Origin of the sequence: Aromatoleum diolicum (assembly GCF_012910955.1) — a bacterium.
GTDB lineage: Bacteria > Pseudomonadota > Gammaproteobacteria > Burkholderiales > Rhodocyclaceae > Aromatoleum > Aromatoleum diolicum.
In genome coordinates, this window is record NZ_WTVQ01000003.1 from 112,303 (window position 1) to 169,147 (window position 56,845).

Annotated in this window: 54 protein-coding genes and 1 pseudogene (1 of these 55 cut by a window edge); 29 read left to right on the forward strand and 26 right to left on the reverse strand. The window is 64.6% G+C overall.

What is annotated here, in order from left to right:
- From GPA25_RS02740 to GPA25_RS02755, 4 genes are all read left to right on the forward strand, one after another.
- On the forward strand, window positions 1–42 hold the end of the coding sequence (locus GPA25_RS02740) for an NAD(P)-dependent alcohol dehydrogenase (RefSeq protein ID WP_169258818.1). The gene continues 1,008 nt to the left of window position 1, outside the view; 42 of the gene's 1,050 nt are visible here — the last part of the coding sequence; its start codon lies beyond the left edge, outside the window; the stop codon is at window positions 40–42.
- 66 nt (window positions 43–108) lie between these two features.
- Window positions 109–870: an SDR family NAD(P)-dependent oxidoreductase gene (locus GPA25_RS02745; protein ID WP_169258819.1), complete on the forward strand. Its 762-nt coding sequence runs from the start codon at window positions 109–111 to the stop codon at window positions 868–870.
- A 30-nt stretch (window positions 871–900) separates the two neighbouring features.
- Window positions 901–1,344, forward strand: a complete 444-nt coding sequence (locus GPA25_RS02750) for a nuclear transport factor 2 family protein (RefSeq protein ID WP_169258820.1) — start codon at window positions 901–903, stop codon at window positions 1,342–1,344.
- Window positions 1,345–1,376: 32 nt separating this feature from the next.
- Window positions 1,377–2,159 (forward strand): glucose 1-dehydrogenase, encoded by a 783-nt coding sequence (locus tag GPA25_RS02755; protein WP_169258821.1) that lies wholly within the window; start codon window positions 1,377–1,379, stop codon window positions 2,157–2,159.
- Window positions 2,160–2,225: 66 nt separating this feature from the next.
- Here GPA25_RS02755 and GPA25_RS02760 read toward each other — a convergent pair whose 3' ends face one another.
- Both GPA25_RS02760 and GPA25_RS02765 read right to left on the reverse strand, forming a co-directional pair.
- Window positions 2,226–3,245: an NADP-dependent oxidoreductase gene (locus GPA25_RS02760; RefSeq protein ID WP_169258822.1), complete on the reverse strand. Its 1,020-nt coding sequence runs from the start codon at window positions 3,243–3,245 to the stop codon at window positions 2,226–2,228.
- Between the two features lie 88 nt (window positions 3,246–3,333).
- Complete coding sequence (locus GPA25_RS02765; protein ID WP_169258823.1) at window positions 3,334–3,630, reverse strand: hypothetical protein; 297 nt, start codon at window positions 3,628–3,630, stop codon at window positions 3,334–3,336.
- A gap of 343 nt (window positions 3,631–3,973) precedes the next feature.
- Between GPA25_RS02765 and GPA25_RS02770 the strand changes: the two genes are divergently transcribed.
- Window positions 3,974–5,449 carry an aldehyde dehydrogenase family protein gene (locus GPA25_RS02770; protein WP_246265257.1) on the forward strand — a complete coding sequence of 492 codons (1,476 nt, stop codon included), beginning with the start codon at window positions 3,974–3,976 and terminating at the stop codon, window positions 5,447–5,449.
- A 63-nt stretch (window positions 5,450–5,512) separates the two neighbouring features.
- Window positions 5,513–6,202 carry a carboxymuconolactone decarboxylase family protein gene (locus GPA25_RS02775; RefSeq protein ID WP_169258824.1) on the forward strand — a complete coding sequence of 230 codons (690 nt, stop codon included), beginning with the start codon at window positions 5,513–5,515 and terminating at the stop codon, window positions 6,200–6,202.
- Here the strand turns inward: GPA25_RS02775 and GPA25_RS02780 are convergent, their stop codons facing one another.
- The 9 genes from GPA25_RS02780 to GPA25_RS02820 form a co-directional block, all read right to left on the reverse strand.
- Window positions 6,203–6,847, reverse strand: coding sequence for a TetR/AcrR family transcriptional regulator (locus GPA25_RS02780; RefSeq protein WP_169258825.1), 645 nt, complete (start codon window positions 6,845–6,847; stop codon window positions 6,203–6,205).
- 88 nt (window positions 6,848–6,935) lie between these two features.
- Window positions 6,936–8,468 carry a class I adenylate-forming enzyme family protein gene (locus GPA25_RS02785; RefSeq protein WP_211162914.1) on the reverse strand — a complete coding sequence of 511 codons (1,533 nt, stop codon included), beginning with the start codon at window positions 8,466–8,468 and terminating at the stop codon, window positions 6,936–6,938.
- On the reverse strand, window positions 8,461–9,258 hold the full coding sequence (locus GPA25_RS02790; RefSeq protein ID WP_169258827.1) for an SDR family oxidoreductase: 798 nt from the start codon (window positions 9,256–9,258) through the stop codon (window positions 8,461–8,463). The genes GPA25_RS02785 and GPA25_RS02790 overlap by 8 nt, the downstream gene beginning before the upstream one ends.
- A gap of 25 nt (window positions 9,259–9,283) precedes the next feature.
- Window positions 9,284–9,622 carry an EthD domain-containing protein gene (locus GPA25_RS02795; RefSeq protein WP_169258828.1) on the reverse strand — a complete coding sequence of 113 codons (339 nt, stop codon included), beginning with the start codon at window positions 9,620–9,622 and terminating at the stop codon, window positions 9,284–9,286.
- A gap of 21 nt (window positions 9,623–9,643) precedes the next feature.
- Complete coding sequence (locus GPA25_RS02800; RefSeq protein ID WP_169258829.1) at window positions 9,644–10,441, reverse strand: enoyl-CoA hydratase/isomerase family protein; 798 nt, start codon at window positions 10,439–10,441, stop codon at window positions 9,644–9,646.
- A gap of 128 nt (window positions 10,442–10,569) precedes the next feature.
- Complete coding sequence (locus GPA25_RS02805; protein WP_169258830.1) at window positions 10,570–11,772, reverse strand: acetyl-CoA C-acyltransferase; 1,203 nt, start codon at window positions 11,770–11,772, stop codon at window positions 10,570–10,572.
- Window positions 11,773–11,827: 55 nt separating this feature from the next.
- Window positions 11,828–13,915, reverse strand: coding sequence for a 3-hydroxyacyl-CoA dehydrogenase NAD-binding domain-containing protein (locus tag GPA25_RS02810; protein WP_169258831.1), 2,088 nt, complete (start codon window positions 13,913–13,915; stop codon window positions 11,828–11,830).
- Between the two features lie 9 nt (window positions 13,916–13,924).
- On the reverse strand, window positions 13,925–14,950 hold the full coding sequence (locus GPA25_RS02815; RefSeq protein WP_169258832.1) for an NADP-dependent oxidoreductase: 1,026 nt from the start codon (window positions 14,948–14,950) through the stop codon (window positions 13,925–13,927).
- A complete protein-coding gene (locus tag GPA25_RS02820) occupies window positions 14,947–15,663 on the reverse strand; it encodes a carboxymuconolactone decarboxylase family protein (RefSeq protein WP_343034809.1) in 717 nt (238 codons plus the stop codon). Before GPA25_RS02820 ends, GPA25_RS02815 begins: the two co-directional genes overlap by 4 nt.
- Window positions 15,664–16,100: 437 nt before the next feature.
- Between GPA25_RS02820 and GPA25_RS02825 the strand changes: the two genes are divergently transcribed.
- The 8 genes from GPA25_RS02825 (at window position 16,101) to GPA25_RS02860 (ending at window position 26,034) form a co-directional block, all read left to right on the forward strand.
- Window positions 16,101–17,216, forward strand: coding sequence for a phosphotransferase family protein (locus tag GPA25_RS02825; protein ID WP_246265258.1), 1,116 nt, complete (start codon window positions 16,101–16,103; stop codon window positions 17,214–17,216).
- 24 nt (window positions 17,217–17,240) lie between these two features.
- Window positions 17,241–18,539, forward strand: coding sequence for a spinster family MFS transporter (locus GPA25_RS02830; RefSeq protein WP_343034810.1), 1,299 nt, complete (start codon window positions 17,241–17,243; stop codon window positions 18,537–18,539).
- Between the two features lie 55 nt (window positions 18,540–18,594).
- Window positions 18,595–19,794 carry an acyl-CoA dehydrogenase family protein gene (locus GPA25_RS02835; protein ID WP_169258834.1) on the forward strand — a complete coding sequence of 400 codons (1,200 nt, stop codon included), beginning with the start codon at window positions 18,595–18,597 and terminating at the stop codon, window positions 19,792–19,794.
- A complete protein-coding gene (locus GPA25_RS02840) occupies window positions 19,791–20,909 on the forward strand; it encodes an acyl-CoA dehydrogenase family protein (protein ID WP_169258835.1) in 1,119 nt (372 codons plus the stop codon). The genes GPA25_RS02835 and GPA25_RS02840 overlap by 4 nt, the downstream gene beginning before the upstream one ends.
- Complete coding sequence (locus GPA25_RS02845) at window positions 20,906–21,697, forward strand: SDR family NAD(P)-dependent oxidoreductase (RefSeq protein WP_169258836.1); 792 nt, start codon at window positions 20,906–20,908, stop codon at window positions 21,695–21,697. The genes GPA25_RS02840 and GPA25_RS02845 overlap by 4 nt, the downstream gene beginning before the upstream one ends.
- A 36-nt stretch (window positions 21,698–21,733) precedes the next feature.
- Window positions 21,734–22,531, forward strand: coding sequence for an enoyl-CoA hydratase/isomerase family protein (locus GPA25_RS02850; RefSeq protein WP_169258837.1), 798 nt, complete (start codon window positions 21,734–21,736; stop codon window positions 22,529–22,531).
- A 3-nt stretch (window positions 22,532–22,534) separates the two neighbouring features.
- Window positions 22,535–23,752, forward strand: coding sequence for a multidrug effflux MFS transporter (locus tag GPA25_RS02855; protein WP_343034811.1), 1,218 nt, complete (start codon window positions 22,535–22,537; stop codon window positions 23,750–23,752).
- Between the two features lie 323 nt (window positions 23,753–24,075).
- Complete coding sequence (locus GPA25_RS02860) at window positions 24,076–26,034, forward strand: oxidoreductase (RefSeq protein ID WP_169258838.1); 1,959 nt, start codon at window positions 24,076–24,078, stop codon at window positions 26,032–26,034.
- A gap of 5 nt (window positions 26,035–26,039) precedes the next feature.
- On the opposite strand, the gene GPA25_RS02865 is transcribed toward GPA25_RS02860, so the two are convergent.
- The 6 genes from GPA25_RS02865 to GPA25_RS02890 form a co-directional block, all read right to left on the reverse strand.
- The gene (locus tag GPA25_RS02865; protein WP_169258839.1) at window positions 26,040–26,807 is read right to left on the reverse strand and encodes a helix-turn-helix transcriptional regulator; all 768 of its coding nucleotides are present in this window, start codon (window positions 26,805–26,807) and stop codon (window positions 26,040–26,042) included.
- Between the two features lie 66 nt (window positions 26,808–26,873).
- The gene (locus GPA25_RS02870) at window positions 26,874–27,617 is read right to left on the reverse strand and encodes an SDR family NAD(P)-dependent oxidoreductase (protein WP_169258840.1); all 744 of its coding nucleotides are present in this window, start codon (window positions 27,615–27,617) and stop codon (window positions 26,874–26,876) included.
- A 24-nt stretch (window positions 27,618–27,641) separates the two neighbouring features.
- Complete coding sequence (locus tag GPA25_RS02875; RefSeq protein ID WP_169258841.1) at window positions 27,642–28,406, reverse strand: DUF2889 domain-containing protein; 765 nt, start codon at window positions 28,404–28,406, stop codon at window positions 27,642–27,644.
- 27 nt (window positions 28,407–28,433) lie between these two features.
- Window positions 28,434–29,582, reverse strand: coding sequence for a thiolase family protein (locus tag GPA25_RS02880; protein WP_169258842.1), 1,149 nt, complete (start codon window positions 29,580–29,582; stop codon window positions 28,434–28,436).
- Window positions 29,583–29,595: 13 nt separating this feature from the next.
- On the reverse strand, window positions 29,596–30,027 hold the full coding sequence (locus GPA25_RS02885; RefSeq protein WP_169258843.1) for a Zn-ribbon domain-containing OB-fold protein: 432 nt from the start codon (window positions 30,025–30,027) through the stop codon (window positions 29,596–29,598).
- Window positions 30,028–30,151: 124 nt separating this feature from the next.
- Window positions 30,152–31,045, reverse strand: coding sequence for an SDR family NAD(P)-dependent oxidoreductase (locus GPA25_RS02890; protein ID WP_169258844.1), 894 nt, complete (start codon window positions 31,043–31,045; stop codon window positions 30,152–30,154).
- A 502-nt stretch (window positions 31,046–31,547) separates the two neighbouring features.
- Between GPA25_RS02890 and GPA25_RS02895 the strand changes: the two genes are divergently transcribed.
- The 12 genes from GPA25_RS02895 to GPA25_RS02950 all read left to right on the forward strand — a co-directional run bounded on the left by GPA25_RS02895 (window position 31,548) and on the right by GPA25_RS02950 (window position 46,035).
- Complete coding sequence (locus GPA25_RS02895) at window positions 31,548–32,735, forward strand: acetyl-CoA C-acyltransferase family protein (RefSeq protein WP_169258845.1); 1,188 nt, start codon at window positions 31,548–31,550, stop codon at window positions 32,733–32,735.
- A gap of 49 nt (window positions 32,736–32,784) precedes the next feature.
- A complete protein-coding gene (locus GPA25_RS02900) occupies window positions 32,785–33,636 on the forward strand; it encodes a 3-hydroxybutyryl-CoA dehydrogenase (protein ID WP_169258846.1) in 852 nt (283 codons plus the stop codon).
- Window positions 33,637–33,672: 36 nt separating this feature from the next.
- A complete protein-coding gene (locus GPA25_RS02905; RefSeq protein ID WP_169258847.1) occupies window positions 33,673–34,845 on the forward strand; it encodes an acyl-CoA dehydrogenase family protein in 1,173 nt (390 codons plus the stop codon).
- Between the two features lie 50 nt (window positions 34,846–34,895).
- Window positions 34,896–35,906 (forward strand): phosphotransferase family protein, encoded by a 1,011-nt coding sequence (locus GPA25_RS02910; protein WP_169258848.1) that lies wholly within the window; start codon window positions 34,896–34,898, stop codon window positions 35,904–35,906.
- The gene (locus GPA25_RS02915) at window positions 35,906–36,307 is read left to right on the forward strand and encodes a DUF6285 domain-containing protein (protein ID WP_169258849.1); all 402 of its coding nucleotides are present in this window, start codon (window positions 35,906–35,908) and stop codon (window positions 36,305–36,307) included. Before GPA25_RS02910 ends, GPA25_RS02915 begins: the two co-directional genes overlap by 1 nt.
- Window positions 36,307–37,011 carry a histidine phosphatase family protein gene (locus GPA25_RS02920; RefSeq protein ID WP_169258850.1) on the forward strand — a complete coding sequence of 235 codons (705 nt, stop codon included), beginning with the start codon at window positions 36,307–36,309 and terminating at the stop codon, window positions 37,009–37,011. Before GPA25_RS02915 ends, GPA25_RS02920 begins: the two co-directional genes overlap by 1 nt.
- A gap of 383 nt (window positions 37,012–37,394) precedes the next feature.
- A complete protein-coding gene (locus GPA25_RS02925) occupies window positions 37,395–39,761 on the forward strand; it encodes an EAL domain-containing protein (protein WP_169258851.1) in 2,367 nt (788 codons plus the stop codon).
- Between the two features lie 302 nt (window positions 39,762–40,063).
- Window positions 40,064–41,449: a tyrosine-type recombinase/integrase gene (locus GPA25_RS02930; RefSeq protein ID WP_169258852.1), complete on the forward strand. Its 1,386-nt coding sequence runs from the start codon at window positions 40,064–40,066 to the stop codon at window positions 41,447–41,449.
- Between the two features lie 84 nt (window positions 41,450–41,533).
- Complete coding sequence (locus GPA25_RS02935) at window positions 41,534–42,355, forward strand: hypothetical protein (RefSeq protein WP_169258853.1); 822 nt, start codon at window positions 41,534–41,536, stop codon at window positions 42,353–42,355.
- Window positions 42,356–42,500: 145 nt separating this feature from the next.
- Entirely contained in the window at window positions 42,501–42,737 is a 237-nt protein-coding gene (locus GPA25_RS02940) for a hypothetical protein (RefSeq protein ID WP_169258854.1), read from the forward strand.
- Window positions 42,734–43,108: a hypothetical protein gene (locus GPA25_RS02945; RefSeq protein WP_169258855.1), complete on the forward strand. Its 375-nt coding sequence runs from the start codon at window positions 42,734–42,736 to the stop codon at window positions 43,106–43,108. The genes GPA25_RS02940 and GPA25_RS02945 overlap by 4 nt, the downstream gene beginning before the upstream one ends.
- Window positions 43,108–46,035: a PriCT-2 domain-containing protein gene (locus GPA25_RS02950; protein ID WP_246265288.1), complete on the forward strand. Its 2,928-nt coding sequence runs from the start codon at window positions 43,108–43,110 to the stop codon at window positions 46,033–46,035. Before GPA25_RS02945 ends, GPA25_RS02950 begins: the two co-directional genes overlap by 1 nt.
- Window positions 46,036–46,646: 611 nt before the next feature.
- Here the strand turns inward: GPA25_RS02950 and GPA25_RS02955 are convergent.
- The 4 genes from GPA25_RS02955 to GPA25_RS02970 form a co-directional block, all read right to left on the reverse strand.
- Entirely contained in the window at window positions 46,647–46,958 is a 312-nt protein-coding gene (locus tag GPA25_RS02955) for a hypothetical protein (RefSeq protein WP_169258857.1), read from the reverse strand.
- Between the two features lie 72 nt (window positions 46,959–47,030).
- Window positions 47,031–47,573 carry a hypothetical protein gene (locus GPA25_RS02960; protein ID WP_169258858.1) on the reverse strand — a complete coding sequence of 181 codons (543 nt, stop codon included), beginning with the start codon at window positions 47,571–47,573 and terminating at the stop codon, window positions 47,031–47,033.
- 2 nt (window positions 47,574–47,575) lie between these two features.
- On the reverse strand, window positions 47,576–48,244 hold the full coding sequence (locus tag GPA25_RS24285) for an NUDIX domain-containing protein (protein WP_169258726.1): 669 nt from the start codon (window positions 48,242–48,244) through the stop codon (window positions 47,576–47,578).
- Between the two features lie 82 nt (window positions 48,245–48,326).
- On the reverse strand, window positions 48,327–49,289 hold the full coding sequence (locus tag GPA25_RS02970; protein ID WP_169258859.1) for an HrgA protein: 963 nt from the start codon (window positions 49,287–49,289) through the stop codon (window positions 48,327–48,329).
- A 97-nt stretch (window positions 49,290–49,386) separates the two neighbouring features.
- Between GPA25_RS02970 and GPA25_RS02975 the strand changes: the two genes are divergently transcribed.
- A complete protein-coding gene (locus tag GPA25_RS02975; protein WP_169258860.1) occupies window positions 49,387–49,719 on the forward strand; it encodes a helix-turn-helix domain-containing protein in 333 nt (110 codons plus the stop codon).
- Between the two features lie 552 nt (window positions 49,720–50,271).
- On the opposite strand, the gene GPA25_RS02980 is transcribed toward GPA25_RS02975, so the two are convergent.
- Genes GPA25_RS02980 through GPA25_RS03000 form a run of 5 tightly spaced genes read right to left on the reverse strand, consistent with a single transcriptional unit; the run spans window position 50,272 to window position 55,532 of the window.
- Entirely contained in the window at window positions 50,272–50,976 is a 705-nt protein-coding gene (locus GPA25_RS02980; RefSeq protein ID WP_169258861.1) for an HIRAN domain-containing protein, read from the reverse strand.
- Complete coding sequence (locus GPA25_RS02985; protein WP_169258862.1) at window positions 50,973–51,920, reverse strand: HipA domain-containing protein; 948 nt, start codon at window positions 51,918–51,920, stop codon at window positions 50,973–50,975. The genes GPA25_RS02980 and GPA25_RS02985 overlap by 4 nt, the downstream gene beginning before the upstream one ends.
- Window positions 51,920–54,754, reverse strand: a complete 2,835-nt coding sequence (locus tag GPA25_RS02990) for a class I SAM-dependent DNA methyltransferase (protein ID WP_169258863.1) — start codon at window positions 54,752–54,754, stop codon at window positions 51,920–51,922. Before GPA25_RS02990 ends, GPA25_RS02985 begins: the two co-directional genes overlap by 1 nt.
- Window positions 54,751–55,230: a thermonuclease family protein gene (locus GPA25_RS02995; protein ID WP_211162915.1), complete on the reverse strand. Its 480-nt coding sequence runs from the start codon at window positions 55,228–55,230 to the stop codon at window positions 54,751–54,753. Before GPA25_RS02995 ends, GPA25_RS02990 begins: the two co-directional genes overlap by 4 nt.
- A gap of 35 nt (window positions 55,231–55,265) precedes the next feature.
- A complete protein-coding gene (locus tag GPA25_RS03000; protein ID WP_169258865.1) occupies window positions 55,266–55,532 on the reverse strand; it encodes a helix-turn-helix domain-containing protein in 267 nt (88 codons plus the stop codon).
- A 186-nt stretch (window positions 55,533–55,718) separates the two neighbouring features.
- Here GPA25_RS03000 and GPA25_RS24290 point away from each other — a divergent pair, with 186 nt between their 5' ends.
- The gene (locus GPA25_RS24290) at window positions 55,719–55,919 is read left to right on the forward strand and encodes an SOS response-associated peptidase family protein (protein ID WP_343034812.1); all 201 of its coding nucleotides are present in this window, start codon (window positions 55,719–55,721) and stop codon (window positions 55,917–55,919) included.
- Window positions 55,852–56,231, forward strand: a pseudogene (locus tag GPA25_RS24295) (SOS response-associated peptidase). Before GPA25_RS24290 ends, GPA25_RS24295 begins: the two are co-directional and overlap by 68 nt.
- The last annotated feature ends 614 nt before the right edge of the window (window positions 56,232–56,845 follow it).

Here is a 56,845-nt window from a genome sequence, read left to right on the forward strand (position 1 = left end):
AAGATCATGGGGCGCGCCGTGCTGGTGCCCGACCTCGACTGAACACGCTGCCCGGTAACGCACCGGGCGCGTGGTGAGGCAAATGAGGCAACAAGCGAGGAGACAAGAATGAGACTGAAGGGCAAGGTGGCGATCGTCACCGGCGGCGGCTCGGGGCTGGGCCGCGCGATGTGTGTGCGCCTGGCGGCCGAGGGCGCGCGGGTCGTGGCGGCCGACCTCAACATCGCAGCCGCGCGCGATACCGTGGGTCCCATCGTCGCGGCCGGCGGCGAGGCCGTGGCGATGCAGGGCGATGTCGCCAGCCGCGAGGACGTCGCGCGCATCGCCGCGGACACGCTCGCGCAGTACGGTGCGATCGACGTGCTGGTCAATAACGCGGGCATCGTCGGCCAGTTCGTGAAGACGGCGGAAGTGAGCGACGAATCCTGGGACCGCGTGCTCAACGTGAACCTGAAGAGTGTCTTCCTGTTCTGCCGGCGGGTGATCCCGCAGATGGTGCAGCAGGGCGGCGGCGTGATCATCAACATCGCCTCGACCGCCGGCGTGCTGGCCACCGCGGCGGGCATCGAATACACCGCCGCGAAGCACGCGGTGGTCGGCATGACGCGCGAGATCGCCTACGAGTACGGCCAGCAGAACATCCGCGCGGTCGCAATCGCGCCGGGGATCATCATGACGCCGATGGTCGCGAGCATTCCGAAGGAATTCCTCGACGCGAGCGCGGACTACCAGAAGATGCTGCGCGCGCCCGCCGGGCGTGCCGGGCAGCCGGAAGAGGTCGCCGCCGTGGTGGCCTTCCTCGCGAGCGACGACGCGAGCTTCATCCACGGCAGCACCGTCGCCGTCGATGGCGGTTATTCGACCTTCTGACTTCACAGCCTTCACAGGACTCCGACCAATATGAACCAGACAGACGTGCAAGTCCTGCGCGACCAGCGCGACATCGAGCAGATCCTGATCCGTTATGCGGTCGATCTCGACGAGCACCAGTGGGCAGGCCTCGACGAGGTCTTCGTGCCCGAGGCCACCGCCCGCTACCTGGGCATCGGCGACTTCACCGGCCGCGACGGGATCCGCAACATGGTGCGCAGCGCGCTCGAACGCTGCGGCCGCACCCAGCACCTGCTCGGCAACTACCGCATCGTCGTCGACGGCGACAAGGCGACCGCGAAGTGCTACCTGCAGGCGATCCACCTCGGGCTCGGCGACTACGCGCAGAACATCATGACGGTGTGGGGCGAGTATCGCGACCGGCTGGAGCGTCGCCCCGAGGGCTGGCGCATCGTCCATCGCGAGCTCGAAGTGTTCAAGGTCGATGGCGACATCGGCCCGATGCTGCTGTGAGCAGCTTGAACGGTGAACAGGGAGGTGAGGGGATGATGCGTTTTCAGGACAAGGTGCTACTGATCACCGGGGCCGGCTCGGGCCTCGGGCGGGCGACGGCGCTGCAGCTCGCGCAGGAAGGAGCGAAGCTGGCGATCGTGGATCGCAACGGCGCCGCGCTGGAGGAAACCCAGGGCGCCCTGCGTGCGGCGGTGCCAAAGGTCGAGATCCTCGCGATCGCGGCGGACGTCGCCGACGAGCAGGCGGTACGCGGCTTTGTCGACCAGACTGTCGCCCGTTTCGGCGCCATCGACGGCTTCTTCAACAACGCCGGTATCGAGGGCAAGCAGAATCCGACCGAGGACTACGGGATCGACGAGTTCCACAAGGTCGTCGCGGTCAATCTCGACGGCGTGTTCTTCGGCATGAAGTACGTGCTGCAGGTGATGCACCGCCAGGGGCACGGCGCGATCGTGAATACGGCCTCGGTCGGCGGTATCCGCGGCGTCGGCAACCAGGCCGGCTATGCGGCCAGCAAGCACGGCGTGGTCGGCCTGACGCGCAACGCCGGCGTCGAGTACGGCCAGTTCGGCATCCGCATCAACGCCGTCGCCCCGGGCGCGATCATGACGCCAATGGTCGAAGGCGCGCTGCGCCAGATCGGCGGCGACGACTGGGAGGCGGTGGGGCGGGAGTACGTCAGCGTGAATCCGATGAAGCGCCTCGGTCGCCCCGAGGAAGTCGCCTACGTCGTCGCCTTCCTGCTCTCGGACCAGGCGTCCTTCATCAATGCAACCGTGATTCCCGTCGACGGCGGCCAGTCGGACAAGTATTGACGACTTGCGCAGTTCGCTGCCGGCGCCACCCGTGATGCGTGGCGCCGGCAGTGCGGCACCGCCCCCTCAGAGGCGGACGATGCACTTGCCGCGGCTCTTTCCTTCCAGCATGTCGCAGAACGCCTTCGGCGTCTGCTCGATACCTTCGCGGATATCGACGACGGTCTTCAGGCGGCCTTCGCCCAGCCACTTCGCCAGCGCCTGCACCGCTTCCGGGTAGCGCTCGACGTAGTCCGAGAACATGAAGCCCGCCGCGCTCGCGCGCTTCACGATGAACTGCCACATGTGGAACACGCCCGATTCGCGGTCGTTCTGATCGTAGTCGGCGATCGCGCCGCATAGCACGACACGTGCGCCGAGCTTCATGTGCTGGACGGCCTGGTCCAGCATCGGGCCGCCGACGTTGTCGAAATAGATGTCGAAGCCGTCGGGCAGGTGCTCGCGGATGCCGGCCGCGAGGCCGCCCGGCGCGCGGTGGTTGATCGCCGCGTCGTAGCCCAGTTCCTCGGTGAGCCAGCGGCACTTTTCTGCGGAACTGGTGATGCCCACCGTGCGGCAGCCGAGGATGCGCGCAATCTGCCCGACCACCGATCCGACCGCGCCGCCGGCCGCGCTCACGAGCACGGTGTCGCCGCTGCGGGGACGGCCGATGTCCATCAGGCCGAAGTAGGCCGTCATGCCGGTGGGGCCGAGCGTCGCGACATACTCGTGCAGCGGGAAGCTGCCGTCGTGGTCGAGCTTCTGCAGGAAGTCGCTGCCGTCGAAGATGCTGAACTCCTCCCACGAACTGCGCCCCAGCACGAGGCTGCCGACGGGGAAGTGCTCGTTGCGCGAGGCCTCGACGCGGCCCAGGACGATGCTCTGCACCGGCGCACCGAGTTCCATTGCGGTCAGGTAGTTGTCGTCGGCGCCGGCGTTCATCCACTTGCGGAAGCCCGCGTCGAGCGAGAAGTACAGGTTGCGCGAAAGGCATTCGCCGTCGCGGATCTCGCGCACGGGGCGCGTCGCCAGCGTGAAGTCGCTCTCGCGCAGCGCGCCCTCGGGGCGCTGCCGAAGCAGGATCTGCTTGTTCTGCAGTGTGTTCATTGTGACTCCTCGCGAAGATGTTTGGCGCCCGACCGGACGGTCGAATTGTGCCATATTCGCGAGGAGTTGGCTGCGATACCGGTGCCGCTCAGTAGGCGCTGGCGAACCCGTGCCCGACGAACCAGATTCGCACGCTGGCGAGCAGGCGCAGCAGGTTCAGGCGCATCATGATCCACGGCGTTTCCGTAACCGGATAACGAGCGATCACTTCCTGGTCCAGCAGGTCGATCCAGCGTGCCTTGGCATGGCCCCAATAGGCCGAGTTGCGGTCCGCGCCGGCCACGTGGTCGGCGTCGCGGCAAGCTTCGTTCCACAGCGCGAGCGTGCGTTCCTCGCTGACTCCCCATTTGCGTGCGAGCCAAGGCAGAATCATCGGTGCGTTCATGGTGTTCTCCAGGATTTTTCAAATTGTGCAGTGCAATATTAATACGGCGGAAATTGCAGCGCAATTCTGTTTCTTTATGAATTTTCAACAATTTTTTATTCCCTCCGGCGGTGATGGACAGTCTTTTGAAGCCGCGCGAGGCGAGCATTGACAGTCTCACGGTCGAGACTATAATTCGCCTGCTAGGTGGCTCGACCGATCGGTCGGGCGGTGGAGGTCGCAGTGCTGGAGTCTTGTCGCTGGTGACCGGTCGCCCAGCGTTCCCGCACGGCGGGAATTTCGGAGTCAGTTGGTCCACGATGGAGACGTGAGCATGGAAGATGCGGTGAGAGGAAAGGCGTCGTTGAGCGACTACACGCTGTCGGAAGGAACCCGGCGTTTTTTGGCGGAGACCCGGTTGGGGCACCTGATCGACGGCGAGATCGTGATGTCGGCCGACGAGGCCACCATGCCGGTCGTCGATCCGAACACGGGGCGCGAATTCGCCCGGGTCGCCGAAGGCGGTAAGGCCGAGGTCGATCGTGCGGCACGGGCCGCGCGGCAGTCCTTCGAGGACGGGCGCTGGCGCAACCTGCCGCCGATGCAGAAGGAAGCCGTGCTGCGCCGCCTCGCCGCGCTGCTGGAAGACCATCGCGAGGTGCTGATGGACCTCGACATGCTCGACGGCGGCATCATCCGCGCACAGACGCCGTTCTTCGTGCAGTTCGGCATCGACGTCACGAACTACTATGCCGGCTGGCCGAGCAAGATCGAAGGCGCGATGTCGCCGACCGGCTCGAACCTGATCGTGCAGCAGGTGCGCGAGCCGATCGGCGTGTGCGGCGTGATCATGCCGTGGAACGCCCCGTCGGCGGTGTCGCTGGGCGTGGTCGCGCCGCTCGCCTGCGGCAACTCGGTGGTGCTCAAGCCCGCCGAGCAGACGCCGCTGACAGCGCTCTTTTTCGGCAAGCTGTGCCTCGAGGCAGGCGTGCCGCCGGGCGTCGTGAACGTCGTGCACGGGCCCGGCCATCTTGTCGGCGCCGGCATCGTCGAGCACAAGGAGATCGACTCGATCAGCTTCACCGGCTCGGTCGAGACCGGGCGCCGCATCCAGGCAGCCGCGGCGGCGCGGCTCAAGCGCGTGTCGCTCGAGCTGGGCGGCAAGAGCGCCCAGATGGTGTTCCCCGACGCCGACCTCGATCGCGCCGCGCAGGCCGCCGCGTGGGCGGTGTGGGGCCATTCGGGACAGATCTGCACGGCCGGCTCGCGCGTGCTCGTGCATCGCTCGATCCACGACGAATTCGTCGAGCGCATGGTCGAGGCCTCGCGCGGGCTGAAGATCGGCTCCTGCTTCGATGCCGACACCGCCGTGGGTCCGGTCATCTCGCGCCAGCAGCTCGACCAGGTGAGCCGCTACGTCGACATCGGCAAGCGCGAAGGCGCGCAGCTCGCGCTCGGCGGCGCGCGCCACGGCGACGAGGGTTATTTCTTCCAGCCCACGATCTTCACCGGCGTGAACAACGAGATGACGATCGCGCGCGAGGAAATCTTCGGGCCGGTGATGGCGGTGATCCCGTTCGAGAGCGACGACGAGGCGTACGCAATCGCCAACGACACCGATTTCGGTCTCGCCGCCGGCGTGTGGACGCGCGACGTGGTGCGCGCGCACCGCGCCTCGCAGCGGCTCAAGGTGGGCACGGTGTGGATCAACGCCTACCAGCTCAACGAAACCTCGGTGCCTTACGGCGGGGTCAAGTTCTCCGGCTTCGGGCGCAGCCTCGGTGCAGTCTCGGTCGAGGAATTCACCCACGTGAAGAGCGTGTGGATCAACCTGGCCTGACGCGAATGCCTCCGCGCGCCCTGACGCGCGGGGGCTCGATTGCCGCAATGACGAGGATGTGACGTGACAGGAAACAAGCTACTGGCCTCGCCGCTGCTGCGGCGCATCGCGCCGAAAACGCTGGGCGGTTATTCGCGCTTCCGGCGCGTGATCGAGGAGGACGGCGCGCTGCCGGGGCGGATCAAGGTGCTGTTCGTGGCCGTGGCGGCGACGACCAAGGGTTATCGCGAAATGGCGCTGCGCGAGCTCACGCGTGCGCGCGACCTGGGACTGACTTTCGAGGAGGCTTCCGCCGCCGCGATCGTTCTGAGCAGCGTGCGCGGCGAAGGGGCGGCGCTGTCCTATCTCGACTCGCTGGAAACGGTGTATCCGGGGCGTACCGGCGGTGACGATGCCTTCCCCGAGATCGGCGTGGAGCCGGGCGCGGTCGAGGCGAACTTTCTTGCCTATTTCGGCGCGATGCCGCCTTCGCTCGGCAAGCTGATCGACCTGATTCCGCTGGGGGCGGAAGCGTATTACCTGATGCGCGAAGGCACGATCAACGGCACGCCGCTGGGGCCGAAGTATTCCGAGCTGCTGCTGGTGACGGTGCTTGTGGCGGATTACAGCCCGCTCGCTGCCGTGCATATCAAGGGCGCGCGGACCGCAGGCGCCAGCGAGCGCGAGATCGCCGAGGCGATCGTGTGCACGGTGGCGACCAGCGGTCTGTCGGGTTGGGTCAGCGGCGCGACCGCGATGGACGCGCCCGGCTGATCAGGGGCGGGCGTTCAAACCGTTGAGGAGAATCTGGCAAAGCTGCTTTGCCATTTTCTCCGGCGGCACTTGATGGGCCATGCGCGGATACCACTTGTAGGCCCAGTTGCACATGCCGACAAAGGCGAGGGTCGTGAGCTGGGGATCGGTGTCGGCAAACTGGCCGGTTTCGATGCCCTCGCGGATGATGTTCGTCACACGGGTGAAGTAGTCCCGCCGGCGCAGCCGCATTTCCTCGCGCTGCTCGTCCTCGAGCTCGGCGTAGTGGTCCATGAAGGCCCGCACATAGCCGGGGTGGTGCGCGATCTCGCGCAGCGTCGACGCGCAGGCACGCTCCAGGCGCTCTGCCGGCTGGATGCCCGCGATCTGGGAGTCCTGCTCGAGGCCGCCGATCATCGAGTCGATATGCAACTGGTGCATCTCGTACAGGATGTCGCCCTTGCTTGCGAAATAGTGATACAGCGTCGGCTTGCCAAGACCCACTTCGTCGGCAAGCATCTGCATCGACGTGCCGTGATAACCGACGCGATCGAATAGCGAAGCGCAGTGCGCGATGATTTCATGACGTTTTTCGTCATGTGCGGCAGACGTTGCGCGGCCATTCTTCTTCTTTGGCGCGGCTGCCTTCTTGACCGGACTCTTCATGTGACTCCCATTTTCTGAAAGATAGCGGCGACGCGATACCCTTTTGTCATGTATCTGCACGGACCCGAAAGCCGTTGGAGCACCGTGCTCAACCGAGCCCCAGTTCGGCAACGGCAATCTTCGACATGCGTTTCTTGTCGACCTTGCCGGTCGTTGTATATGGGAAATGATTGATGATCAAGAGGTGTTCCGGCCACTTCTTCTTCGACAGGCCGATTTCGCCCAGATGCCGCTTGATGTCTTCGAGGGTCGGTTCCGCAAAGCCGTCACGAATCGAGCACAGCGCACAGGCCTGTTCGCCGAGCCTCGGTTCGGGGACGGAAACGATCGAGACCTGATCGATCGCCGGGTGCCTGAGTAGCGCCGCCTCGACTTCCGCCGGGTCGATATTATAGCCGCCCCGGATGATTTGATCCTTGATCCGGCCCACGACGCGCAGATACCCGTCCGCGCTGCAGATGATTTCATCACCGGTGAGGTAGAAGCCGTCGGGAGTGAGCTGAAATTCGTGCTCGCCGAGGCCGCGGCAATAGCCGAGGAACAGCGACGGACCGCGCACTCCCGCCTGGCCGCGCTCGCCGCGCGGCAGCATCCTGCGTTCGCTGTCGAATGCCTCGTCCTGCGTACCCGGGAAGGATTTGCCATCGGAATGGCACTGCAGTTCCAGCGCATCGTCGGGGCGGGTGGAGGCGTGGCCCATGCATTCGGACATGCCGAACATGCGCAGCGCGGGGATGCCGAGCAGTTCGCGCGCATCGCGAATGAGCTCCGGCGTCATCGAGCTGCCGCCGACGCCCAGCGCCTTGAGCGGGCTCGGTGCCGACCATTGTCCTTTACGTGCAAGTTCGACCATCGTCGCGAGGTGGGTCGGTACGCAGATGCCCCAGCGGACGTCGTGCGCGGCGATCTTCTTCAGCGTCTCGAGCGGGTCCCACGGATCGACGATCACGAGCGGGTGGCCAAGCGAGAGCGAGAAGTGGACGGTGAAGGTGAAGCCCGGTGCACTACCCAGCGGCACGACCCCGAGGATTGCGTCGCCCGGCGCAAGGCCGGCGATGTGTTCGCAGGCGCGCACGGTGTAGTTCATCGATGCTGCCGACTGCATCACGCCTTTGGGTACGCCGGTCGTGCCCGAAGTGAATCCGATCAGCGCCGTGCGGGCATTGCGTTCGTCGGGGATCGCGTCCGGATTGCGGCGGCGCAGTTGGAGGCGCAGGCTCGGTGTGCCGGCGATCGCTTCGCCGTCGGCGTCGCCGATCACGGCGATGTGGTCGAGGCGCTCATCGAGGACGTGGCGCTCGGCCGCACCGAGGTCGGGCGTATAGGGACAGATGATGGCTCCGGCCGCCGAGATACCCAGCGCGGCGGCCAGTACGGGGGCGGTTTTGCGCCCCTGCAGCATCACGCGGTCCTGAGCTCCGACGCCGCCGGCGAGCAGGGCGTCGCGCACGGCCAGTGCCATGTCGCGCATCTCGGCGCGGTTCCAGCGGCGTCCGTCGGCGCCGACGACGGCCAGCGCCTCGGGCACGGCGACAGCGAGGCGCGAAAACTGTGTCCACAGCGTGTCGTCGGTCCAAGCGAGACCGTCGGCGCTGTAATGGGTGGGGCTGCGATCAGGCAATCGACTGACCTCCATCGACGAGGAAGGTTTGGCCGGTGATGAAGCTGCCGGCCTGCGAGACGAGTAGGGCGACTGTCGGCGCGACCTCAGCGGGCTTGCCGAAACGGTGCAGCAGGATGCCGTCGAGGAGCTTCTGCTGGATGCCTTCGGTGAGGGTTTCGGTCATGCCCGTCTCGACCGAGCCCGGTGCGACGGCGTTCACGCGGATGCCGTGATGCGCCCACTGCGCAGCCAGATCGCTGGTGAGGTGCACCATTGCGGCCTTGGTCGTCGTGTAGGGAACGACCTGGCCGGCGTCCGGCCGGTAGGAGAGGAAGGCCCCCACCGACGCGATATTCACCATGCAGCCGCCGCCGTTGGGGATCATGTGGCGCGCCGCATGACGGCACGCGAGGAAGGTGCCGGTGAGGTTGACGTCGACCACCTTGCGCCAGCCCGACAGCGGGATATCTTCCGGCAATCCCCACCAGGAGGCGCCGGCGTTGTTGATCAGGATGTCGAGGCCGCCAAGCTGCTCTACGGTTGCGGCGACCGCCGCCTCGACTTCTTCCTCGCTGGCGATGTCGCAGCGCAGGCCGATGGCCTTGCATGAAAAGCGCTCTGCGAGGCTCGCCGCCATGGCGGCGCATTCCTGCTCGTGGCGCGAGGCCAGCGCGACGTTGCAGCCGAGATCGGCCAGGGTCGCGGCAATGGCCTCGGCGAGGGCGCCGCGACCGCCGGTAATGAGGGCGACCTTGCCGTCGAGGCGAAACTTGCGGGCGACGAAGCCCGGGGAATAGTTCTCGCTCACCTTGTTGTCCTTGCGATGCGGGATTTCAGGCGCCCTGCGTGCCGGGGAGAAGATCGAGCTCCTCGGTGATCAGGGCGATCCGCTTGCCTTTCATCTTGCCGACGTGGGCCACCGCGGCGGCCCACTCGGTAGAACGAAGTGCCGCGTCGAGCACTTCGCGCGAGGCAAAGGTCAGCACGGCATGGCCATCCCAGGCGGGCCCTTCCGGATGATCGTAGTCGAACGTCACCTCGCCGTGGCGGTAGGCGGCGAGGCCCGGGAGCTTCTTCGCGTAGTCCGCGTGCTCGCTGCGCCACCAGGTGGTGAATTGCTCGCGCGACCATTCGGGGGGGCGGGTCGCCAGGATGACCAAGCTTGCTGACATATGCCTATCTGCCTCTGCGGATTAGCGACCGGTCCACTTCGGAGTGCGCTTCTCGAGGAACGCGCGCACGCCTTCCTTGGCGTCTGCCGAATGATGGACCACGTTGCAGGTCATGGTTTCGAGGGTGATCAGGGAGTCGGTGTCCGCGTCGAGGCCGCGGTTCAACGCCATCTTGGTCATCCACATGCAGAACGGGCTCTTGTCGATCAGCGGGGCGCAGAAGTCCTCGATCAGCTTGTCGAACTCGGCCTGCGGCGCGGCGGCGTTGATCAGGCCCCAATCGGCGCACTGCACGCCGGTGAGCAGCTTGCCGGTGAGCATCAGTTCCTTCGAGCGGCGCATGCCGATCATGCGCGGCAGGCGGTAGATCGGGCCCGCGCCGCCGAACAGCGCGCGGCGGATGTGGAAGTCGCCGATCTTGGCTTCGTTCGCGGCGAGCGCGAAGTCGCAAGAGATCATCAGCTCGAAGCCGCCTGCAACCGCGAAACCTTCCACGGCGGCGATGGTGGGCTTCTTCATGTTGAAGATCTTGTCGAAGGTGCGTGCCGAATCGATTGCCAGTTGCAGCGAGGTCGAGCTTTCGTGCAGCACCGGGCTGACCAGCAGATCAAGGTCCGCGCCCGAGCAGAAGGTGTTGGCGCGGCCGCGGAACACCACCGCGAGAGCTTCCTTGTCCTCGGCGGCGCGATCGACGGCCTTCTCGAGTTCCTTCAGCAATTGCGGGCTGACGCAGTTGCGCTTGTGCGGACGGTTGAGCCAGATGGTGGCGATGCCGTTGCCTGCAACTTCGTACTGAATGACGTCCTTTTCCAGTTCCATGGTTGTGTCTGCTCCAGTGTAATTTTCAACCCAAACCCGGGATGATCCCGTATCCAATTTCGCACCCGACCGGTCGGTCGGTTAAATGAAACCTTACCACGCCAACGATATTTGTCAATGCCGCGTCATCAGAAAATTTCGAACAGTCCGGCGGCGCCGATACCCCCGCCGACACACATCGTGACGACGCCGTACTTTGCCTTGCGGCGACGTCCTTCGAGCAGGATATGGCCGGTCATGCGTGCCCCGGACATGCCGTAGGGGTGACCGACGGCGATGGCTCCGCCGGAGACGTTGAGGCGCTCGTCGGGGATGCCCAGCTTGTCGCGGCAGTAGAGCACCTGCGAGGCGAAGGCCTCGTTGAGTTCCCACAGGTCGATGTCCTCGACCTTGAGTCCGGCCTTCTCCAGCAATTTCGGGACCGCCAGGACCGGGCCGATGCCCATCTCCTCCGGGCCGCAGCCGGCGACCGCCATGCCGCGGTAGCGTCCCAGCGGGGTCAGCCCGCGCCGTTGCGCCTCCGCTGCTTCCATCAGCACCAGTGCTGCGGCGCCGTCGGACAGCTGAGAGGCGTTGCCGGCGGTGACGAAGCGGCCTTCCTTGAGCACCTGCCCACCGGTGAAGACCGGCTGCAACTTGGTCAGGTCTTCGAGCGTGGTTTGCGGTCGGTTGCCTTCGTCGTGCGCGAGGGTCACGGTCTCGAACACGGTGCTGCCGCTCGCCTTGTCGAAGCGCGCCATGACCGATTCCATCGGCACGATCTCGCCGTCGAAGCGCCCTTCGGCCTGCGCCTTGGCGGTCAGCAGCTGCGAACGCAGGGCGTATTCGTCCTGGCGTTCGCGGCTGATGCCGTAGCGCTGCGAGACGATTTCGGCGGTTTCGAGCATCGACATGTAGAGCGCCGGGATGCGCTCGTCGAGTACCGGATCCTTGATGCGGAACATGTTGTAGTGCTCGTTCTGCACCAGCGACACCGATTCGACACCGCCGGCGACCGCGACCTGCATGCCGTCGACGATGATCTGCTTGGCCGCGGTGGCGATCGCCATCAGGCCCGAGCCGCACTGGCGGTCGATGGTCATGCCGGGGACGCTGACCGGCAGGCCGGCGCGCAGGGCCGCCTGGCGGGCGACGTTGAAGCTCGTGGTGCCCTGCTGGATTGCGCAGCCCATGACGACGTCGTCGACGGCGTCGGATTCGACTCCGGCGCGATCGAGGGCGGCCCGCACGACGTGCGCGGCGAGGGCCTGGCCCTGGGTGTTGTTGAAGGCACCGCGATAGGCCTTGCCGATCGGGGTGCGGGCAACGGAAACGATTACCGCGTCACGCATCTTGTGCGCTCCCTGTAGTGGTGGTTGGTGGGTGAGAGAAATTGTGGGATCGGGGTCAGACGGGGGGCAGCGCAGCATCCCAGTCGCCGCCGCATTCCGCCGCACGCGCGAGCAGCGGCGAGGGCGTCCAGTAGTCGCCGTGCTGGCGGTGGTACGCGACGACAGCGTCGTGAATCGAGGTGAGCCCGGCTTCGCGCGCCCACCACATCGGGCCGCCGCGCGTGGCCGGAAAGCCGTAGCCATTCACATAGACGACATCGATGTCGCCGGCTCGCAGCGCGACGCCTTCGGCGAGGATGCGGGCGCCTTCGTTCGCCATCGCGCACAGCAGGCGCTGGAGGATCTCCGTGTCCGGGATGTCCTTGCGCGCAATACCCAGTTCGGCCGACACGCTGACGATGAGAGTCTCGATCTCGGGGTCGGGAATCGCGGTGCGACCGTCGTAGAGGTAATAACCCCGTCCGGTTTTCTGGCCGAAGCGGCCCATCTCGCAGATGCGGTCGGCGATCGGCGAGTAGCGCAGGTGCGCCGCCCGGGTCGGGTTCTCCTGCTGGCGGATGCGCCAGATGACGTCGAGCCCCGCCATGTCGCGCATAGCGAAGAGGCCCATCGGGAAGCCGAACTCGGTCAGCACGCGGTCGATCTGCCACGGCGTGGCGCCTTCCTCGAGCAGGAAGTCGGCCTCCCGGCCGTAGGCGGCGAGGATGCGGTTGCCGATGAAGCCGTAGGCGTTGGCGGAGATCACCGCGATCTTGCGCAGCGTGCGGGCGAGCGCCATGGCCGTGGCGAGCGTCTCGGGCGCAGTGCGCGGGCCGCGCACCACTTCGAGCAGGCGCATCACGTTGGCGGGGCTGAAGAAATGCAGGCCCAGAACCTTGCCGGGGCGCGAGGTCGCGCCGGCGATCGCGTCAATGTCGAGCGTCGACGTGTTGGTTGCGAGGATTGCACCGGGCTTGGCGATCGCGTCGAGGCGGCGGAACACCGTCTGCTTGATTGCCATGTCCTCGAAGACGGCCTCGACGATCAGGTCGGCGTCGGCCAGCGCGGAATCCTCGGTGGAGCCGCGGATGCGCGCGAGGGCCGCGTCGGCGCGCGACTGCGGCATGCTGCCGCGGCTGACCGAGGTGGCGTAGTTGCCGGCGATCAATTTCATGCCGCGAGCGAGCGCCTCGTCCGAGGTGTCGAGGAGGGTGACCGGCAAGCCGGCGTTGGCGAAGCACATGGCGATGCCTGCACCCATCGTGCCGGCGCCGACGACGCCGATCGAGGCGACGGGCGCCGCGGTGTCCGTGACGTCGGGGAGCTTGCCGGCGGCGCGCTCGGCGAAGAACAGATGGATCAGCGAGCGGCTCTGGTAGCTGTGCTCGCATTCGCGGAAAGCGTCCTTCTCGAGTCGGAAGCCTTCCGCAAAGCTCAGGCGACAGGCCGCCTCGACGCAGTCGACGATCTTCCACGGCGCGAGCTGTCCCTTCCACTTGCGCTGGTTCTTGCGCCGGAATTCGTCGAAGAGCGCCGGATCGACGCTGCGGATCTTGTCGGTGGATTCCGCCAGGTTTCGCGCCGGGAGTGTGCCGCTGACGACATCCTGGGCAAGCACCAGGGCGTCCTCGAGCAGCTTGCCCTCGGCGATGCGGTCGATGACGCCCCATTCGTGCGCCTGACGCGCGGCGACCGGATTGCCGCCGGTCGTCACTTCGAGGGCGACTGCCGGACCCGCCAGGCGTGGCCACCACTGGGTGCCGCCGCCGCCGGGCATGAGACCGAGCTTCACCTCGGGCTGGCCGATCTGTGCGTCGGGGCTTGCAATGCGCCACTGGCAGCTGAGCGCGAGCTCCAGCCCGCCACCGAAGGCGGTGCCGTGGATTGCCGCGACCACGGGCTTGGAACTCGCCATCAACGCGTCGATGATCGCGTAGAGGCTGGGCTCCTCGTAGGGTTTGCCGAAATCGTTGATGTCCGCGCCGGCGACGAAAGTGCTGCCGCCGCCGATGATCACGAGCGCGCGAACGCCGGCGTCGGCGCGGCTTGCCTCGATGGCCTGCATCAGCCCTTGGCGCAGGCCCAGGCTCAGCGCGTTGACCGGCGGATTGTTGACGGTGGCGACGGCGATGTCGCCGTGGCGCGTGTAGCTCACGTGGGTCATGTGCATTGCCTAGTCGATCTGCACAACCAGCCGGCCCGTGTGGGCGCCGGTGAACAGGCAGTTGAAGATATCGGGGATGTTTTCGAAACCGGTGCGCACGTCGACGTCGTAGTGCAGACGGCCGTCGCGGATCCACGAGTCGATCTCGCGCAATGCCTTGTCGGACCGCAGCGGGTCGCCGAGGATGTCGGTGACGAGGAAGCCCTCGATGCGCGCGGTGTTCACGACCAGGTTCCACAGGTTGCGCGGGCCCGGCACCGTCTCGGTGGCTCCGTAGCGCGCGATCATCCCGCACAGCGCGACGCGCGCGTTCTTGCGCAGGTGGTTCAGCGAGGCCTCCAGGGTCGCGCCGCCGACGTTCTCGAAGACGACATCGATGCCATCCGGAAGGGCTTCGGCGAGCGCGGCATCCAGTTTCGTGTCGCCCTTGTAGTCGATGCACAGATCGTAGCCGTAGCGCTCGGTCGCACGCCGGCACTTGTCCGAGCCGCCGGCAATGCCGACGATGCGCGAAGCACCGGCAATGCGTGCCATCTGGCCCACAAGCGAACCGACCGCACCCGCCGCGCCGCTGACCAGCACGGTTTCACCGGGCCGGAGGCGGGCAACGTCATGCAGTCCGTAATGCGCGGTGAGTCCGATCGTTCCCAGCACATGTGTATAGGCGGGCAGCGGGTGGCCGAAGCGCGTCGGGAGGGGAATGAACTGGGCGGCGGGGCCTGCGACGTAGTCGCTCCACGCGCCGAATCCCCACACCAGCTCGCCGATCGCGCGCGTGTCGTCGCGCGATTCGACAATCTCGCCGATGACCACGCCACGGATGACTCCGCCGACTGCGACCGGCGCGCCGTACCCCGGGTCGGGATCCATGAAATTGCGGATCGTCGGGTCCATGCACAGCAGCTTGACCCGCACGAGGACTTCGCCGTTTGCCGGCGCGGGGACCGCGGAGGTCGCGAGTTCGAGATCGTCGCGGCCGACCTGGCCTTGCGGGCGACGGCGCAGCAGCCATTGGCGATTGGTGTTCGGGTTCATTGCTGGGCCTCCAGGAGAACGCCGGTCGCCATCCACGCAGCGATGCCGGCCGAGGGAACGGCGCACAGGATGGCCTCGGCCATCTCTTCGTCGGTCGCGCCCACCGCGCGGGCCGCGCGGATGTGGGTCGCCGCCTGGGGGCTGTAGTCGGACGCGAGCACCGCGATCAGCATCAGTTCGGCCGCCTTGCGGTCGAGCTGGTTGCAGTCGATCGTGCCCTTGCGCATCAGGAAATAACCGTCGGCGCCTTTTGGGGCGAGGCGAAGCAGCGTCGCCAAAGCGGGAGGAGTGGTGCCGAAGTAGGCCTTGAAGTTCGCCTCCGCTTCGCCTGGCGCCGCTCGCACGAGCTCGGGCGGATGCGACGACGGATGCCGCGGCGGGTTTGCGTCCTCGCAGGCCGGCGGATAGATCGCGCGGATGGTGGCGTCGAAGGCCAGTGCTGCGCCTTCGCCACGCAGACTGCTCAGCAGGATCAGGCCCGCGGCAGCTTCGTTGCGGGTGAGGCCGAGGCGTGCCGCACGGTCGAGTTCGTTGCGCGCCAGCTCCGGATACCGACGATTGCAGGCGGCTACGGCGGCAAACAGGCTCTTCAGTTTCGCCGGCAGGGCGCTATCGGTCTCGATGACTTCGCGAAAAAGGTCATATCCAGAGATCGTGAATGGAGCGAGCTCCGAAAGCAGCTCCGAGTTGAACAATGCGTTCCTGTCCCTCACCTTGAGTCTCCAAGAGAATTGTCGTGCGTCGTCAAGTGTGCGCCTCCCGCAAGGTGTGTGGCTGACCGCCTCCGGGAGGTGGTAGCAGTCGCGCCGTGACCCGTGCAGCGGCCATTTTGCGTCAAGCCTACCGACCGGACGGTCGAGTGTCAATGGGAGCGTGGCTGTCCGAGTCTTTCCGCGGACAGGCGGGATTTTTGTTCGTTGACAGCCGACCGGTCGGTCGAGTATCGTGCGTTCAACGGTCGATTCCGGAATAACACGGCTACATATTGCTTGTGAATCGACCGTATGGACGGGCGAGTGCTCTGGCTTTGATGACGGGGGCGTTCCACGTCCCCGGAATTCGGCCAGGACAGACGTGGCGGCGCCAGCGGCGCCCATGCGGCACAACAAATGGACAAATGAATGCCATGGGTGAAATAACGAGCAGCATCATGAGGGAGGCGGCGGCCGCTGACGAACTGGCGATCGCTCAAGAGCCCAAGGCCTACATCGGCGAGGTCGGCGAGATCCGCCAGGTCGCACATATCGACCAGGAGCGGCTATGCGATTACCTCCGCGAGCATCTGCCGGGGTTTCGCGGACCGCTGGTGGTGAAGCAATTCCAGGGCGGGCAATCGAATCTCACTTACCTGCTCGAGACGCCTGCACAGAAATATGTGCTGCGCAGGCAGCCACCCGGTGTGCTGCTGAAGTCTGCGCATGCGGTGGATCGCGAATTCCGCGTGATCCAGGCGCTGTCGCATATTCCCGGTTTCCCCGTGCCCGCGCCTTTCGTCCTGTGCGAAGACCGTGAAGTCCTGGGCAGCATGTTCTACGTGATGCGCCATGTGCCGGGCCGCATCTTCTGGAACTGCCGCATGCCCGACCTCGATCCGGCGGAGCGCGCGGCAGTCTTCGATTCCGCGAACGAGACGCTGGCACGTCTGCACACCGTCGATTACGCGTCGCTGGGGTTGTCGGACTTCGGCAGACCGGGCAACTACTTCTCGCGCCAGATCTCGCGCTGGTCGTCGCAGTACGACCAGTCGCGCACGCAGGACATCCCGGAGATGGACAGGCTGATCGCCTGGCTGCCGGAGGCTCTGCCCGCCGACGACGGGCTCTCGTCGATCATCCATGGCGACTACTCGTTCCACAACCTCCTGATTCACCCGACCGAGCCGAAAGTCGTTGGCGTGGTGGACTGGGAACTGTCGACGCTGGGCCACCCGTTGGGCGACCTGATGTACCACGCGATGGAGTGGTATCGCCCGCCCGGGGTGGATGCCCGCGGTACGCTGCAGGACGCCGACCTCGCTGCGCTCGGCATCCCGACGCTGGAGCGCTATGTGAACCGTTATTGCGAGCGCACGGGTTTCGCGGTCGATGGCAATCTGCCGTTCTACCGCGCATTCAACCTGTTCCGCACCGCCGCGATCCTGCAGGGCATCGCGCACCGGCAGCAGGGCGGCAATGCGGCGTCGGCGAATGCGGCGGAGATCATCGCGAACATCCGGCCGCTCGCGACCGCGGCGTGGCAGTTCGCGCGTGACGGCGGCGCGAGCTGACGAGCCGGTCGGGAGAGCGCCGCCGTGACCGGGCATCTGCAGCGCCGCTACACGCTGCTCCTGCTGTTCCTGGTGTCGATGTTCAACTACATCGACCGCACGATCATCTCGATCCTGCAGGTACCGATCAAGCGTGACCTCGCGCTCTCCGACGCCCAGCTCGGCGCGCTCACCGGCCTGTCGTTCGCGCTCGTGTATTCCACCTTGTGCCTGCCCGTCGCACGGTGGGCGGACCGCGGCAACCGCAAACGCATCATCGCCGGTTCGCTCGCATTGTGGAGCGCGATGACGGCGCTCACCGGGCTGGCGGGCGGCTTCGTCGCCATGGTGGTGCTGCGCATCGGCGTCGCCGTCGGCGAAGCCGGCAGCGTGCCGTCGACGCATTCGATCATCGCCGACCTCTACCCGGCGCGCGAGCGCGCCACGGTACTCGCGTTGTGGGGGCTGTCGCTGCCAGCGGGGATGGCCTACGGCTACCTTTTTGCCGGTCAGCTCGAGAGCGCGATCGGGTGGCGGGGTACCTTTCTTGTCATCGGGCTTGCCGGGCTGGCGCTGGCGCCGCTCGTGCTGTGGATGATGCGCGAACCGCTGCGGGGGAGCTTCGACGCCCCGGCGCAGCATGCGGCTGCCGCCGGCGACCTGAAGGCGGCGTTGCGCCATCTGTGGCAGATCAAGGCATTCCGTTACCTCGTGCTGGCGGGCGCCTGCCACGCCTACGCGGTCTATGCGACGATGAACTGGAACGCGCCTTTCTACGGGCGCGTTCATGGCATGGCGCTGACGGAGGTGTCGGTCTATCTCGCGCTGCTCAACGGCATTGGCAGCGCGATCGGCATGTACCTCGGCGGCCGAATGTCGGACCATGCCGGTCGGCGTGACGCGGGCGGGCGGCTGCGCGTCGTCGCGTGGGCGCTGCTGGCGATGGTGCCGTTCGCGCTGGCGCAGTACCTCGTGGCGTCGCCGACGCTGTCGATCGTTTTCGGTGCCTTCGCCTCGATCCTGATGATGTTCTACTTCGGCCCGATCGTCGCCGTGCCGCAGCTGCTGGTGCCGCCCGGGATGCGCGCGCTGACCTCGGCGGTGGTGATCATCACCTTCAACCTGCTCGGCCTGGGGCTCGGGCCCGTCTGCACCGGTTCGCTGAGCGACCTGCTCGCCACCCGTCTGGACGTCGCGACCGACTCCATCCGCTACGCGCTGTGCTCGGCGACGCTGTTCTCGCTTGCGGGCGGCGTGCTGTTCCTTGTCGCCGCGCGACATCTCGCGGACAGCTCGGAGCCTGCGGCGGTGTCCACGGCGAGCCCGTGCCCGGCCACGCGCTGACCGGCACGACGACAACCAACCCGATTCCCTTAATGACCATCGTGCAGGAAACGCCATGACCGATCCGCTAGACGAAGCCCGCGACAAGGCCCGACGCCTGAGGGCCGACATCCGCAGCTTCCACGAGCGCGTGATGCCCGACGACCTGAAGAGGAAGTCGCACCTGCACCAGGTGCTCGGCAAGGACGACTACGTGCGCTGGATGCGCCTGCTCAACGACCAGGGCTGGGCGATCGGCCACTGGCCGAAGGAGCACGGCGGGCAGGGCTGGTCGCTGCTCGAGCGCTTCACCTTCGAGGACGAGCTCGCGCGGCTGGGCTGCCCGTGGGTGATCCCCTTCGGCGTGAAATACGTCGGGCCGGTGATCTACGCCTTCGGCAGCGAGGCGCAGAAACGCCGCTTTCTGCCGCGCATCGCGACGACCGAGGACTTCTGGGCGCAGGGCTATTCCGAACCCGGCGCCGGCTCCGACCTCGCGGCGCTACGCACCGAGGCGATCCGAGGTGAGGCAAATGAAGGCGACCACTACGTCGTCAACGGCCAGAAGGTATGGACGACCTATGCGCAGTGGGCGGACTGGCTGTTCTGCCTCGTCAAGACGGCGCGCGGCGAACAGGCGCAGAAGTCGATCTCCTTCGTGCTGATCGACATGAAGAGCCCCGGCGTGACCGTGAAGCCGATTCCGACGATGGACGGCTACGTGCACGTGAACGAAGTGTGGCTGGAAAACGTCCGCGTGCCGGCCGAAAACCTCGTCGGTGCGGAAGGCGAGGGCTGGACCTATGCGAAGTACCTGCTCAAGAACGAGCGCACGGCCGGCGCGCTGCTCGGCATGGCCTGCCATGCGCTGGAACGGCTGAAGGCACTGGCGCGGGAGAACCCGTCCGCCTCGCCGGAGCGCACCGCGGGCCGCATCGGCGAGCTGGAATTGCGCCTGCTGGCGCTGGAAGTGGCGTCGTACCAAGCCGTCGAATCGATGATGCGCGGCACGGACCACGGCGGCGAGGCGTCGCTCATCAAGCTGCGCGGCACCGAGCTCTACCAGGACATCGCGGAAGCCGCGATCGACCTGCTGGGCCTCGCCGGCGTCGCGTGGGATCCGGCTGCGCTGCACGCCGCGAGCGCGCCGCCGCTCGGGCCCGAAGACGCGGGCGGCATCGTCAAGGACCACTTCTACAACCGTGCCGCGACCATCTTCGGCGGTGCGTCCGAGATCCAGCGCAACATCGTTGCCAAGGGAGTACTGGGGCTATGAACATGGACCTCGAAACGGCCGGGATGCTGCGCGACAGCGCCTCGCGCTATGCGGCCGACAACTACGGCTTCCTGCAGCGCCACGCGGTACTCACCGATCCGGCGGGCTACAGCGCGAAGGCCTGGCGCGACTATGCCGAACTGGGCTGGCTCGCATTGCGCCTGCCCGAGGCGCATGGCGGCCTGGATGCCGACCCGCTCGCGGTCGGTGCGCTGATGGAAGTGGTGGGCAGTCGCCTGCTGATGGAGCCGATCCTCGCGAGCGCGCTCATCGCTACCGGACTCTTGCGCAGCCAGGGCAGCGCCGCGCAGCAGGCGGCGTGGTTGCCGCAGCTCGCCGATGGGTCGGTGAAGCTCGCGTTCGCGGATGCCGAGCCGGCCGGGAGCTCGCCCTGCCAGGTGCGCGCCGGGCGCATCAGCGGACGCAAGATCGCGGTGCTGCATGGCGACATCGCAGACCGGCTGATCGTCTCCGCGGCGGATGCCGATCATGGCGGTGAGCGTCGCCTGTTCCTCGTCGATGCACGCTCGGACGAGCTCGAAGCGCTGCGCTATCGCCTCGTCGACGGCCGTGGCGCGGCAAACCTGCACTTCGCCGGCGTGCCCGCCGAGCGCCTCGACCCGGAAGACGGGACACCCGCGCAGGCAGCCGTCGCCGACGTGCTCGACCACGCGACCGTCGCCTCCTGCGCCGAGGCGCTGGGCATCGTGCGCGCGCTGGTCGCGACGACCTGTGAGTACCTCAAGATCCGCAAGCAGTTCGGCCGCGCGATCGGCACCAACCAGGCGCTGCAGCACCGTGCGGTCGACATGTTCCTGCTGCAGGAGGAGATCGCCGCGCTCACGCGCGCCGCGCAAGCGGCGCTGCTGCTGCCTGTTGCCGAACGCGCACGCATTGTCAGCGGCGCCAAGGCCTATGTCTGCACCGCTGCGCGCAAGGTCGCGAACGAGGCGGTGCAGATGCACGGCGGACTCGGCATCACCGAGGAGCTCGACGTGAGCCACTATTTCCGGCGGCTGATGGTCAACGCCGCCCTGTTCGGTAGCCGCGACGAACACTTCGCACGCTTCCTCGCTGCCACCACGCATTCCACCCCGGAGGGCATCCCCGCATGACGCAAGCACCTGCCGCGGCCCCGGCCGCGCTGTTCGACATCTCCGGCCGGATCGCGCTCGTGACCGGCGCCTTCGGCGGACTCGGCCGCGATTTCGCGCACGACCTCGGCCGCGCTGGTGCGACCGTCGTGCTGGCTGGCCGCCGCATCGAGCAGGGGCGCGAGGTCGCCGCGCGCTTCATTGACGAGGGCATCCGCGCGCATGCGGTCGCGATGGATGTCACGCGCGCGGAAAGCGTCGAGGATGCGCTCGCGAGCATCGTCGCGAGCGTCGGCGTGCCGGACATCCTGGTGAACAATGCCGGCGTGACCCAGACCAAGCCACTGCTCGAGGTGGGCGAGCAGGACTGGAACGACATCATCGACGTGAACCTCAACGGCTCGTGGCGCGTCGCCCAGCGCGTCGCGCGCGCGATGAAGGACGCTGGCAAGGCCGGCAGCCTCATCAACATCTCGTCGATCCTCGGTCTGCGCGTCGCCCAGCAGTTGCCCGCGTATTCGGCCTCGAAGGCCGCGCTGATCCAGCTCACGAAGGCGATGGCCCTTGAGCTCGCGCGCTACGGCATCCGCGTCAATGCGCTGGCGCCGGGCTATGTCGAAACACCGCTGAATGCGGACTTCTTCGGCAGTGACGCCGGCAAGGCGCTGATCAAGCGCATCCCGCTGCGGCGCCTCGGTCGCGGCGGCGAGCTCACCGGTCCACTGCTGCTGCTCGCCTCCGACGCGTCGTCCTACATGACCGGCTCGGTGCTGGTCGTCGATGGCGGCCACATGGTCAATACGCTGTAATGACGGTCCGATGAACGGATTTTCAGGGACGAGGCAATGACGGCAAAAGTATTGATCGAACGGCAGGGCGCGGTCGCGCGCATCGTACTCAACGCGCCCGAGGCGCTGAACGCGATCGACCCGGACATGGCGCGCGAGTTTTCGCGCGTCGCCGCGGAGGTGGGCGAGGACCCGGCGGTGCGCTGCGTGATCGTCACCGGCGCCGGGCCGCATTTCATGGCCGGCGGCGACATCCGCTGCTTCGCCGAGTGGCTGGAATTGCCGGCGGCGGAACGGGATGCCCGTCTCGGTGCGCTGATCTCGGACGTCAGCGCCGCCGTGAGCAGCCTGCGCACGATGGCCAAGCCGGTGATCGGCGCGGTGCGTGGCGCGGCGGCCGGTTTCGGCTTCTCGCTGATGTGCGCGTGCGACCTCGTCATCGCGAGCGACACGACGAACTGCAAGCTCGCGTACTGCCAGCTCTCGGCTTCGCCCGATGGCGGCGGCAGCCACACGCTGCCGCGCCTCGTGGGCGTGCGCAAGGCGATGGAGATGGCGCTGCTGGACGAGCGCATCGACGCGGCGCGTGCGCAGGAGCTCGGCCTGGTCAGCAAAGTGGTTGCGGACACCGCGCTGGAGGACGAGGTGATGGCGCTCGCGCAACGCCTGGCGGGGCAGGCCACCGGGGCGTTCGGCCGTACCAAGCGACTGTTCAATGCCTCGCTCGAAAACGACCTCCCCACACAACTCGAAGCCGAGCGGCAGGCCTTCGTCGCGGGCGCGGCGTCGCAGGATTTCGCCGAGGCGGTGGCGGCCTTCCTCGGCCGGCGCAAGCCGCAGTTCCACGGCCGATAGCCGGTGGACGGCAAGGCGTGCGACGCGCCGGCGGGCACGCCTGTGGTCCGGACGATGGGTCCGGTCGAGTTCGTCGCCTTCGTCGCGCTGAGCCTTGTCGTCGGCGCCGTCGCCGTCGATCTGGTCCTGCCCGCGCTGCTGCCGATTGGTGAAGACTTCGCGCTGGGTAGCGGAAATTTTAGCCAGACCGTGATCGCGGTGTACCTCCTGGGTGTCGGTGTGCCCCAGTTACTGCTCGGGCCCCTTAGCGACTGTTACGGCCGGCGTCCCGTGCTGATCGGCGGCTTGCTGGTGTTTCTGATGGGCAGCGTGCTGGGCGCCTTTGCGCCGGATTTTCACACCTTGCTGGCGGCGCGTCTGCTGCAAGGGATCGGCGCCGGCGCGCAGCGCGTGGTGACCTTCTCGATCGTGCGCGATCACTACGCCGGGGCGCAAATGACTCGGGTGATGTCGCTTGCGATGTCGGTCGTGCTGCTCGAACCGATCGTCGCGCCGATGTTGGGCCAGCTCATCCTGCTGGCCGGTTCGTGGCGCTGGGTGATGGGCGCGGTGGGGCTGGTTGCGGCGGGGATGCTCGGCTGGGTTTGGCTGCGCCTCGACGAGTCCCTCCCGGGCGGGCCGCGCGGCAGGCCGTCGCCGCGCGCGGTTTTCGGCGACTATCGGACGGTCGTGACCACCCGCGAGGCCATTGTCAGCATGGTCGTGTGCGGCCTCGTGATGGGCGCGCACCTCGGCTTCCTGTCGTCCGCGCAGGCGATTTTCCAGATTATCTTCGGCGCCGGCCTGCGCTTCACGCTGCTGCTTGCCGCGGTGTCGCTGGCAATGTCTGCCGCGTCGCTCGCTAATGCGCGCCTCGCGCGTCGCATCGGCAATGCGGTGCTCATCCGGCGCACCTTGCTCGGCGTGGCTGGAGTCAATGCGGCAGCGCTGGCCTTCGCAGCGACGGGCGAGTTCGCACTGCCCGCCTTCCTTGCGGTCCAGGCAGGCAACATGTTCGCGTTCGGGCTCTTGCTGCCCAACCTGACCTCGATGTCGATGAACCCGCTGGGCCACATCGCCGGTACCGCGTCGTCGATGTACGGGTTCGTGTCGACGACGGTCGGCGCGCTGCTGGGCGGCATCGTCGGGCAGTGCTTCGACGGCAGCGTGCGGCCCCTGTTCGCTGCGTACGCGTTGCTCGGATTGGCGGGGCTGGCGGCAATGACGCGCAGTCGTCGATAGCGAGAGCGCTTTTGGCCTGACTGTACCGTCGATGCCGGGCGCCTTGCCCGCGGCACGGCGTTGTGTCTCCTTGCCATGGCCCCGCCATGTCGAGTCACCACGCCTTGTTCCGCGGGTAAATCATATCGGCCTCGCTTGGTACAGTCAGGCCAAAAGCGCTCGAACATGGCTGCCACTCCTCTTCGTTCTTGCGGTGCCGTCCGGTCAGCGAAGGGCATGTGCGCATGGTTCCTACCTGAACAGGGAGTTGTTCACGGGATGGGCACTGTCGATACTCACGGTATGACATGTTCAAAACCAGGCGCTCATGAAAGGAAGCCATCGTGAAACTTTTGTCCCCACTCAAAATCGGCCCCATTGAAGTCAAAAACCGTGTTGTCTCGACAGCGCACTCGGCTTTTACGGATTTTTTCCAGCCCGGGGCAACCGGGGAGCGTTACATGGCCTACCAGGAGCGGCGGGCCGAAGGTGGCTGCGGTCTGATCATTCTGACGGCCATGCACGTGCACCACACCAGCCAGATTCCGACGCATTACGTTTATGAAGAACGGGATATTGCCGGGAAATTTCAGCAGATTTCCGAGCGCCTGCATCGTCATGGCGCAAAAGTGATCTCCCAATTGTTCCATTTCGGCGTGCAGTTCAAATCGGATGCCCGAGACGATTTGAGCCCGCTCTGGGGATTTTCGGGCACTGCCTCGCTCGAAGGCGAGGCTTCCCACGAAATGACCGATGCGGAAATCGAGGAGGTTATCGATGCATTTGCAAAAACCGCCAGCATCGCCGTGAAAAACGGAATCGATGGCGTCGAGCTGCATGGCGCGCACGGCTATCTGATCCAGCAATCATTCTCCCCCTTCGCCAATCGGCGTACCGATCGCTGGGGGGAGTATCTGTACTTCGCCAAGACACTGGCCAAACGGGTTCGCGCAGCCATTGGTCCGGACAAGGTGATGGGATTCCGGATCTCGATCGATGATTTTCTGCGTCCGCAAGATGGCGGTGTCGGGCATGAACAGCTATGCCAAATCGCAGCGGACATGATGGCTACCGGTCTTTTCGACTATCTCAATCATTCGGAGGGTAAAGGCGGCGCTGATTACGCCCGCGCGGTCGGCTCCTATCGACATCCTATGGGCGAATGGTTGCCACTTACGCGCAGTCTGCGCCAGGCAGTCGGGGGAGAGGTTCCCCTGATTGGCGTGGGCAAAATTGTCACCGCAGACCACGCAGAGCAGGCCCTGCAAGCGGGGGATTGCGATCTGGTGGGCATGACGCGCGCACAGATTTCCGACCCGGATCTGGTTCGGAAGGTCATGACCGGTCAGCAGCACCGGATACGGGTCTGCACCGGAGCCAACCAAGGCTGCATCGATCGCACATCGACCTTGCCGATCACCTGTATCCACAATCCCGAGGTGGGTGAAGAGAATCGCTTCAAGGCCCTCGATATCCCTATCGCGAAAAGCAAGAAGGTGCTCGTCATCGGCGGCGGGCCGGCCGGAATGAAAGCGGCAGAGATCGCCGCACGACGCGGACACGACGTTACGCTCGCGGACGCCGGGAATCGCCTTGGAGGGCGGCTGAACCTGCTTGAGAAGGTGGGTGATGCAAGCAACCTTCTGGCGGCGATCAGCTGGGTGGAGCAGGAACTGTCGATACTGAAGGTCAAGGTCCTCCCCCAGACCCTGGTCGATGAGGCTTTCGTCCGGGTGTTCAAGCCGGATGCCATCGTGGTGGCGACGGGAGCTCGCCCGAGCATTGAACTGGATGTGGAAAATGATGCATCGATTCCCGTCATTTCTTCGGACGATGCGGTCCAGGGGCTTTTTGACGGGAATAAATTCGATATGAAAGGCACGCGTGCGCTGCTGGTTGATCGACGCGCCAATTACGAAACGGCGCTGGTTGTCGAGGCGCTTGTACGTCAGGGAAGCCGGGTCACGGTGATCACGCCGTTCATGCACTTTGGCGTGAATATCGGATTCACCCACCTTACTGACTATCTCAGGTTGCTTCCCGAGTGGAAGGTCGAAGTCCATGCGACCACGGCGCTGCAGCGGATAGAAGGGGGGCAGGTCTGTTTCCGCAATGGTTTCTCGGGGGCAGAAACCTTGGCCGAATTCGATTTCATCGTTGCCGGCGTTCATGCCAAGCCCAGAAATGAGCTGGTTCAACGCCTGAGCGCGCTGGCTCCAACCAAAACCGCCGGTGACGTCGTGGCGCCGCGTTCGGCTCTCGAGGCTTTCCGCGAAGGGGATCGTTGCGGCCGGACAGTGTAAGCAGGTCAGGACAGACGGATCAATCCCTGTGAACAGGCAATCGCGACCGCATGGGCGCGATTGTTTGCGTGAAGCTTTTGATTCACATTCTGGAGATGAAAATGCACAGTTTCGCGTGAACGGCCAATGATGGCGGCGATTTCCGCTTCGGTTCTGCCATGGGCAGCCCAACGCAGGCATTCCAGTTCGCGAGCGGTCAGCACCTCAGTCCGCGCGTGATCCGCGCACCCGGCATCTTTCAGGCCCAGCGCATGCTTGATGAATGCATGGGAAATGAGATGGGTCTCATGACAAGTATCCTGGTAGAGCGACCACAATTTTCGTGAATCCCGCTCAAACCACGACACATAGGCTGTCCTGCCTCCAGGCTGATGCACCGGTACGGTGACACCACCGGCAGCGTAATCGCGGTAACTTGTTAGTATGGTGCGCTGGGCCTGTGAAAGTGCGATATCGCGCCAGGTCTCTCCTTCCGGATTGCATTCCCAGAGAAAGGAACCCTGGCTGGCAGTGCAGCGGGATGTCACCGGGCATATAAGGGAAACACGTTCATAGACCCAGTTCGTTACGGATTCCTCCGCCCAGCCCATGTTGACCACGACGAAGCCGCCCCCGGGGGTGCGAGGCAACAGAAGACGAGCTGTGTCGGTGTGAAACGCTAGTCGTTCCCATCCCAGATTCCGTCCATAGTCGGCCAACAAGCTTGCTGCCGCGACGAGATTGTTCTGCTTCGCAAGCTGATTGCAGAACCAGACCACCCGCTCCAAAGCCATGAGGGTTCTCCAGCATTCCGATGAAACGCCCTGATATTTACGCAAAAAGCTTCAAATCGATCAGTGTCACAGGATGCCGCCGTCGAGCTGGATGATCGCGCCGGTGGTGTAGGTCGAACGCGGGCTCGCGAGATAGAGCGCGCTCGACACGATCTCCTCCGGCCGGCCGATGCGCTTGACCGCCGACGGCGCGTGGCGATCGTAGTCCTCGCGCCAGCTGCGCGAGATGTCGGTCCAGAACGGGCCGGCCATGATCGCGTTGACGCGCACCGTGGGCCCGAACTCCATCGCCTGGGAGCGCGTCACGATGTTGAGCGCGCCCTTTGCCGCGGCGTAGACCGGATAGACCGGCTCGGGGCGAAGCGCGGCCGTGCTGGTGATGTTGATGATCGAGCCGCCGCCGTTCGCGCGCATGTGTTCGGCCACCAGCGCGGAGAGGCGGAACGGGCCCTTGAGATTCACCGCCATGATCTTGTCGAAGAGTTCCTCGCTCACCGCGGCGGACGATTCGGCAGACGGCGCGATGCCGGCGTTGTTCACCAGCACGTCGATGCGGCCGAAGGCCTCCAGCGCGCCCTCGACGAGCCGCGGCAGCTCGTCCCATTTGCCGACGTGGCAACCGATGGCGACGGCGCGGCGCCCCAGTTGCTCGATTTCGGCGACGACCTCGGCGCAGCTTTCGGCGGAACGGCTGGTCGCGACGATATCGGCGCCGCATTCGGCAAATCCGAGGGCCATCGCTCGGCCCAAGCCGCGACTGGCGCCGGTGACGAGCACGACCTTGTCGGTGAAATCGGTGTAGTTCTGCATCGCAAGCGATCTCCGTGATCGGGTTCAGGGTTGCCGGCACACAAGCGCGAGCATGTCGTCGGGGGCGGTGTCATAGCGCCGGCGCGAGTTCGGCATCGGGAGCGCGCGCACGCGCTGCGCCGGCTGGAAGGAATGGCACACCGGCGCCTGGCCGAGTTCGGCGGCCGAGCCGAGATGCTCGATCGCGATGCGCCGCCCGTTCGACACGAAGGCGACGCGGCGCAGCACCAGGGCCTGCTCCGCCTCTTCCGCGTCGAGCGATTCGGTCCACTCGCGAAAGCCGTGGTAGATCGTGCGGCCGGCGTGATGCGCCGGCGCCATGATGCGGTCGTCGTGGAGATCCCACTGCAGCACGACGGCGCTGTCGCGCTGCAATGTCGCGCGCTGCCAGCCGTCGGGCGCGTCGGATCGGACTGCGGCGAGTGGCTCGACGGTCCCGTGATAGCGGCGATGGGCGCGGCCGGCGTGCGCGTGGGCGATCATCAGGCTCGCGAGGTCGAAGAGATGCGTGCATTGCAGGCGCATGTCGGCGAGCGTGCCGACTTGCGACGCCCGCGCCACGAGCGGTTTTCCGACCAGCGCCTGCAGCGGTCGCCCGGCCTCGGCGCAGGTCGTCCACGGGTAGCGGGGCGCCGCCATGCGCACGTCGCGGATGTGCGTGCCGTCATGCACGAGCGTGAGCCCGAAGTGATGGGACTCGTCCTCGAGCCACCCGACGACGGTCTCTGCGTCGGGGGCGTCGAGGTCGATCTGGCGGCGGTAGATCCCCTCGAAGGGGACGTCCGCCATCTGCCTGCGCCACGGCACCGCGCGCGCCTACCGCTGCAGAATGGTCACGCCGCTGACGCCCGGTGCGCCGTAGACGTGGGTGTAGCCGAGGCGCGGGTTGCCCGGCACCTGCCGCGCGCCCGCTTGCTGGCGCAGCTGCGTGCAGATCTCGATCACCTGGCGCAGGCCCGAGGCGCCGATCGGTTCGCCGTTCGCAAGGCAGCCGCCGTCGGTGTTGATCGGCAGCCGCCCGTCGATCTCGGTGTCGCCGTCGCGCAGCAGTCGTTCCTGCTCGCCGTGCTCGCAGAAGCCGTTTTCCGCCATGTGGATGACCTCGCTGCCCGAGTCGGTGTCCTGCAACTGCAGCACGTCGATGTCGCGGGGTCCGACGCCGGCCTGTTCGAACGCGGCCCGCGAGGCGGCCACCGTCGGGGCGGGCGCCTGCTGCGCCGCGAGCGCCGGGCTGAAGACCTCGAACGAGCCGTGATGACGCGTGCGCACAACGGCCGCCTTCACGATGATCGGCTTGGGATGGTAGCGTTTGGCGATCTCGGCCGGACACAGCACCAGCGCCGCGCCGCCCTCGGCCGGGTTGCAGAACATGTACTGGCGCAGCGGCAGATTCACGGGCATCGACTCGGCGATTTCCGCGTAGCTCATCTCGCGCCGGCGCCAGGCGTCCGGATTCAGTGCGCCGTTGCGGAAGGCGCGCTGCGCCACGCGCACGAGAGATTCCTCGCTGATGCCGTGCTCGTGCATGTAGCGGCGCGTCTTCAGCGCGAAGAACTGCGTGGTCAGCATCAGTCCGGTCTCCCCATACCAGTCCGGCAGACCCCAGTCGCGCGGATGCGGGTTGAAGGCGCCGCGCGGGTGCTTGTCGAAGCCGACCGCCACCGCGAACTCCGTCATGCCCGAGCGGATCGCCGCAACCGCGCTTGCCATCGCACTGCCGCCGGTGGCGCAGCCATTCGCGACATTGATGAAGGGCAGGCCGGTGAGGCCCAGGTCGTTGCACAGCGCGTCGGCGTTGCCGGCGTCGTGGCTGCCGCCGTAGGCAACGCCGACTGCATCCCAGCCGATGCCGGCGTCCTTGAGGGCGGCACGCAGGGCGATCGCGCCCTGCGCGCGGCCGGAAAGCGCGTCGTGGCGGCCGAAGGGGTGCAGGCCGATACCGATGATGGCGACGTCGTTAGCCATGTCGTATTCCTTGTCAGACGGAAGCCGCCGGGCGGAAGGCGAAGGTGAAGACTTCGCCGCCGTTGGCGGTGGTGCGATAGGGGATCAGGGTCAGTTCGAGCGGCATGCCGATCTTCAGCCGGGACTCGTCGGCAACGGTCAGACGCGACTCCACCTTGATGCCGCAGGTCATCTCGACGTAGCCGACGCCATAGGGCTTGAACGTTTCCGGCGTCTCGCCGCTGTCATAGGGCGCCTTCGGCAGGAAACCCTGGATCGTCCAGGACCACAGCGAACCTTGGCGCCCGAGGTCGTGCGTGCGCATCCGTGTCGCCGTGCAGCGCGTGCAGCTCGTGGTGGCGGGAAAGTAGACCTCGCCGCATTCGTCGCAGCGGCTTCCCACCAGGTGCGGCGCGTCGCCTTCGAACCGGATCAGGTCCGGGCAGGCCAAAACAGGATGAGACATCAGCAGTTCCCTCTTCTATATGGATGATGAGTGGAGCAGGGGGCCGGCTAGCGCGCGGTCAGTCCCCCGTCGATCGTGAATTCGGCGCCGGTGACGAGCGCGGTTGTGCCCGATAAGCGTCCGCTCATCGTCCCGCCTCCCGCGAACCGACATCGCGCTTGCTCAACGCCAGCAGCGTCGCGAATTCCGGATTGCGCCGTGCGAGGATCGCTTCCATGCGGTCGCGGATCGCGTCGTCGAAGCTCCCGGTGGTCAGCACGTACAGGCGATCGTCGAGGACGGCCTGGCAGGCGATGTCCGCGACCTCCTCGGGGGACATCGCCCCCGCGTACAGGCTCGCGGCAACTGCCTGCAGTTCCTCCGATTCCGTTGCCGGCCCGGCCGCGGGCCGCAGGCGATCCGGTCGGTTCCGTTCGGATTCGTAGATGCGGGTATTCACGAGCCCCGGGCACAGCAGGCTCACCCCGATCGGCGCACCGCGCTCGCGCAGCGATGCATACAAAGCTTCCGTCACCCGCACCGCGGCATGCTTGGTCGCGCTGTATACGGCCGAACCGGACCCGCTGATCAGACCCGCAACCGACGCCGTGGTGATCACATGCCCCGGTGCGCCCCCCTCCAGCATCCGCGGGATGAAGCTGCGCAGTCCGTGGATCACGCCGAAGAGATTGACATCGAGCGACCAGCGCCAGTCTTCGAGCGGATATTCCCATACCGGGCGGTAACGCCCCGACGGCACGACCCCGGCGTTGTTGCACAGCAGATGAACGGCGCCGAACGCCGCGTAGGCGCGATCCGCCAGGGCATCCACCTCCGCCGCGTTCGCAACATCGGTGCGGACTGCGATCGCTTCATGGCCGGCCGCCGCGAGCGCCGCGCAGGCCGTGGCGAGCGCGGCGGCGTCGACGTCGGCAGCAACCACCTTCATCCCGGCACGCGCGAAGCGCCACGCCATTGCCAGGCCGATGCCGCTGGCGGCACCGGTAATCACAGCAATGCGTCCGGAAAGCTCTTGCATCGGGATCTCCATCAAACGGAATGCTCACTCCCCGAGCCGCCGTCGCAACCGGCTAATGCCGCAGGGGCTTGTCATCCACAAGCGAGTCACTTAATATTCGGTTTGATCGTACCGACCGGTCGGTCGAGTGTCAAGCGAGGCACGGTCGGGGGTAGTGCACGGTCATGCGCAGTGCACCAGCTGTGCAGCTTTGCGTGTCTCACTTCGACGAATGTACCTCCTCTCCTCGCATTCGACGTCGAAGCTTCACCGTCCGGTGGTCCGTGACTGCCGGACGGTTTTTCTATTTGACGTGTGCCTCCTGCGAGCTCTCGGCCGATGAGTTGGCGCGCCCGTCGAGGGTAGTAGGGCGCTGCGACAACAAACGCCTTGTCGTCCGCGCGCGGATGCCCTAGTATGCGCATGTATCGACCGACCGGTCGGGCTGCGGCGAGTCAAGTCAAGTGATGTCCGGTCGGACTCGAGGCTCGATGGATGAACCTTACGAGAGGTGTGGAAAGCTATGTCGCAACGTGAAGTAGTCGTGCTTGGGGGCGCGCGGACCCCTATCGGAACGTATGGTGGAGCGTTGAAGGATGTCCCCCTCGGCGATTTGGCCACCGTCGCAGTGAAGGCGGCGTTGCAGCGCTCGGGTGCCGCGCCTGATTCGATCGGGCACGTCGTGATGGGCAACGTGATCCCGACCGAGCCGCGCGATGCCTACCTGAGCCGCGTCGCGGCGATGGATGCCGGTATTCCGGAAAGCGTGCCGGCCTTCAACGTCAATCGCCTCTGCGGTTCAGGCCTGCAGGCGATCATTTCTGCCGCACAGGCGATCCGGCTCGGCGATTGCGACCTCGCCATCGGCGGTGGTGCGGAATCGATGAGCCGCGGCCCATACACGGTGCCGAATCTGCGTTGGGGCGCGCGAATGCTCGACGCACGGCTGGTCGACTACATGAACGGCATCCTGCACGACCCGTGGAAGACGATACACATGGGCATCACCGCCGAAAACGTGGCCGAACGTTACGGGATCACGCGGCAGATGCAGGACGAGCTCGCGGTTGAAAGCCAGCGGCGGGCTTCGGTTGCGATCGTGGAAGGCTACTTCAAGGACCAGATCGTTCCGGTCGAAGTGAAGACGAAGGCCGGTATCGCGTATTTCGAGACGGACGAACACGTCCGCGCCGGCGCCACGCTCGAGGGCCTGGCCGCAATGAAACCGGCGTTCAAAAAGGACGGCGGCACCGTGACGGCGGGCAACGCTTCGGGGCTCAACGATGGCGCTGCGGCCGTGGTGCTGGCCGATGCAAATCGCGCGGCGGCACTCGGACTGAAGCCTCTCGCACGCCTGGTGGGCTATGCCCACGCGGGGGTCGATCCGATGTACATGGGCATCGGACCGGTCCCCGCAACTCGAATGGTGCTCGAACGCACCGGGCTCAAGGTGGATGACCTCGACGTCATCGAGGCGAACGAGGCCTTCGCGGCACAGGCCTGCGCCGTGGCGCAAGAGCTGGGGCTGGACCCGCGGCGCGTCAATCCCAACGGGTCGGGTATTTCGCTGGGGCATCCGGTCGGCGCCACGGGCGCAATCATCACCGTGAAGGCGATCCACGAATTGCACCGTACCGGCGGCCGCTATGCGCTGGTGACGATGTGCATCGGCGGCGGCCAGGGCATCGCGGCGATTTTCGAGCGGCTGTAGGCGCAAGCGCGACAGCGGCATTTTCAGCATTCAGATCGGGGAACGACGTATGAGTATCAGCACGGTAGGCGTCATTGGGGCGGGAACGATGGGCAACGGCATTGCCCAGGTGTGTGCGGCGGCCGGTTTTTCCGTCGTCATGGTCGATATATCGTCCGATGCGGTGGGCAAGGGCATCGCGACGATCTCCGGCAGTCTCGACCGCTTGATCAAGAAGGGGCAGCTGAGCGCCGCGCAGAAGGGCGAATATCTCGACCGGATCCGCGGCACGACCGGCTATGCCGACCTCGCGAAGGCCGATCTGGTGATCGAGGCCGCGACCGAGAACGAAGCGCTCAAGTTGAAGATCCTGGCCGAGGTCGACGCCATCGTCGGCCCCGCTGCGCTGATCGCAACGAACACCTCGTCGATGTCGATCACTCGCCTGGCGGCGGCCACCAAACATCCCGAACGCTTCGTCGGCATGCACTTCTTCAATCCCGTGCCGGTGATGGCGCTGGTCGAGCTGGTCCCGGGGCTGCGCACCGCGCAGGCGACGGTGGATGCCGTGAAGACCTTTGTCGGAGCGATCGGCAAGACCGCCATCGTGGCGAAGAACAGTCCCGGATTCGCCGTGAATCGCATCCTGTGCCCGATGATCAACGAGGCCGTCTTTGCGCTGCAGGAAGGCCTCGCGTCGGCCGAGGAGATCGACGCCGGCATGAAGCTCGGCTGCAACCAGCCGATCGGCCCGCTCGCGCTCGCCGACCTGATCGGTCTGGATACGATGCTCTCGGTGATGGAGATGTTCCACGCCGGCTTCAATGACCCCAAATACCGGCCCGCGCCGCTGCTCAAGGAAATGGTCGACGCCGGATTCCTCGGGCGCAAGAGCGGTCGCGGGTTCTTCGATTACTCGTGATCAACGGTGAATGACCTTGCAGGGAGCCAGCCAAGCATGAACTTCGACCTTTCGGAAGAACAGTCGGCATTGCAGCAAAAGGTGCGCCGCTTCATCGCGGAGGAGATCATCCCGTGCGAACGCGATCCGCGTCAGACCGCGCACGGCCCGTCGGAGGATTTTCGCGCGGAACTGATCGAGAAAGCACGGTCCGCGGAGTTGCTGACCGCGCATGTCTCGCGGGAATTCGGCGGTCTGGGACTCGATCACCGCGCCAAGGCGGTGTTCTTCGAGGAGGCGGGGTATTCGCTGCTCGGGCCGGTTGCGCTGAATATCGCCGCGCCGGACGAGGGCAATATGCACCTGCTCGAGGCGGTCGCCCGCCCGGAGCACAAGGAGCGGTGGTTGCGGCCGCTTGCCGCGGGCAAGGTCCGGTCCTGCTTCTGCATGACCGAACCGACGCCGGGGGCGGGCTCGGACCCGTCGATGCTGCAGACGACCGCCGTGCGCGACGGTGACGACTACGTCATCAACGGACGCAAGTGGTTCACCACCGGCGCTGATGGTGCCGCCTTCGCGATCATCATGGCCAAGCTCGAAGACGGCCGCGCCACGATGTTCCTGTCGGACACCGATGTGCCGGGCTTCATCGTCGAACGTTCGATGGACACCCTCGACACCTGCTTCCCCGGCGGCCACGGCGTGGTGCGTCTGGACAACGTGCGGGTGCCGGCCGAGAACATCCTCGGCGAACTCGGCGAGGGCTTCAAGTATGCCCAGGTGCGCCTGTCACCGGCGCGCCTGACGCACTGCATGCGCTGGCTGGGGGCCGCGCGGCGCGCCCACGACATCGCCACCGAATATGCGCGCCGGCGTCACGCCTTCGGCAAGCCGCTCGGCAGCCACGAAGGGGTCGGCTTCATGCTCGCCGACAACGAAATGGACATCCACTCGGCGCGGCTCGCGATCTGGCACACCGCCTGGGTGCTCGACAAGGGCCATCTCGCGCTGCACGACTCCAGCATGTCGAAGGTACTCGTCTCGGAAGCCTGCTGGCGCGTCGTCGACCGTTGCGTGCAGATCCTCGGCGGCCAGGGGGTCACCCGCGAAACCATCGTCGCGCGGATCTTCGCGGACATGCGCGCGTTCCGCATCTACGACGGCCCTTCGGAAGTGCACCGCTGGAGCATCGCCAAGCGGATCATCAAGGGCATCCCGCGCGAGGTGTGATCCCTGTTCCAGGGGATTTCGTTTCCAAACCACGGATAAGTGTGCAGATCATGAACGAACAGATGCGCAGTGCGCTGCAAGATTTCATTCGACGGGAGGCCGGGGCCGACCATGTGTCGATCACGGAAGCGAAGCTCCTCTCGGGGGGCTCGATACAGGAAAACTGGTTCATCCAGGCAGTCGTATCCGGTGGCCACTGCGGACCGGAATTGAAGCTGGTGGTGCGCACCGATGCGCCGTCCGGCGTTGCCGGAAGCCTGTGCCGTGCGGACGAGTTCGCACTCCTCAAGGCGGCCTACGACGCTGGCGTCACCGTGCCCGAGCCCCTGTGGCTGTGCCGCGATGCGAGCCTGATCGGCAAGCAGTTCTTCGTGATGCGCTTTGTCGGTGGCGTCGCGGCGTCGCATGTCGTCGTCCGCGACGCCAAGCTCGGTGGCGACCGCCGGGCACTGCTCGAACGCCTCGGCGCCGAACTCGGGCGCATCCACGCGATCCGTCCGCCGCGCGCCGATCTCGCCTTCCTGCCTTCCCCCGGATCGTCGCCCGCGCTGCAGCACGTCGCCCGCGTGCGACGTTTCCTCGATGCCCATCACACGCCGCATCCCGCGCTCGAGTGGGGCCTGCGCTGGCTCGAGGTCAACGCTCCGGAGCGCGGCGAGGTCGCCCTGTGCCACCGCGATTTCCGCACCGGCAATTACATGGTCGACGAGAATGGACTCACCGCCATCCTCGACTGGGAGTTCGCCGGCTGGGGCGATCCGCTGGAGGATGTGGGCTGGTTCTGCGCCAAGTGCTGGCGCTTCGGCGGGGCGGGCGATGCGGGCGGGATCGGAGCGCGCGAGGATCTGTACCGCGGCTACGCGAACGTGACCGGACGCCGGCTGGAGAATGAAAACATCCACTACTGGGAAGTGATGGCGCATGTGAACTGGGCCGTGATCGCCCTGCAGCAGGCCGAGCGCCATCTCTCGGGAGAGGAGACGTCGCTGATGCTCGCGCTGACCGGCCACATCGTGCCCGAGCTTGAATACGAAATCCTGACCATGACGGAGGCCCACTGATGCGTGACGAACCCACCGGCGAGCAGTTGCTCGACATTGCGCGGACTATGTTGCGGGAGGAGTTATTGTCCGCTTTGCCAACCGAAAAGAAACATGCCGCGCTGATGATCGCCAACGCGATCTCCATCGCAACGCGCCAGCTGCGCAACGGGGAGGAGGGCGAGCGCCGCGAAGCGGAAGCCCTGAGCGGCCTGCTGGGGCGAAGCGGGCAGGGCGAGGCAACGGGCGGAGCCGACCTGCGTGCGCAGTTACGGGAACTCAATCGCGAGTTCTCGCGTGCGATCCGCGCCGGACGGGCCGACTCGGGCGCGTGGCGCGAAGCAGCCGGGCAGCATCTGTCGCGCGTCACGCGTACCAAGGTCATGGAAAGCAATCCGAAGTATCTCGGAGCGCAGGGCTGATGAACCCTCTGCCCGGTACGCGCTGCCGCCGGCGGGTCTACCTCATGCGTCATGCCGAAGTGTCGTATTTCGACGCCGCCGGGCACCCCATCGATCCGCGCTACGTGACGCTCACCGAACGCGGCTGCGAGCAGGCGCGCTCGGCCGGTGCGCTCTTGCACGATGTGCCCTTTGATGGAGCGGTCAGCTCGGGCATGCCGCGGACCTTGCATACCGCGAATCTGGTGCTCGACGGGCGACCGCTGGCAATTCGCGAGGATCCGCGACTCAAGGAAATCCGCGCCGGCCGCCTCGCGGCCGTGCCTTCCGATCGACGCGACGAGATCATCACCCGCGCCTATGAACGTGCCCCCGAGCCGGGGGCGAGCTTCATCGGCGGCGAGCCTTGGGGCGACTTTCAGCAGCGCGTGCTCGGCGTATGGCGCGAACTGATGCAGACGGACACCTGGGCCAACCTGCTGGTGGTGGCCCACGACGCGGTCAATCGCGTCATCCTGAGTCATGTGACCGGCGCATCGCTGCACGGCTTGAAGGCCTTCGAGCAGGAGCCCGCCTGCATCAACATCATCGACGTCGATGTCGATGAGGGCGCCATCGAGCGTGCCTTCATCCGCGCCGCGAACCTGACCGCCTACAACCTGGCCGCACACGCCAACCATGACACGGTGATGGAACGCATCTCGGCACAGTTCAAGGCGGGCTGAGGCGCGCCGTACCGGGCAGGACATACGCACCGCCTGTTGAAGTGAAGCCGTCTTGAAACCGACCGACCTCACTTTGTGGTGTATCGCTTTGCGAAAGGTGCCTGCAAAACGTTTGACGGATTCCTCCTCTCCCTCCGGTCACGCGTGGCACCTTTCCTTTTCTTCTGGTGGCGATCCGATTGCGATCGCCCGTGCGGTCACGTTTCGGACTGTGAGACCCTCGGGTTCTCGACCCGATGCCGGTCGCTATACTGAAAGATGGACCGGTGCGTCGAAGGGAGGGGCACATGACAATACCCGCACGCGAGCTTTCCCCCGCGGTACCGGGCTCCGAACAGTCCGGAGGAGGGCGAAGCGGAAGAGTCGCGCAGCTTGAGGCGTGTGTGAGCCGCATCATCCTGCGCGCGAGCGATGAAGCGCAAATGCTTCAGGACACCTGCCATGCGATCGTCGATCTCGGCGGGTACGTGATGGCGTGGATCGGTTTCGCGCAGCACGACGAACGGAAAACGCTGCATTCAATGGCTCGGGCAGGCCTCGGCATGAGCGTTCTGGCCCCTGTTGACGGCACATGGGCGGAGGAGGGATGGGGCGCCGGACCTACCGGTACGGCGATTCGAACCGCGAATGTCGTGGTCGTCAGGGATATCGGGCGGGCGATCGATCTTCATCCGGATGCACTCCACGCAGAGGCCTGCGCGCATGGCTACGGCGCAGTGTGTGCCTTGCCGCTACGTGCCGGCGATAAGGTCCTGGGCGCGCTGACGATTCTCGATGCCGAAGCTGGCGCCTTCGGTGCGGCGGAACTCGAGACCCTGGGGGGACTGGCGCGTGACCTTGCATTGGGTGTCAGCATCCTGCGCGACCGCACGGACCAACACCGCGCTGCCCAGCGATTGCTCCTGGTGGATCGGGCGCTGCGGACCCTGAGCGCCGGCAACCGGGTGCTGCTGCGCTGTACCGACGAGGCGGAGCTTCTGGCAGAGATGTGTCGTGCCGTCGTGGAGCTCGGCGGCTACCGGCTGGCGTGGGTGGGATATGCGCAGAACGATCCCGAAAAAACCATAGTGCCCATGGCTCATGCCGGATTCAATGACGGGATGTTCGAAAAACTGCGAATGACCTGGGCGGACACACCGGACGGCCAGATTCCACCCGCAATCGCGATTCGCACCCGCAAGCCATGCGTCCGGCTGGATTTCGCAACGGATCCGCGCTTTGCGGCGTTTCGACAAGGGGCGCACCGACGCGGCCTGAACGCGTCCAGCACCTTTCCGCTGATCGTGGATGGTGAGGTGATCGGAACTCTGGATATCGTGGCCAGCGAAGTTGACGCTTTCGGTGATGACGAACTCGCCGTACTCAACGAGCTCTCGGCAGACCTCTCGTTTGGAATCTCGAATCTCCGGATGCGGCTGCGTCAGCGCGATGCCGAGCGCACGATCGAGCGCATGGCGTTCACCGATGCGCTGACTGGTCTGCCGAACCGCACCCGCCTGCGTGATCAGTTGGGCAGCGAAATCGACCAGGTCCGGCAGCAGCAGCGCTCGCTGGCATTGTTGGTGCTGAACGTGGACCGGTTTCGCGACATCAACGAGGTGCTCGGCTACCAGCAGGGGGACGGCCTCATCGTTGAATTGGCGCAGCGCCTCGCGAAGCAGATCGGGCCCTCTGCAATTTTGGCGCGGATGGGCGTCGACGAATTCGCCATTCTCCTCCCCGGTGCAGGCGCCGAACACGCCGAGGCGACCGCCCGGGTGCTGCTGCGCGGCTTCAACGAGGCATTCGAAGTGGCAGGGACGCGAGTCGAAATACAGGCGAGCATCGGGATTGCCTTGTTCCCGGGGCACGGTGCCGAGCCCGATGCGCTGATCCAGCGTGCCGACGCTGCCATGTATGAGGCCAAGCGGGAGCGCAAGGGCATCGCGGTATTCCGCGGAGACTCCGAAGCGCAAGCCCGCGAACGTCTGTCCCTGATGGCCGAATTGCGTCGGGCCATCGAGGACGATCAACTGTGCTTGTACTGCCAGCCCAAGGTGGACATGGCCACGGGACAGGTGTGCGGCGCCGAGGCCTTGGTCCGCTGGTTGCATCCGCAGCGAGGATTGATTCTGCCGGATCGGTTCATCCCGCTCGCCGAACGCACCGGGCTCATCAATTCGCTTACCAACTGGGTACTCCATGCAGCGCTGGGCCAGTGCTACTCGTGGCGAAGTGCCGGGATCGAGTTGCCTTTGGCGGTCAATTTATCCGCCCGTAATCTGATGGATCCGGGCTTGCTGAATCGGCTCACCGGGCTGCTCACAACCTGGGGGGCAGAGCCTGCCTGGCTACAGTTCGAATTGACCGAAAGCGCCCTGATGGAGGACGCCGCGAAGGCACTGGAAATCCTGACGCAGCTGAGCGCGATGGGGTTCCGACTCTATGTCGATGATTACGGAACCGGGTACTCGTCGCTGAGTTACCTCCAGAAGTTGCCGATCGATGCCCTGAAAATCGACAAATCCTTCGTCCTGGGGATGCCGACCGATCGTGACTCAGCCAACATCGTCCGGTCAACCGTCGAGATGGCCCACAACATCGGTCTCGAGGTTGTCGCAGAGGGCACGGAAAATCGGCTGATCTGGGACGAACTCGCAAGTTTTCATGCCGACGTAGCGCAGGGAACGTACATCAGCAACCCCATGCCGACCGCACAATTTCAAGATTGGAGCGCCCACCACAGCATGGAATCGCGCGTGATTCACTAGTTACCGAACCTCCGCCTTCGACTGGCATCCCCAAATAAGAAAGCCGCTGATCCTTGCGAATCAACGGCTTACTGAAACTTGTGGTGGTGATGGGCGGAATCGAACCGCCGACCTATGGGTTATGAATCCGCGGTTTTCCCTATTCATTGGGGTTGATCAAAGTTCTGTGATTAACAAAAAATGGTTAATCATCAGTGGGTTATGGAAAATTAGCGTTGCACCGCATTGCATGACGTTGCTAGTATCTGGCTACACCGTGGCTACACGAAATCGAGGTGTACCACACCCAGCCGGAGCCGATCATGCAACGCGAACGCCTTACTCCCGAACGCATCCGCCGCTTCAAGAACCCGGAAGGGGTGAAGCAAGACTTCCTGTGGGACACTGAGGCGCCCCGCCTCGCTGTGCGTGCGACCGCCGGCGCGAAGAGCTTCATCTTCGAGAGCAAGCTGAGCCGCCGTACCGTCCGCGTGACCATTGGCGACGTGCGCGCGTGGAATCTCGACGATGCCCGTGCCGAGGCCCGCCGCCTGCAAACGCAGATTGACCAAGGCATCGACCCGCGCCAAGAGAGGGCGGAACGCATCGCCGCTGCGGAGGCCAAGCGCGAGGAGGCCCGCCGCGTCGAGGCGCCGGCGCTCGAAGCGTGGGGCGCATACGTGGAAGCCCGCAAGGCGAAGTGGAGCGCACACCATCTCGCTGACCATCAAAACGTCGCCAAGGTGGGGGGTGAGAAGCGCACTCGCGGCCGACGTAAGGGTGAGCCTGACACCACCCAGCCCGGCGCGCTCCGGTCGCTGCTTGGGCTGCCTCTGTCGCAGATCGACGCCGACCGTGTGCGTGCATGGCTGCAGGACGAATCCGCGAAGCGTCCGACACATGCGCGACTTGCCTTCGGGCTGCTACGTGCCTTCCTGAACTGGTGCGTGGATCGCCCTGAGTATCGAACACAGATCCAAGCCGACGCATGCGCGTCCCGCTTGGCGCGCGATGAACTGCCGAAGAAGGCCTCGAAGAATGATTGCCTGCAGCGCGAACAGCTGAGGCTGTGGTTCGGCCATGTGCGCGCCTTGCCCAGTCCGGTGCAGTCCGCCTATTTGCAGGTCTTGCTGTTGACCGGCGCACGCCGGGAAGAACTGGCTGGCCTGCGGTGGGAGGACGTCGATTTCCAGTGGAAAAGCCTGCGCATCCGGGACAAGGTGGACGGTGAGCGCACCATTCCTCTAACGCCCTATGTGGCCGCCCTGCTGCGTGATTTGGATCGCCGCAACGAGACCCCTCCGCCCGAATGGCGCATCCTCGACGGGAAGCGCATTCGCAACGATCTGGAGAGCTGGAGGCCGTCGGAGTGGGTTTTCAGCAGCAGGACCGCGGCATCCGGTCGGATTCAAGAGCCGCGCATCGCGCACAACAAGGCGATCGCCGCTGCCGGCCTGCCGTCCCTGACGCTGCATGGCTTGCGGCGATCGTTCGGAACCCTTGCCGAATGGGTGGAGTGCCCCGCTGGCATCAGCGCGCAAATCATGGGGCACAAGCCGTCCGCCATCGCGGAAAAGCACTATCGCCGCCGCCCGCTCGATCTGCTGCGGCAGTGGCACACGACGATTGAGGCGTGGATTCTGGCCGAGGCCGGCATCGACCAGCCGGGCAGCGATGTAGCAGGGCCTGCGCTGCAAGCGGTGGCGTGAGCGATGGGACAGGATGCAGTCGTTCAACCCGAGATAGCGGGGAGACGTTCGCGCCGAAAGCGCGGTTCGCGGGCAAAGGCGCGCGTGAAGAAGCGTGCGGAGAAGAATTACTTCAGCCTTCAAGAAGCTGCGGACCTGCTATCCACACCAACAAACCCATTCAATGAGCAGGACATTCTCGATCTAGCGATGCGCGGGGAGTTGCGGGTTACGTTTTTTTTTCAAGGGGAACTGCAGCGGTTCCGCTCGAAGATTGGCGGCGGTTACGCAGATCCCAGCGATGATGATTCGGAGGAGTGGCACGTTTCCATGAAGGGCTACTTCCTCGTGCCAGCCTCTCAAATCACCCCAACGTCCCGTGAGTTTGTAATCGACGACATGCAACTTGCCGAAAGTCCTATCTATGCAAGCCGCGCATGGCAAATTGGCTCGTGGGGATATGTGCTGGCGGCATACTCTTGGGATGGTGATGATGTCGTGCACCGGGCGATTCGTGTTGATGTCAGTTCGGTTCTCGTGCCCAGATCTGACATCGAGGCCCTAACCACAGGGATGCACGTTGAGCCAGCCAGGGTGCTAGATACGCCGCCAACGAGGAATGGTGTTAGCGCCAGCTCAAAGCCTGAGCGAGGCCCAGACATAAACGGTCTCGTGTCTTGGCAGCGGGTTCTCTTGGAGTGCTGGCCTAAAATTGCGGATGCGTGCAATGGTGACCCGCCCCCCCGTCAGGCCATGAATTGGCTGAAGAAGAACGGCCCCCGGGACGTCATCCCCGCCGATCAGCCCGACGGCCAGCGCATGAGGTGGATCGGGTGCGATGGCACGATCCACTCCGTCGCCTTAAAAACGATTCAAAGCAGATTCTCCGAGTGGAAGTCGGCCGGGAACTTCCCGCCTGAAAAATAGTTTCCCGCAGGGTTTCCCACAGGGATTCCCACTTCCCATGTGGGAAAACGGGCCGCGTTGAGAGAAATAACTTCGCACTCGTCCGACGTTTCGGTATTCCGCCGAAACCGGCGCACCTCTCAAAGGAGCTCGACGAATGCGCCCCATGACAATAACCGAAATCATCCCGACCGCATGGCGCAATGATGCGCCGCTCGCTTCCCGCACCTACTCGACCGAACAGGCCGCCGCCGTTTTGCACGTCCGGCCGCAAACCCTTCGCGCAGCGCTGTGCCGAGCCGGGCATTACGCAGGAGTTATGCCGATCAAACTGCCAAGTAGATTCTTGGCTTGGCCTGCTGATCAGATTGAAGCCATCGCCCGCGGGGAGGTGGCGCAATGACCTCCAAGAACGGAAAAACCCGCGGGCAGGCGGGCTCTTTCGATGATGCGATCGCTTGGGAAAACGAATGCTCGAATCGTAGCGCCTCACCTGTTTCGGTACAAGCGCAGCCGACCGTTGCTGACCTCGCGTTCGTTCAAGACGTCCTGCGAGCGGAGAGTTCGCGTCTGCAGGTCGCTCTCTATCGAGCGGATGGCTGCTCGTCGCTCGAAATTTACGGCTATGCCCCAAAATCGGCTGCTCTACGAAAGATCAAGCGAGGAAAGAAAGTTCCGTTGGTACTCTGGAGGACGCCCCACGGAGGGGGCTACGGGGTCAGCCTAGCCGACATTCCGCGTCTTGTTGCGGCCGCAGCGCGGAGGGGGGCGTGATGGTCGCCGTGACATATCCGCCAGACACGCCCGAGCGCGTCGCATCGGCCCTGAGCTTCCTCGACGCAAGCGACCGCGACACTTGGGTTTGCATGAGTTTCGCCACGAAGGACGCCCTCGGCGAAGCAGGCCGCGATGTCTGGATGGAATGGGCCCGATCTGCGGAGAACTTCGACGAACGGGGCGCTGACGCGACGTGGCGGTCAGCCAAGGTCGGCGGCCAAGTTAGGGCCGCCTCGCTGTTCCATGCCGCGCGTCAGGCCGGTTGGCGCGACGACTCGCGCCGGGTTGCCATTGATCCCGCCGAGGCCGAGCGCCGCGGGGCCGAGCGGGCTGAGCGCGACGCCCGGGCGGCTGCGGAGGTTAAGGCCGAGCGCAAGGAGGCGGCTGCGCGGGCCGTTGCAATCTGGAACGCTGCGAAACAGGTCACCTACAACGCTTATCTGCGCGCCAAGGGCATCCGTCCGCACGGGACGCGCGTCGGTCCGTGGGAGGCCATCGATCGGCTGACGGGTGAAGTCAAGATTCTTGACGATGCAGCCTTGCTGATCCCGGCTCAAGACTTCGACGGCCAAATTTGGACGATCGAGGCAGTCCTGTCGGAAAAACTACCCGACGGCCGCAACAAGCTTTTCCTCCGCGGTGGTGCGAAAGCTGGGCGCTTCTTCCGGATTGGCGATCGGCCAGTTGAGCGGCAAGGACGGCCCATCTACGTGCTCGCGGAGGGGTTTGCGACTGGAGCGAGCATTCATGAATGCACAGGGCATCATGTCCTCGTGGCCTTCGACTGCGGAAACCTCGCACCGGTAGCCCGGGAGCTTCGCCGACGTCATCCAGAGGCAACCATCCTGTTTGCTGCGGACAACGATCAATTCACGCCCCGAAACCCGGGCGTCGATGCCGCGCGTAAGGCGGCCGCAGAGGTTGGTGGACTGCTAGCCGTGCCGCAGTTTGCTTCACTCGACGGCGACCCGACTGACTTCAACGATCTGCACCAACGCGAGGGGGCCGTTCAGGTGATCGAGCAGGTCGTCGCCGGCCTGAAGTCAGGCCGGGTCGAGCCGGAGGCCGAGGCCGCACCAGCGGGCGATGAGCGGCGTCCCGGCTTCGCGCAGGTGCTGGAAGAAACGGAGCCGGCCGCGGTCGCGCTCGAGCGGATGCCAGAGCCCTCGGGCTCGGGCCGCGATGATGACGTTGCGCTTCGTGCAGGTTTCCTCATTCTCGGGTACGACAGAGAACTGATTTTTGTTTATTCGCGTGAGCGACGTCAGGTGATCACCACGACGGTGCAGCGGCTCTCCCGTGAGGCGGGCCTGATCGAGTTGGCGGACCTTCTGTGGTGGGAGATGCAGTTCACCGAACCCGGGAAAGACTTCAAGCCGAAAGTCGCCGCGAACTGGATCGCGCGGATCGCGGGGCGACGCGGGGTGTATGAATCGGACCGTGTTCGTGGCCGCGGTGCGTGGTGGGACGATGGTCGCCTCGTGTTTCATCTGGGCGATCAGCTCATAGTCGATGGGGTGCCTGCCGAGATCGACTCGTTCAAGTCGCGCTTCGTGTTCGAGGCACGTCCGGCGCTCATGGCGCCAAGCGCGGTGCCGCTGAACTGTCGTGAAGGCGAAGACCTGTTGCGGGTCGCGCGGATGTTCCGCTGGGAGCACCCGGGAGCGGCGGAGCTTCTGATGGGCTGGCTGTTTCTTGCGCCGATCTGCGGAATGCTCCGGTGGCGTCCGCACGTATGGGTTGGGGCCTCGCCCGGGGCTGGCAAGTCGACCCTCATGGACAGCTTCGTGATGCCGTTACTGCCTGACAGGTGGGCTCTGCACGAACTGGGGATGACGACCGAGGCTGCTCTGCGCCAGAAACTCGCGGCTGACGCGCGCCCGGTCCTGCTTGACGAGTTCGAAGCGAACACTGAAGCGGACCGGCGGCGTGTCGAGGGTGTGCTGACGCTCATCCGGCTGTCCTCGTCGTCGGGCGAAATTTCCCGCGGCACTGTCTCCGGTCGGGCGCTCACCTTCACCGCACGATCGATGTTCCTGCTGGCGTCTGTTGGCGTAGGCCTGCATCGGCAGACCGACGAGGACCGCATCACGCGCTTGGAACTCACGAAAAACGGCGGGGGCGCTGACCGGTGGCCCGAGCTGGAGGCCGAATTGGTTAGGCTCACTCGCGACCGATCCGTTGCGCAGCGGCTGTTTGCGCGTGCGCTTGGCCGACTCGCTCTGGTGCGGGAGGCAGTCGAGGTTTTCACCCGCGAGGCTGGTGCGATCCTGAAGTCGCAGCGCCACGGGGACCAGTACGGCACGCTCCTTGCCGGCTGCTGGTGTCTCACACACGACGCTGCGCCGACTGTCGCTGAAGCCCGCGCCAAGATCATGCAGCACGAGCTTGCGGAGTTCGGTGCGGGTGCCTCGGCGAGCGGCGATGACTCGTCCAACGCTTTGAACGCGATCCTCAGTGCCGTCATCCGTCTTGATGGCGGGAAGGCGCTCACGGTGAGCCAGTTGATTGAGATCGCAACGTTGCCGTCTGGCTATGAAGAGAACCCGTCGGGGCTGCTTGGGGTGAGCCGGAAGGAGGCGGACCACCAGTTGCAGCTCCACGGCATCCGGGTCCGTCCATCCTCTGGTTCAGACGACAACGGAGAGGTGATGTTCGCCATGGCTCACCGGCATCTTCTCAGCCTCGTGGCAGATACCGATTTCGCGACTGACCTGATCGGGCGCCTTGCTCGGTTAACCGGCGCGTGGAAGTCGCGCGAGGGGAAGCCGAAGGCAAAGCTCCGCTTCGCGGGGGCGACGCTGCGCTACGTGGCCGTTCCGCTCAGCCTGTGCGTAAGTACCGATGATGACGCCGGGCTCGATTGCTCGGTCATCGGGTCGTCGCTGCCGAGGCACGACTACGCTGCGCATGCGCCGTTCTGATCGGCTGCTGCACTGCGAGTCCAACGCAGCCCGCCGAGTGCAGGCCTTTTTTCTTCATGCCGTTGGCGGGCGGGCGCCTTGCGTGCCAGCGGGGCGGTGTCCTGCGCGTCGACGTCGCTAAGCGCAATGGATTTGTTCCCATGTTCCCATCTCGTTCTCGGCATGGGAACAAACATGGGAATGCCTGAAACCCTTAGAAAGAGTGGGCTTTAGTTAAGTTGTTCCCATGTTCCCAAGAAATAAATAGAGGCTACTGGGGACGGTTGCTACTACGGTGTGTCAGGGGGGGCGGCGCCGGTATCCGGGTTCAGCACTCCTATTTATCTTTTGTGTGCGGAAAACGTGGGAACATGGGGGCAAAACCGCGGAAACCCTTTAATTACGCGGGTTATCGCTGATCTCATCCATTGGGAACCGCGAAAACGGCGTGGGAACATGGGAACAGCAGCGGAACTACCTGTCCTAGCCGCGACCACGAGACAGCCGGGCACAGGCCCTGTCCGCCTCTGGCGCGCCACGAGCCCGCACGCGCTGCGACCGGCCATGTCGGCAATAGTGGCTTAACTGCTCGGCGTTTGGCCGTCTGGGGCGATCCTCCGCGGTTCGGTGGGTCAGCGATGGGGCTCGGTGTCCTGCAGGCGGGCCATGGCAGACCAGACCGCCATATACGCATCGTGCAGGTCGTGGTCCTTGGTGGCGCCCTTGTGGTTGGCGTAGTCCAGTTCGAGCAGCTCGCGCGAGATGACGCTGACCACCTCCGCCTGCGGGATGGCTGCGCGGAAGCGGTAATCGGTGCCGGCGCCCTCGACAATGTTGGCGTCGGGGAACAGCGCTTCAAGGTCCTGACGGCGGCGTGCCCTGACCAGCAGATGGTCCGGCGGGCAGTCCTTGCGGACGATCGAGACGAATCCTCTGGGGCTCATGATCCACATCGGGTTATTCCTTTTCTGGTGCTCGCGCTGAATCGTCAGCCACGTTATTCGGGCACTGGCTGCTCAGTCGAGAGGCCATTCGCGAAGGGTTGCGATGAAAATGTTGGACATCAGCTCAAGCGCGTCTTTGGCGTCTTCCTCCATGATCGCGCGCGGGTGCCGATCCTCGCTCTGAACTCGCGCACCAAGCGAGTGCGGGTGATTCTCGTCCTTCAGGTGTGCGAAGGGATTTCGTCGATGACTCAAGCGGGTCGCACGCGCCAGCCAGTCCGGCGGGAAGAGCTTCGTCTCCGTAGCAAGGCGTACCGCCTGAGCAAATGTTGGGCTCCCTTGGGTGAGCCGCCGGAGCTGCAGGTGTTCGACGACGCAGTGCTCGATGACCGCCATTGCGATCATGAGCGTGCCGGCGAAGTGGCCATCCACGAATGTATCGTGGGCCTCCTGAAGTAGTTGCAGCGTCTCGGCGCGGCCAGCGATGAACGAAGGGCGGTTCGTGTGCAAGGACAACCACTCGATGCGGTCTGCACGGGCATTCCTCCGCAATGAGTCACTCTTGCAGAGTGCCTGAATCAGTCTTTGCCGGCGCTGGTCGGCTGGCTGATCCATCGTCACGTCTCTCCGGGCGCGAGCCTCGCCTTCAGTGCTGCGAGTACTGGCGCGTCGGCGGACCCGTTGAGTAGGCTGGGGAGCGCATCGATCGGCGCCAATGTGCAAGCTTGGGACTCCCAGCCCGCTTCGGCTGGCGTCCCGTAGGCGCGCTCGCCGACGTAGTACCGTGTCCGTGTTGTGGTGCGGTCAAAGTCGCCCAGAATTCCCGTGATGCGCACCTTGAGCCCGGCCTCCTCCCACGCCTCTCGCACCGCCGTCGCTTGAAACGAGAGGCCGCCTTCAACCCGGCCCTTCGGCCACGTTGCGAGGTAGCCGCCGAATCCGTTCGTAGGGTGCACGACCCACACCCGGCCGTCGCGCTCCACTACCACCACGCCGGCGCTCGCGTTCAGCCCGGGCGACATCTTCATCGCGGGCTCGGCAAGGTCCGGGTTCAGCCCATCGACCTGCTCCCACCCGTCGTCCGTGGTCGGCGCGTCTGTCCATGTCGCGAACGGAACCCCGTTCAGCTCCGCCGGTACCGGACCGCCGGGGATGAAGGTTGCCGCGGCCTTCGGATCGAACCAACTCGCCTGAGTTGTCGGCGTGCTCGGGTGCTTGATGACGACGGGTTTGCCGCTATCGTTGAGTTTGGGGTGGTGACTCGGTGAGGCTGTTGGCGTGTTCACGATAGGTTCCCCTGACTGGCTGTAATCCGGCAGCGGCAGCGCTTCGGCAGTTCTCCCGGCTGTGTCAGTGTTGTCCGAGCTGCTATTCACCTTCGGGGAGCGAAGCCGGCTTATCCCACTCTTTCTCAGACGTTTCGCGCGTCTTATAGAAGGCGGCAACCAGCTTGGCAAACTGCCTAAAGTCCTTGTTTTCCTTGGCCAGTCGGTTGCTGGTCGCCCAATCGACCGCATTGCGCTCCCGTGCTGGGATGCGTATGGCGCTTTCGGCTGGATTCTCGACGTTGAGCTCAATCACGCCAATACCGTGAAGTCCATGGAGCATCATAAGTTCGGCATCTGTATCGGAGTCAATCTCGGCCGCGACGAGGTATCCAAAGTTCGCCCACGACGAGTTCGAGACAGCCTGGAAGTAATCGCGACGGACCGACGAGCGCGAGACCCGTAGCTTGACCTCGAAGGACCACAGGCGGGCGCGCTGATCGCCGGCCTTCTCCGCGCAATCCTGAATCTGAGGCTGCCACTCTGCCATCAGATCCTCAAGACCGACCATGTCCGGATGTAGCCACTCGTTCGCCTTGGGGCCGAGGTTGTTCGATGAAGTCTTCTCGTCGATCCGTTTGGGATAGACCCGGTTCTGCACCGGGCCGACCCAGAGAAAGTGCGCAAGGAGTGGGTAGAGGTCGGCTTCCTTCAGCTTTTGCTGCTGGGGCGACACATTTGGTATCTCGTCGTCAGGTGTTTCGTCGCTGAAGGCACCCCCTTCGCCCCACGAGTACTTTCGCGGTGAGGTGTCCGAGCACTTCAATCTTGTGTATTTCTTCAGCCACTGCGGTCGGCGGCTACTGATCTCATTGGCGATCTGCGCCTCAATTTTTACGCCGGGCTTGCTGTTCTGCTGCTTCTTTGCGCACCAGTCCGGGTAGCTTTGAACGACCAATGTCGCCAATTCCGCCGAACTGAGCTGTTTCCCCGGAGCGCCACTGAGGATTGTGACGGCCAAATCTCCGAGACTGGAGTTGATGGTGATAGGCGGGAGTGCGGGCATGATCTGGTTCGTGTGATTTGCGGCAAATGATATGCAAATTTGGTGATCCTACGATTTACGTAGAGTCGCCACAAGGGCGTTCTTCGACTATCGTAGGATGCCGAGGTACACAACGCCCCGAACCCTGTTTGGCCTTCGCCTGCGCGAGGCGCGCCTGAGGGCGGGGATTGCTCAGGACAAACTGGGAGTTCTGATCGGCATTGACGAACTTTCTAGTAGCGCGCGCATCAGCCGCTACGAGAACGGTACGCACGAGCCCCCCTTCGCAACTGCAGAGAAGCTGGCGATGGCGCTGAACGTACCGACCGCCTTCTTCTACTGTGAAGATGAAGGACTTGCTCGCCTCATCTGCGGATACGCTTTGCTTCCTGCGTCGAAAAGGGATCGCCTGTTGCGAGTGTTGGATGAACTCGCAGAAGGCGCGAACTGACGGGATTTCGCTGTATGCCGGTAGTAGCCGGCAGTGTGTTCCTTCCCATGGAGACAAGCGTGGCGCTCACATACCAGCAGATCAGGGCAGCGGCGCGCCGGGTGATTTTGGCCGGTGTGTGTATGATCGAGAACGGCCACGGTCGCTTGCGGATACTGCCCTACGTAAGTCCGTCGAACTGCATCAGGGGGGATACCCGTCGTCGCCCCTGTTCCGCTACACAACCGGCGACTGTCATCGCTACATGGCGAACCACGGTGGTGCGCGAGTGCCGTGGAATGCGGGGCCGGCCACGCTCGCAGCGCATATCTGTGCCGGCTGTCGGGACCTCGCCACCGTCTTGGAGACATTCGGACCGCTTGATCCCGAGTACGCCCGGTGGCTGTCGCATCTGAAGGCCGAGGTCGAGCATGATCGCTTGCCGGTTGCGATCGCCGATTACGAAGATCTGAGCCGGCGGTGGCGGCTCGACTGCGGTGATGGGGCGAATCGAACAATCGCGGTGCCGCCGGGGTACGTCGCTCCGAGTGACGATCTCGAAGCGAGTGTGCCTCAGCGAACTGCTACTCGAACGTAAATGACGGGTCGATCGGGTTTTCCGTTAAGACGTTCAATCTGCGCAGTTACGGTCTTGTGTTGCAACCAGTCAAGGAACTCGGTACGCATCACCCGGTTGATGTACCCGAGCCGATTCCCCTCGTGCAGAACGGCAATTGCATCGGCATCAACTGGGTTGTCGCTCTCTTGTTCGAAGGTTACGTCGTCGCCCGGCTTGATGTCGCCGACATCCAGCCCGTACACGTGGCGAACGCCTGCCACTTCGACGAGCAAGTCGAACGGCGCTGCGTTTAACGGAAATGCAGGGACAAGCTCAAAACCATCGCTAGGTAATCGCGCCCGCGTGTACCCCAAGAGCGTAAAGTCGGAATAGGGGAATGGGCTTGGCAGCCTGTGAAGCGCGAGATAGTCGGCGAAGTCTTCGCGATTACGGGGGGGGAGTCGTCGGAGCAGTGCCTCGCGAACCCCTTGATTGTGCTCGACATCCGCTCCCTTGAAGGCAGGAAATCCCTGAAAGCCAGCTTCCACGGCCTTCTTGTAGTCGTCGAGTTCACGTAGGTAACGGAAGCCGAAAGTGTCTCCAGCACGCTTCACGACAAGACCGACCACCCTACGAGTGCGATTCGACGCATTCTCGTCGACGGGCTGCCACGTCAGATAAAGTCGGTCGGGTTCAACAATATGCTGCAAGGAGTTCATTCCAACAAAGCCTGAAGCAACTCGAATCGCCTAGAAAGCAAACGAACGATGAAGTCCAATCGGCCCTCAGTCAATGGTATAGGCATGGCCAGCATGACGAGGTCTGCGATCGACTCTCGAAGCATGGGCTTGGGAAAATCGAGTCGCCGCCGGGCAATTTCTCGTGTCTGCGGCCACTTGCCCAGTGCAAGGTCGAGTAGTCGTAGATGCTCGCGAACAGGAAGAGCGTCTCGAACGGTCCATCTTACATGGTGCATCCCTTTCGAGATATACCGGTCGATGTCCTCGTCTCGCCATCCGGCAACGCGGGAGATGAAACGCTCATGCCCGAGACTGGTGCCGTTGTCGAAGGCTGGTGCGAGACGGATACTGGTGGCGTTGAAGATCAACCCCCAGTTGTCCTGATGGCGGTCAGTGTTTCCGATCAGCGCATCGAACAAAAGCGTGTCGACCCACCACTGGCGCCAGTCTTCCGAGAAGCGGACGCCGAACCTCTTAGGGCTTCGCGCGAGCGCCGAGAGCAGCACCTCGTTGTCGCGCATATTGTGATCAGTTCCCCGGTCTCGGTCAAAATCGGGCTTGCGCTGCTGAAGGAAATCCCCAGCCAAGACAAACCCTTCTTGCGCCTCGTCGTAGAACCACTCGATTAGCGCTGCGGAAGTGCCCATTGCCGAGTTGTAAGCGGCAAAAGCAGGGGGGACTGGCACGCCAAGTAGGCAACCAATTCGATAGGCGATCACCTCTCCCCAGTACTGATCTGGGTACGATGATTTTGACCTCTTGAATAGGTACCGCCATCCTCCACGGAGGACAGGTTCCGAGGGTGTTTCAGGCGCCTTCACTGCGCTCTTTGCTCGTGCTCCCTGAGGGAATACCTCGAACTCGTCGCTTTCCCAACCCGCAACGTCGAACGGTTTCTGCTGCTTCTTTGCAGCTATCTTCATTACCTACGTACGCTCCGGTCGAGATTCAAGGCAAGCAAACGGCGCAGAATCTCGTCGTCAGCCGTTTCCGGCGTGTAGTCTGTCCATCCATATGCTGCCGCCACCGCAGCGTCGAGCGACTTATGCACGTTGTCGAGCCACGCCGGCCGGGCGTTGTACAGGTTCGTCAGGGTCCGCTTCTTCAAGTCGGCTTCGTGCCCGGGTTTCGGGATGATGCGATCGGGGAAGCCCTGCACGACCTCGGGCACGCGCTCGACCCACTCGGGCGGGTTCAGCCAGTTATCCCGAAGCTTGTTAAGACGGCGGGCTGCGGTGGCGATCGCCTCGGCCTCAGGTCCTGTTGGAGCGCCCCTGGCCGTGTCAGCGGGGGGCATGCCGACGGGAAAGGGGAAAGTCTCGAAGGTCGTGGTCGGCGTGTAGCGTGGATCGTTACCAACTCCAAGCCAAGTGCACATCCGAAGTGACCAGAGTTCGTGGAAACGTGAGTGGAGCACGCCAAACGTGACGTCGTCGTCGCGGGCAATGACGACGATCTGTCCGTCACAGACCAAAGGGGGCTTTAGCCAGACGAAGAGGCGATGCTTTGCAACCCGAGCGGTGGCTATGAAGCGACCTAAGCCGTGGGTCGCATGGCGAAGGTCTGGAGCCGGTCTTGCATGAAGCCACCATCGCTGGCGTTCGAGTTGGTTATTGACGGCGTTTCGGGCTGGCTTTACGTGTCCGACGATGTAAGCGAAGGGGGCCTCGTAGAGCGCTGCATCGTGCTCAGGCATTGAGATACCGAAATCGACGATCCACATGTCGCTGGGGCGGCGCGTGATGTCCAGACCGTTAGCCCATGGGAAGAGTACGTCCGCGTTGGGGAGTCCATTGGGGTTGCCGCCTGACTTCAGCCAGACCCTTGCTTGCTCTCCCGATACATCGAAGGAGCCTTTCTTCATTCCGCCGATGAAGCACGCTCCCTTGTTTTCGGGCAGACGCTTGGCCGCAGTGAGGTTCCCGTTGTGCTCGGCGGTGAGGTCAGCGTTGATCGATTCCACGCTATCTCCGTCCAACTTTGACCCTTCGCGGCGACCAAAACAGACAAGGGATACTCGCACTGCAGCTCCGTCGTTGACCCACGGCTCATCGCTCCACGCCTCGAAAATGCGAGTGCTCTCGACGATTCGGTCCAGAACCTTGCGGTTCGCGCCACCGCGGATCGAGTTCGTCGCCACAAGCCCAGTTGCTTCGCAGCGCTTGGCCGTGACCTGTCCCCGGGCCTTCTCGAACCAATAGAGCACGAGGTCGGCGCCACCCGGAACTCGGCCCTCGTAGCACTTGCGAATCATGGTGGTCATTTCCGCACCGAGCTCGCTGCGCATGCGCTTGTCGCCGAGAAACGGTGGGTTTCCCACGATCACATTGACCGCTGGCCATTCCGCCTCTGTTCCGTCCTTGTTCAGCAGTGCATCCCGGTTCTCGATGTGATCCAGACGCGCGAGGATGGGGTTTCGCCGGCAGTCGTAGCCGTGCTTGAGCATCCACTGAATTTCGCCGATCCAGACCGTCACCCGAGCAAGTTCGGCGGCGTAGGCGTTGATCTCGATCCCGAGCACGTTGTCGGGGCAAGTCTCGATCGTGAGCTGGCGGTGCAGGCCAAGTGCTTCTGCGTCTAGGTTCGCGCGGTGCTCGAGGTCCTTTAAGGCGCGTAGAGCGAGATATAGGAAGTTTCCAGAACCACAGGCGGGATCGAGGACGCGGAAGTTCTTCAGGTGCTCGAGGTAGCCCAGAAACAGCGCCTGCGCCTCCTGACCGGCCTTCTGGGAGCCCTTTCCGCCGGCATGGTACTTCTCTATCAGTGGGGCGATCTTCGCCTTAATGGCGGCCCAATCGTGCTCCAAGGGCTCGACAACGACAGGGCGGACCAGCTTCATGATGGTGCCCGGGTCGGTGTAGTTCGCCCCGAGCGGCGCGCGCACCTGGGGATCGAGGCCGCGCTCAAAAAGGGTGCCGAGAATGGAGGGCTCGATCGAGCCCCAGTCCATCCGGCTCGCGACTAGCAGCGCGTCGATCTCGTCCGCATCCAGTTCGATGACCTCCACGTGTTGGAATAGCCCGCCATTGAAGTAGGCGATGTCCTCAAGAAGGTAGTCGCCACCGGTGTGCATGGTCTCGAACATCTCCGCCATCGCTGCTGCGAGCTTGGCCGGGTCACCTTGGCGCTTCGTGATGACGCGCTCGAACAACTTCTTCGGCAGCAGGCCGATGTCCTCTGCGAACATGCAGAACAAGCATTGGATGAGGAAGTGCGCGATCTTTGCTGGGGCGTGCCCACGCTCGCTCATGGACTTTGCGATGTCTGCAAAGCGGCCAGCGGCACCCGCGGTAATGTCGAGTACCGTGCGGCCGGGCCGGAACTTTTCGGGGTCGGTGAATAGCCACCGCAGGCGCTGCTGGTTCTCCGGCGTGCCAATGTCCCCTAAGTGGATCGTGTAGGTTTCGCTCGGTGTGCCGGTGAAGTGGGTGTGAATCTGCGTGATTTCGCGGTTGCTCACCACAAGCAGCGGTGGATTGTCCAGCGCGAGCGCGTAGATCATCAACTGCTTGAGCGCGCCGGAGAGGTCACCGCCGGGGCCTTTGTTCTCCCAACCGAAGTGGCCGCGCTTCCAGACGTCGGCCCAGCCATGGCCGGCACCGGTCCGGGTGGCGCCCCGCTCGAAGCAGTAGCTGTCGGGGTCGTTCGGCGGATCCACGCCGAGCATCATGCAGAGGTCGAGGAAGAACGCTTGCGAGCCTGCGCGCTCGGAGAGCGGGTTGTCCTTCCATTTGTTGATGAACTGGGCGGGTGTCATGGGTTGCGGGGTGGTGTGGCACCGGAATGGTTAATCTCGCGAGCATAGCAGGCTCGCATGACCGCTGTTTCGCCGGGGGTTTCAGGGGGGCAGGAGCGCTTGCGCCAGTCCCGTGGTACGACCGGGTGCTGATCGGCCCAGAGCTCGCGTCCGGCGCTGCGTGCAGCGACTCGCAGTCGGTAAAAGGTCTTGTCCGTGGCGTAGCGGTTGTACACCCACGCCATGCCGCGGCGCATCCGCGCGGCGTTCGCATCGACGCCGACGCAGCTCACGCGGCCGATGACGCGGCCGTAGCGCTCGACGTCGATTACGCGCACCTCGGTGCGCTTCTCGTGGCAGAGTTCACCGAGCGACTGCCGCGATCGGGTGCCGAAGGCTTGCCGCCTTTGTGGGGCGTCGATCTCCGCGAGCCGAACCTTCACTCGCTGGAAGTCGTCGTTCCGGACGGTGATCGTGTCGCCGTCGGTGGTGGCCACCACGAGGCCGAATACGAGCGCTGCTGTGGCTGCCCCTACTTGGGCTCGCCCGAGGCTGGCTTCGACTTCCTCTTCGCGTTCCCGAACTCGCGCAACTCGTTGACGATCGCCGTGGCCTTCGCATCGGTACCGAAGGCGATGTTCAGAAGTACTTGGACGGGGGCGGGGATTTCGCGGCCGGATTCGTAGCGGCTGCCGCCCGACTGCGTGGTCTGGAACGGCGACCAGAACTCGGACTGGTTCAGATTCAGCTTGCGGCGCAGTGAGCGGACCTCGTCGCCGGTGTAGCTCTTGAGCTTCATGGTAGGTCCTCGCTGTTCCGACCGCATATTTTATGCTGACCCGTCCAGCGCCTTCACCCGTCGGCATTGACAAGTTGTTGGAGGGGCTTCACTTCCGGCTCCTGTAGCGCCGCGCGACCATTGTAGTTCAGCCGGGGTTGTTCGCTCGGCGTAGGGTATCGATACCACCCCTGACTGGAGGCTGCCATGTGCGGTCGCTATGCCCTGTATGGCCCTCATTCGCGGTTGCGAGAACAGTTCGGCGTCGAGCCCGGCGATCTCGTCGACCGGTACAACATCGCGCCTTCGCAGCCGGCATTGGTCGTGCGCTGCGGCGCCGATGCTCATCGCGATCTTGTCGCTGCCCGTTGGGGGTCTGTTGCCGTCTTGGGTGAAGGATCCCGGTAAGCTCGCCCAGCCGATCAACGCGAAGGTCGAGACTGCAGACGCGAAGCCGATGTTCAGGCACGCATTCAAGCGCTCGCGCGTGCTTGTGCCTGCGTCTGGGTTCTATGAGTGGGTGCCCGTGGCCGGCTACAAGCAGCCATACTTCATCCGGCCGGCAGGCGGTGAGGCGCTGTTTGGCTTCGGTGGGCTACTTGAGCACTGGGACGGGCCCGAGGGGCTGTTGTGACGTTTGCGATTTTCACCACCGTTGCAAACGACTTAATGCGGTCGATCCACGATGGCATGCCGGTAATTGTCCAGCCTGAGGACTAAACCAGCTTGGCTGGATCCCGGCGTCTCGGATGCGCACCTCCTGTGAGAGTTGGCCGGCGAGTATCCGGCCGAGCGCATGGACGCCTATCCGGTCGGGCGCGCAGTCGGGAATCTCCGGGCGCAAGGACCGGGCCTCATCGAGCCGATCGAATCGGACAGTGTCTCACCGTTGAGCAGTGTGCGATTGCAGGGGCGAAGTAGGAAGGCGACCCAATCCTGACGTTCGAGGATGTCGGCAAGTAGTTCGGTGTCTCGAGGAAAGCCGAGCAGAAGCGCGCGAAGGGGCGCCGGGTTCGCAAGAATTGACGGTCGGTTGAGGTTAGGCGCTTGTGCTCATATTCATATAGACCGTCCAGTTGACAGCAAAGTTGACGAAATTGACGACGAAGCAAAGTTGTCGATGAGGAATAGTTGACCAAGCTGTCGATGAGGTAAGGCCGGCAGCCGAGGTGTGGCGCAAGAACGTTCGGGCGAAGGTTCTGCAGCGCCGCCGCGACGAAGGCAACCGCTCCGCAAACTCGCCCCGAGGCGCTGCAGCTCGACGTCAGGCGGGGTGTGGGTGGCGTGTTTGCTGGCTGGCATGCACAGTTTGATTTTGGCTACACCGTGGCTAC

Coding starts and splice junctions, on each gene's coding strand:
- GPA25_RS02745 (WP_169258819.1), top strand. CDS start 109: ATGAGACTGAAGGGCAAGGTGGCGATCGTCACCGGCGGCGGCTCGGGG.
- GPA25_RS02750 (WP_169258820.1), top strand. CDS start 901: ATGAACCAGACAGACGTGCAAGTCCTGCGCGACCAGCGCGACATCGAG.
- GPA25_RS02755 (WP_169258821.1), top strand. CDS start 1,377: ATGATGCGTTTTCAGGACAAGGTGCTACTGATCACCGGGGCCGGCTCG.
- GPA25_RS02760 (WP_169258822.1), bottom strand. CDS start 3,245: ATGAACACACTGCAGAACAAGCAGATCCTGCTTCGGCAGCGCCCCGAG.
- GPA25_RS02765 (WP_169258823.1), bottom strand. CDS start 3,630: ATGAACGCACCGATGATTCTGCCTTGGCTCGCACGCAAATGGGGAGTC.
- GPA25_RS02780 (WP_169258825.1), bottom strand. CDS start 6,847: ATGAAGAGTCCGGTCAAGAAGGCAGCCGCGCCAAAGAAGAAGAATGGC.
- GPA25_RS02795 (WP_169258828.1), bottom strand. CDS start 9,622: ATGTCAGCAAGCTTGGTCATCCTGGCGACCCGCCCCCCCGAATGGTCG.
- GPA25_RS02800 (WP_169258829.1), bottom strand. CDS start 10,441: ATGGAACTGGAAAAGGACGTCATTCAGTACGAAGTTGCAGGCAACGGC.
- GPA25_RS02805 (WP_169258830.1), bottom strand. CDS start 11,772: ATGCGTGACGCGGTAATCGTTTCCGTTGCCCGCACCCCGATCGGCAAG.
- GPA25_RS02810 (WP_169258831.1), bottom strand. CDS start 13,915: ATGACCCACGTGAGCTACACGCGCCACGGCGACATCGCCGTCGCCACC.
- GPA25_RS02815 (WP_169258832.1), bottom strand. CDS start 14,950: ATGAACCCGAACACCAATCGCCAATGGCTGCTGCGCCGTCGCCCGCAA.
- GPA25_RS02825 (WP_246265258.1), top strand. CDS start 16,101: ATGAGGGAGGCGGCGGCCGCTGACGAACTGGCGATCGCTCAAGAGCCC.
- GPA25_RS02835 (WP_169258834.1), top strand. CDS start 18,595: ATGACCGATCCGCTAGACGAAGCCCGCGACAAGGCCCGACGCCTGAGG.
- GPA25_RS02840 (WP_169258835.1), top strand. CDS start 19,791: ATGAACATGGACCTCGAAACGGCCGGGATGCTGCGCGACAGCGCCTCG.
- GPA25_RS02845 (WP_169258836.1), top strand. CDS start 20,906: ATGACGCAAGCACCTGCCGCGGCCCCGGCCGCGCTGTTCGACATCTCC.
- GPA25_RS02850 (WP_169258837.1), top strand. CDS start 21,734: ATGACGGCAAAAGTATTGATCGAACGGCAGGGCGCGGTCGCGCGCATC.
- GPA25_RS02865 (WP_169258839.1), bottom strand. CDS start 26,807: ATGGCTTTGGAGCGGGTGGTCTGGTTCTGCAATCAGCTTGCGAAGCAG.
- GPA25_RS02870 (WP_169258840.1), bottom strand. CDS start 27,617: ATGCAGAACTACACCGATTTCACCGACAAGGTCGTGCTCGTCACCGGC.
- GPA25_RS02875 (WP_169258841.1), bottom strand. CDS start 28,406: ATGGCGGACGTCCCCTTCGAGGGGATCTACCGCCGCCAGATCGACCTC.
- GPA25_RS02880 (WP_169258842.1), bottom strand. CDS start 29,582: ATGGCTAACGACGTCGCCATCATCGGTATCGGCCTGCACCCCTTCGGC.
- GPA25_RS02885 (WP_169258843.1), bottom strand. CDS start 30,027: ATGTCTCATCCTGTTTTGGCCTGCCCGGACCTGATCCGGTTCGAAGGC.
- GPA25_RS02890 (WP_169258844.1), bottom strand. CDS start 31,045: ATGCAAGAGCTTTCCGGACGCATTGCTGTGATTACCGGTGCCGCCAGC.
- GPA25_RS02895 (WP_169258845.1), top strand. CDS start 31,548: ATGTCGCAACGTGAAGTAGTCGTGCTTGGGGGCGCGCGGACCCCTATC.
- GPA25_RS02900 (WP_169258846.1), top strand. CDS start 32,785: ATGAGTATCAGCACGGTAGGCGTCATTGGGGCGGGAACGATGGGCAAC.
- GPA25_RS02905 (WP_169258847.1), top strand. CDS start 33,673: ATGAACTTCGACCTTTCGGAAGAACAGTCGGCATTGCAGCAAAAGGTG.
- GPA25_RS02910 (WP_169258848.1), top strand. CDS start 34,896: ATGAACGAACAGATGCGCAGTGCGCTGCAAGATTTCATTCGACGGGAG.
- GPA25_RS02915 (WP_169258849.1), top strand. CDS start 35,906: ATGCGTGACGAACCCACCGGCGAGCAGTTGCTCGACATTGCGCGGACT.
- GPA25_RS02920 (WP_169258850.1), top strand. CDS start 36,307: ATGAACCCTCTGCCCGGTACGCGCTGCCGCCGGCGGGTCTACCTCATG.
- GPA25_RS02930 (WP_169258852.1), top strand. CDS start 40,064: ATGCAACGCGAACGCCTTACTCCCGAACGCATCCGCCGCTTCAAGAAC.
- GPA25_RS02940 (WP_169258854.1), top strand. CDS start 42,501: ATGACAATAACCGAAATCATCCCGACCGCATGGCGCAATGATGCGCCG.
- GPA25_RS02945 (WP_169258855.1), top strand. CDS start 42,734: ATGACCTCCAAGAACGGAAAAACCCGCGGGCAGGCGGGCTCTTTCGAT.
- GPA25_RS02950 (WP_246265288.1), top strand. CDS start 43,108: ATGGTCGCCGTGACATATCCGCCAGACACGCCCGAGCGCGTCGCATCG.
- GPA25_RS02955 (WP_169258857.1), bottom strand. CDS start 46,958: ATGAGCCCCAGAGGATTCGTCTCGATCGTCCGCAAGGACTGCCCGCCG.
- GPA25_RS02960 (WP_169258858.1), bottom strand. CDS start 47,573: ATGGATCAGCCAGCCGACCAGCGCCGGCAAAGACTGATTCAGGCACTC.
- GPA25_RS02970 (WP_169258859.1), bottom strand. CDS start 49,289: ATGCCCGCACTCCCGCCTATCACCATCAACTCCAGTCTCGGAGATTTG.
- GPA25_RS02975 (WP_169258860.1), top strand. CDS start 49,387: ATGCCGAGGTACACAACGCCCCGAACCCTGTTTGGCCTTCGCCTGCGC.
- GPA25_RS02980 (WP_169258861.1), bottom strand. CDS start 50,976: ATGAACTCCTTGCAGCATATTGTTGAACCCGACCGACTTTATCTGACG.
- GPA25_RS02985 (WP_169258862.1), bottom strand. CDS start 51,920: ATGAAGATAGCTGCAAAGAAGCAGCAGAAACCGTTCGACGTTGCGGGT.
- GPA25_RS02990 (WP_169258863.1), bottom strand. CDS start 54,754: ATGACACCCGCCCAGTTCATCAACAAATGGAAGGACAACCCGCTCTCC.
- GPA25_RS03000 (WP_169258865.1), bottom strand. CDS start 55,532: ATGAAGCTCAAGAGCTACACCGGCGACGAGGTCCGCTCACTGCGCCGC.
- GPA25_RS24290 (WP_343034812.1), top strand. CDS start 55,719: ATGTGCGGTCGCTATGCCCTGTATGGCCCTCATTCGCGGTTGCGAGAA.